This is a genomic window from Pantoea sp. PvP021 (assembly GCF_054056055.1).
Genome location: NZ_JBSRXX010000001.1, coordinates 515581 through 573251, shown reverse-complemented (window position 1 = coordinate 573251; position 57671 = coordinate 515581). Strand labels below are relative to the sequence as shown.

At 53.5% G+C, this 57671-nt stretch carries 55 protein-coding genes and 2 tRNA genes (2 of these 57 only partly in view); 30 read left to right on the top strand and 27 right to left on the bottom strand.

Features of this window, described 5'->3' with window-relative positions; all coding sequences use genetic code 11:
- Nucleotides 1–717, top strand: partial view of a bifunctional acetaldehyde-CoA/alcohol dehydrogenase gene (gene adhE / locus ACVKSX_RS02595; RefSeq protein ID WP_354438306.1) — the final stretch only. It extends 1971 nt beyond the left edge of the window; only the last 717 of its 2688 coding nucleotides appear in the window; its start codon lies off the left edge, out of view; its stop codon occupies nt 715–717.
- Nucleotides 718–785: 68 nt separating this feature from the next.
- On the opposite strand, the gene tdk is transcribed toward adhE, so the two are convergent.
- Nucleotides 786–1406: a thymidine kinase gene (gene tdk, locus ACVKSX_RS02590; protein ID WP_010244362.1), complete on the bottom strand. Its 621-nt coding sequence runs from the start codon at nt 1404–1406 to the stop codon at nt 786–788.
- A 409-nt stretch (nt 1407–1815) separates the two neighbouring features.
- Here tdk and hns point away from each other — a divergent pair, with 409 nt between their 5' ends.
- Nucleotides 1816–2223, top strand: a complete 408-nt coding sequence (hns, locus tag ACVKSX_RS02585; RefSeq protein ID WP_010244359.1) for a histone-like nucleoid-structuring protein H-NS — start codon at nt 1816–1818, stop codon at nt 2221–2223.
- Between the two features lie 86 nt (nt 2224–2309).
- On the opposite strand, the gene ACVKSX_RS02580 is transcribed toward hns, so the two are convergent.
- The 5 genes from ACVKSX_RS02580 to rssA form a co-directional block, all read right to left on the bottom strand.
- Complete coding sequence (locus ACVKSX_RS02580; RefSeq protein WP_010244357.1) at nt 2310–3317, bottom strand: NAD-dependent epimerase; 1008 nt, start codon at nt 3315–3317, stop codon at nt 2310–2312.
- A 14-nt stretch (nt 3318–3331) separates the two neighbouring features.
- Nucleotides 3332–4672: a UDP-glucose dehydrogenase family protein gene (locus ACVKSX_RS02575; RefSeq protein ID WP_003852248.1), complete on the bottom strand. Its 1341-nt coding sequence runs from the start codon at nt 4670–4672 to the stop codon at nt 3332–3334.
- Nucleotides 4673–4694: 22 nt separating this feature from the next.
- On the bottom strand, nt 4695–5603 hold the full coding sequence (gene galU / locus ACVKSX_RS02570; RefSeq protein ID WP_008925296.1) for a UTP--glucose-1-phosphate uridylyltransferase GalU: 909 nt from the start codon (nt 5601–5603) through the stop codon (nt 4695–4697).
- A 193-nt stretch (nt 5604–5796) separates the two neighbouring features.
- On the bottom strand, nt 5797–6813 hold the full coding sequence (gene rssB, locus ACVKSX_RS02565) for a two-component system response regulator RssB (protein WP_010244345.1): 1017 nt from the start codon (nt 6811–6813) through the stop codon (nt 5797–5799).
- A 99-nt stretch (nt 6814–6912) separates the two neighbouring features.
- Nucleotides 6913–7818: a patatin-like phospholipase RssA gene (gene rssA / locus ACVKSX_RS02560; RefSeq protein ID WP_010244341.1), complete on the bottom strand. Its 906-nt coding sequence runs from the start codon at nt 7816–7818 to the stop codon at nt 6913–6915.
- 96 nt (nt 7819–7914) lie between these two features.
- Here rssA and ACVKSX_RS02555 point away from each other — a divergent pair, with 96 nt between their 5' ends.
- The 5 genes from ACVKSX_RS02555 (at nt 7915) to xthA (ending at nt 10593) form a co-directional block, all read left to right on the top strand.
- Nucleotides 7915–8370 carry a YchJ family protein gene (locus ACVKSX_RS02555; protein ID WP_029519106.1) on the top strand — a complete coding sequence of 152 codons (456 nt, stop codon included), beginning with the start codon at nt 7915–7917 and terminating at the stop codon, nt 8368–8370.
- A 56-nt stretch (nt 8371–8426) separates the two neighbouring features.
- Nucleotides 8427–9275, top strand: a complete 849-nt coding sequence (gene purU / locus ACVKSX_RS02550; RefSeq protein ID WP_003852258.1) for a formyltetrahydrofolate deformylase — start codon at nt 8427–8429, stop codon at nt 9273–9275.
- Nucleotides 9276–9419: 144 nt separating this feature from the next.
- Nucleotides 9420–9504 (top strand) — tRNA-Tyr (locus tag ACVKSX_RS02545).
- A gap of 38 nt (nt 9505–9542) precedes the next feature.
- Nucleotides 9543–9627, top strand: a tRNA-Tyr gene (locus tag ACVKSX_RS02540).
- A 159-nt stretch (nt 9628–9786) separates the two neighbouring features.
- A complete protein-coding gene (xthA, locus tag ACVKSX_RS02535; protein WP_172608738.1) occupies nt 9787–10593 on the top strand; it encodes an exodeoxyribonuclease III in 807 nt (268 codons plus the stop codon).
- 33 nt (nt 10594–10626) lie between these two features.
- Here the strand turns inward: xthA and ACVKSX_RS02530 are convergent, their stop codons facing one another.
- The 3 genes from ACVKSX_RS02530 to ACVKSX_RS02520 all read right to left on the bottom strand — a co-directional run bounded on the left by ACVKSX_RS02530 (nt 10627) and on the right by ACVKSX_RS02520 (nt 13600).
- Nucleotides 10627–10938: a DUF1496 domain-containing protein gene (locus tag ACVKSX_RS02530; RefSeq protein WP_354438303.1), complete on the bottom strand. Its 312-nt coding sequence runs from the start codon at nt 10936–10938 to the stop codon at nt 10627–10629.
- Nucleotides 10935–12851: a DNA topoisomerase III gene (locus ACVKSX_RS02525; protein WP_354438302.1), complete on the bottom strand. Its 1917-nt coding sequence runs from the start codon at nt 12849–12851 to the stop codon at nt 10935–10937. Before ACVKSX_RS02525 ends, ACVKSX_RS02530 begins: the two co-directional genes overlap by 4 nt.
- Before the next feature lie 197 nt (nt 12852–13048).
- On the bottom strand, nt 13049–13600 hold the full coding sequence (locus ACVKSX_RS02520) for an NAD(P)H nitroreductase (protein WP_354438300.1): 552 nt from the start codon (nt 13598–13600) through the stop codon (nt 13049–13051).
- A 173-nt stretch (nt 13601–13773) separates the two neighbouring features.
- Here ACVKSX_RS02520 and sppA point away from each other — a divergent pair, with 173 nt between their 5' ends.
- The 3 genes from sppA to pncA all read left to right on the top strand — a co-directional run bounded on the left by sppA (nt 13774) and on the right by pncA (nt 17360).
- The gene (sppA, locus tag ACVKSX_RS02515; protein WP_010260631.1) at nt 13774–15636 is read left to right on the top strand and encodes a signal peptide peptidase SppA; all 1863 of its coding nucleotides are present in this window, start codon (nt 13774–13776) and stop codon (nt 15634–15636) included.
- A gap of 85 nt (nt 15637–15721) precedes the next feature.
- Entirely contained in the window at nt 15722–16735 is a 1014-nt protein-coding gene (gene ansA, locus ACVKSX_RS02510; RefSeq protein WP_010260629.1) for an asparaginase, read from the top strand.
- Between the two features lie 16 nt (nt 16736–16751).
- Nucleotides 16752–17360 carry a bifunctional nicotinamidase/pyrazinamidase gene (pncA, locus tag ACVKSX_RS02505; RefSeq protein WP_010670268.1) on the top strand — a complete coding sequence of 203 codons (609 nt, stop codon included), beginning with the start codon at nt 16752–16754 and terminating at the stop codon, nt 17358–17360.
- A gap of 29 nt (nt 17361–17389) precedes the next feature.
- Here pncA and ACVKSX_RS02500 read toward each other — a convergent pair whose 3' ends face one another.
- Nucleotides 17390–17671, bottom strand: coding sequence for a YeaC family protein (locus tag ACVKSX_RS02500; protein ID WP_003852750.1), 282 nt, complete (start codon nt 17669–17671; stop codon nt 17390–17392).
- Between the two features lie 5 nt (nt 17672–17676).
- Complete coding sequence (msrB, locus tag ACVKSX_RS02495; protein ID WP_010670269.1) at nt 17677–18087, bottom strand: peptide-methionine (R)-S-oxide reductase MsrB; 411 nt, start codon at nt 18085–18087, stop codon at nt 17677–17679.
- A 341-nt stretch (nt 18088–18428) separates the two neighbouring features.
- On the opposite strand from msrB, the gene gapA reads away from it, so the two are divergent.
- Together gapA and ACVKSX_RS02485 are read left to right on the top strand one after the other, a co-directional pair.
- A complete protein-coding gene (gene gapA, locus ACVKSX_RS02490; RefSeq protein ID WP_003852747.1) occupies nt 18429–19427 on the top strand; it encodes a glyceraldehyde-3-phosphate dehydrogenase in 999 nt (332 codons plus the stop codon).
- A 74-nt stretch (nt 19428–19501) separates the two neighbouring features.
- A complete protein-coding gene (locus tag ACVKSX_RS02485; protein ID WP_354438299.1) occupies nt 19502–20401 on the top strand; it encodes a D-hexose-6-phosphate mutarotase in 900 nt (299 codons plus the stop codon).
- Here ACVKSX_RS02485 and ACVKSX_RS02480 read toward each other — a convergent pair.
- Both ACVKSX_RS02480 and ACVKSX_RS02475 read right to left on the bottom strand, forming a co-directional pair.
- Nucleotides 20398–21249 carry an aldo/keto reductase gene (locus tag ACVKSX_RS02480; protein ID WP_060680344.1) on the bottom strand — a complete coding sequence of 284 codons (852 nt, stop codon included), beginning with the start codon at nt 21247–21249 and terminating at the stop codon, nt 20398–20400. The two genes, ACVKSX_RS02485 and ACVKSX_RS02480, sit on opposite strands and share 4 nt — an antisense overlap.
- Before the next feature lie 72 nt (nt 21250–21321).
- Nucleotides 21322–22071, bottom strand: a complete 750-nt coding sequence (locus ACVKSX_RS02475; RefSeq protein WP_033771947.1) for a MipA/OmpV family protein — start codon at nt 22069–22071, stop codon at nt 21322–21324.
- A gap of 420 nt (nt 22072–22491) precedes the next feature.
- Between ACVKSX_RS02475 and yeaG the strand changes: the two genes are divergently transcribed.
- The 6 genes from yeaG to ACVKSX_RS02445 all read left to right on the top strand — a co-directional run bounded on the left by yeaG (nt 22492) and on the right by ACVKSX_RS02445 (nt 31243).
- Nucleotides 22492–24426: a protein kinase YeaG gene (gene yeaG / locus ACVKSX_RS02470; protein ID WP_010260606.1), complete on the top strand. Its 1935-nt coding sequence runs from the start codon at nt 22492–22494 to the stop codon at nt 24424–24426.
- An 89-nt stretch (nt 24427–24515) separates the two neighbouring features.
- Nucleotides 24516–25790, top strand: a complete 1275-nt coding sequence (locus tag ACVKSX_RS02465) for a YeaH/YhbH family protein (protein WP_010260603.1) — start codon at nt 24516–24518, stop codon at nt 25788–25790.
- A 248-nt stretch (nt 25791–26038) separates the two neighbouring features.
- Complete coding sequence (locus ACVKSX_RS02460; RefSeq protein ID WP_010670274.1) at nt 26039–27766, top strand: potassium/proton antiporter; 1728 nt, start codon at nt 26039–26041, stop codon at nt 27764–27766.
- A 78-nt stretch (nt 27767–27844) separates the two neighbouring features.
- Entirely contained in the window at nt 27845–28078 is a 234-nt protein-coding gene (locus tag ACVKSX_RS02455) for a DUF1480 family protein (protein WP_010260598.1), read from the top strand.
- 377 nt (nt 28079–28455) lie between these two features.
- Nucleotides 28456–29922, top strand: coding sequence for an undecaprenyl-phosphate galactose phosphotransferase WbaP (gene wbaP, locus ACVKSX_RS02450; RefSeq protein ID WP_029519111.1), 1467 nt, complete (start codon nt 28456–28458; stop codon nt 29920–29922).
- A gap of 127 nt (nt 29923–30049) precedes the next feature.
- Nucleotides 30050–31243, top strand: coding sequence for a multidrug effflux MFS transporter (locus tag ACVKSX_RS02445; protein WP_010260592.1), 1194 nt, complete (start codon nt 30050–30052; stop codon nt 31241–31243).
- Here the strand turns inward: ACVKSX_RS02445 and dadX are convergent.
- Nucleotides 31236–32306 carry a catabolic alanine racemase DadX gene (gene dadX / locus ACVKSX_RS02440; RefSeq protein WP_163798564.1) on the bottom strand — a complete coding sequence of 357 codons (1071 nt, stop codon included), beginning with the start codon at nt 32304–32306 and terminating at the stop codon, nt 31236–31238. The genes ACVKSX_RS02445 and dadX overlap by 8 nt on opposite strands.
- A gap of 19 nt (nt 32307–32325) precedes the next feature.
- On the bottom strand, nt 32326–33627 hold the full coding sequence (locus ACVKSX_RS02435) for a D-amino acid dehydrogenase (protein ID WP_010260588.1): 1302 nt from the start codon (nt 33625–33627) through the stop codon (nt 32326–32328).
- A 504-nt stretch (nt 33628–34131) separates the two neighbouring features.
- On the opposite strand from ACVKSX_RS02435, the gene ACVKSX_RS02430 reads away from it, so the two are divergent.
- Nucleotides 34132–35667 carry a SpoVR family protein gene (locus tag ACVKSX_RS02430; protein WP_022625556.1) on the top strand — a complete coding sequence of 512 codons (1536 nt, stop codon included), beginning with the start codon at nt 34132–34134 and terminating at the stop codon, nt 35665–35667.
- 42 nt (nt 35668–35709) lie between these two features.
- Here ACVKSX_RS02430 and fadR read toward each other — a convergent pair whose 3' ends face one another.
- On the bottom strand, nt 35710–36429 hold the full coding sequence (gene fadR / locus ACVKSX_RS02425) for a fatty acid metabolism transcriptional regulator FadR (RefSeq protein ID WP_010670276.1): 720 nt from the start codon (nt 36427–36429) through the stop codon (nt 35710–35712).
- Nucleotides 36430–36912: 483 nt separating this feature from the next.
- Between fadR and dsbB the strand changes: the two genes are divergently transcribed.
- Nucleotides 36913–37443 (top strand): disulfide bond formation protein DsbB, encoded by a 531-nt coding sequence (dsbB, locus tag ACVKSX_RS02420; RefSeq protein ID WP_010260580.1) that lies wholly within the window; start codon nt 36913–36915, stop codon nt 37441–37443.
- Nucleotides 37444–38077: 634 nt separating this feature from the next.
- On the opposite strand, the gene ACVKSX_RS02415 is transcribed toward dsbB, so the two are convergent.
- The 3 genes from ACVKSX_RS02415 to ACVKSX_RS02405 form a co-directional block, all read right to left on the bottom strand.
- Nucleotides 38078–38524, bottom strand: coding sequence for a YcgN family cysteine cluster protein (locus tag ACVKSX_RS02415; RefSeq protein ID WP_010260578.1), 447 nt, complete (start codon nt 38522–38524; stop codon nt 38078–38080).
- Between the two features lie 65 nt (nt 38525–38589).
- Nucleotides 38590–39249, bottom strand: coding sequence for a fumarylacetoacetate hydrolase family protein (locus ACVKSX_RS02410; RefSeq protein WP_354438297.1), 660 nt, complete (start codon nt 39247–39249; stop codon nt 38590–38592).
- Between the two features lie 316 nt (nt 39250–39565).
- On the bottom strand, nt 39566–39841 hold the full coding sequence (locus ACVKSX_RS02405; protein ID WP_010260572.1) for a YcgL domain-containing protein: 276 nt from the start codon (nt 39839–39841) through the stop codon (nt 39566–39568).
- Between the two features lie 155 nt (nt 39842–39996).
- Here ACVKSX_RS02405 and minC point away from each other — a divergent pair, with 155 nt between their 5' ends.
- From minC to minE, 3 genes are read left to right on the top strand one after another with little or no spacing between them, the layout of a single operon-like run.
- On the top strand, nt 39997–40704 hold the full coding sequence (minC, locus tag ACVKSX_RS02400; protein WP_010260571.1) for a septum site-determining protein MinC: 708 nt from the start codon (nt 39997–39999) through the stop codon (nt 40702–40704).
- A 33-nt stretch (nt 40705–40737) separates the two neighbouring features.
- Nucleotides 40738–41550 (top strand): septum site-determining protein MinD, encoded by an 813-nt coding sequence (minD, locus tag ACVKSX_RS02395; protein ID WP_010260569.1) that lies wholly within the window; start codon nt 40738–40740, stop codon nt 41548–41550.
- A 3-nt stretch (nt 41551–41553) separates the two neighbouring features.
- Nucleotides 41554–41823, top strand: coding sequence for a cell division topological specificity factor MinE (gene minE / locus ACVKSX_RS02390; protein ID WP_008925314.1), 270 nt, complete (start codon nt 41554–41556; stop codon nt 41821–41823).
- A 53-nt stretch (nt 41824–41876) separates the two neighbouring features.
- Here the strand turns inward: minE and rnd are convergent, their stop codons facing one another.
- From rnd to ACVKSX_RS02360, 6 genes are all read right to left on the bottom strand, one after another.
- A complete protein-coding gene (gene rnd / locus ACVKSX_RS02385) occupies nt 41877–42998 on the bottom strand; it encodes a ribonuclease D (RefSeq protein ID WP_010670757.1) in 1122 nt (373 codons plus the stop codon).
- Nucleotides 42999–43096: 98 nt separating this feature from the next.
- Complete coding sequence (gene fadD / locus ACVKSX_RS02380; RefSeq protein WP_010260565.1) at nt 43097–44773, bottom strand: long-chain-fatty-acid--CoA ligase FadD; 1677 nt, start codon at nt 44771–44773, stop codon at nt 43097–43099.
- 209 nt (nt 44774–44982) lie between these two features.
- Nucleotides 44983–45579 carry a Slp family lipoprotein gene (locus ACVKSX_RS02375; protein ID WP_010260563.1) on the bottom strand — a complete coding sequence of 199 codons (597 nt, stop codon included), beginning with the start codon at nt 45577–45579 and terminating at the stop codon, nt 44983–44985.
- Between the two features lie 60 nt (nt 45580–45639).
- Nucleotides 45640–46338, bottom strand: coding sequence for a tRNA (adenosine(37)-N6)-threonylcarbamoyltransferase complex dimerization subunit type 1 TsaB (tsaB, locus tag ACVKSX_RS02370; protein WP_010260559.1), 699 nt, complete (start codon nt 46336–46338; stop codon nt 45640–45642).
- 44 nt (nt 46339–46382) lie between these two features.
- The gene (locus ACVKSX_RS02365; protein ID WP_354438295.1) at nt 46383–48299 is read right to left on the bottom strand and encodes an ATP-dependent DNA helicase; all 1917 of its coding nucleotides are present in this window, start codon (nt 48297–48299) and stop codon (nt 46383–46385) included.
- Nucleotides 48300–48540: 241 nt separating this feature from the next.
- Nucleotides 48541–49278 (bottom strand): carbonic anhydrase, encoded by a 738-nt coding sequence (locus ACVKSX_RS02360; protein ID WP_354438294.1) that lies wholly within the window; start codon nt 49276–49278, stop codon nt 48541–48543.
- A 1855-nt stretch (nt 49279–51133) separates the two neighbouring features.
- On the opposite strand from ACVKSX_RS02360, the gene ACVKSX_RS02355 reads away from it, so the two are divergent.
- On the top strand, nt 51134–51808 hold the full coding sequence (locus ACVKSX_RS02355) for an ATP-dependent Clp protease proteolytic subunit (RefSeq protein WP_010670761.1): 675 nt from the start codon (nt 51134–51136) through the stop codon (nt 51806–51808).
- Between the two features lie 379 nt (nt 51809–52187).
- Here the strand turns inward: ACVKSX_RS02355 and ACVKSX_RS02350 are convergent, their stop codons facing one another.
- Entirely contained in the window at nt 52188–52355 is a 168-nt protein-coding gene (locus tag ACVKSX_RS02350) for a hypothetical protein (protein WP_010260551.1), read from the bottom strand.
- A gap of 350 nt (nt 52356–52705) precedes the next feature.
- Between ACVKSX_RS02350 and ACVKSX_RS02345 the strand changes: the two genes are divergently transcribed.
- Both ACVKSX_RS02345 and ACVKSX_RS02340 read left to right on the top strand, forming a co-directional pair.
- A complete protein-coding gene (locus ACVKSX_RS02345) occupies nt 52706–53065 on the top strand; it encodes a hypothetical protein (RefSeq protein ID WP_010260549.1) in 360 nt (119 codons plus the stop codon).
- A 67-nt stretch (nt 53066–53132) separates the two neighbouring features.
- The gene (locus tag ACVKSX_RS02340; protein ID WP_003852699.1) at nt 53133–53477 is read left to right on the top strand and encodes a RidA family protein; all 345 of its coding nucleotides are present in this window, start codon (nt 53133–53135) and stop codon (nt 53475–53477) included.
- An 11-nt stretch (nt 53478–53488) separates the two neighbouring features.
- On the opposite strand, the gene ACVKSX_RS02335 is transcribed toward ACVKSX_RS02340, so the two are convergent.
- A complete protein-coding gene (locus ACVKSX_RS02335; protein WP_010260545.1) occupies nt 53489–53683 on the bottom strand; it encodes a YoaH family protein in 195 nt (64 codons plus the stop codon).
- 110 nt (nt 53684–53793) lie between these two features.
- Here ACVKSX_RS02335 and pabB point away from each other — a divergent pair, with 110 nt between their 5' ends.
- The 4 genes from pabB to ACVKSX_RS02315 all read left to right on the top strand — a co-directional run.
- On the top strand, nt 53794–55173 hold the full coding sequence (pabB, locus tag ACVKSX_RS02330; RefSeq protein WP_022625546.1) for an aminodeoxychorismate synthase component 1: 1380 nt from the start codon (nt 53794–53796) through the stop codon (nt 55171–55173).
- Nucleotides 55157–55720 (top strand): CoA pyrophosphatase, encoded by a 564-nt coding sequence (locus tag ACVKSX_RS02325; RefSeq protein WP_163639264.1) that lies wholly within the window; start codon nt 55157–55159, stop codon nt 55718–55720. The genes pabB and ACVKSX_RS02325 overlap by 17 nt, the downstream gene beginning before the upstream one ends.
- A gap of 182 nt (nt 55721–55902) precedes the next feature.
- On the top strand, nt 55903–57267 hold the full coding sequence (locus ACVKSX_RS02320) for an L-serine ammonia-lyase (RefSeq protein WP_010260538.1): 1365 nt from the start codon (nt 55903–55905) through the stop codon (nt 57265–57267).
- Between the two features lie 224 nt (nt 57268–57491).
- On the top strand, nt 57492–57671 hold the 5' end (the start) of the coding sequence (locus tag ACVKSX_RS02315) for an EAL domain-containing protein (RefSeq protein WP_033769200.1). Its footprint extends 1383 nt past the window's final position; the window shows 180 of its 1563 coding nt (coding positions 1–180); its start codon is at nt 57492–57494; its stop codon lies off the right edge, out of view.

Here is a 57671-nt window from a genome sequence, read left to right as displayed (position 1 = left end):
GCGCTGGAAGCTTATGTTTCAGTGCTGGCGAATGAATACTCTGACGGACAGGCACTGCAGGCACTGAAACTGCTGAAAGAGAATCTGCCAGCCAGCTATGCCGAAGGCGCCAAAAATCCGGTGGCGCGTGAGCGCGTACACAATGCCGCCACTATCGCCGGTATTGCGTTTGCCAACGCCTTCCTCGGGGTTTGTCACTCAATGGCGCATAAGCTGGGTTCAGAGTTCCATATCCCACACGGCCTGGCCAACGCCCTGTTAATCTCTAACGTTATTCGCTACAACGCGAATGACAACCCGACTAAACAGACCGCTTTCAGCCAGTACGATCGCCCTCAGGCGCGCCGTCGCTACGCCGAGATTGCTGACCATCTGGGTCTGAGCGCACCAGGCGACCGCACCGCGCAGAAAATTGAGAAGCTGCTCGCCTGGCTGGATGAGATTAAAACTGAACTTGGTATTCCAACCTCTATCCGTGAGGCGGGTGTGCAGGAAGCGGACTTCCTGGCGAAAGTCGATAAACTGGCCGATGATGCGTTTGATGACCAGTGTACCGGCGCTAACCCACGTTATCCGCTGATTGCTGAACTGAAACAGATTATGCTTGATACCTACTACGGTCGTGAATTTGTCGAACCGTTCTCAAGCGTAGCCGAAGCCATTGCTGAGCAGCCGGTAAAAGGTATTAAGCTTGAGAAGAAAGCCAAAAAAATCTGATAGTGCCGTTCTGACTGTCTGATAAAAAAACCCGCCCCGGCGGGTTTTTTATTGCCTGAACAATAGGGTTAATTCAGCGGAGTCTGAGCGCCATGGATCGCCTGCAACGATCCCTGCTCTATCGCCTGTTTATAATGCTTACGGCAGACTGAGATATAACGTTCGTTACCGCCAATCACTACCTGCTCACCCTCACTGAAAGGTTTGCCCTCGCTATCCAGTCGCAGAACCATACTGGCCTTGCGCCCACAGTGACAAATAGTTTTGAGTTCAACCAGCTTATCTGCCCACGCCAGCAGATACTGACTGCCAACAAACAGTTCACCGCGAAAATCCGTGCGCAGACCATAACAGAGCACCGGAATATCAAGGTCGTCTACGACATCTGACAGCGCTTTAACCTGCTCACGGGTCAGGAACTGACTCTCATCAACCAGCACGCAATGGACAGGCTGAACGGCATGTTCAGCAGCGATGTCGCTGTAGAGTGATGTCTCTGCGTTGTATAGCAAGGCCGGTGACGATAGTCCGATACGGGAACTCACCTGCCCGGCACCAAAGCGATTATCGATTTCAGCGGTGTAAACCAGTGAACGCATGCCGCGCTCATGATAGTTATAAGAGGATTGTAGCAGTGCGGTTGATTTCCCTGCATTCATGGCAGAGTAATAGAAATAGAGTTGAGCCATCGGCGCGTATCTTCATCAGGACTGAATGGAATGGCGCGCATATTACCACAAAGCGGCGGCAATACGTTGCGGTTGATGAATGAATAAAGTGTAACGGCTGGCCGTTTATTCCTCTGCATGCCGTTTCCAGCGCCTGTTAAGTGCAGTGCCGAACGGGATAAGTTTTGCTTATTTTACCCGCAACAAAAGCAATGACATTTTTGTTGCTGACCTGAATACATTAAATTTATTTGATATCGGACTAAAGGAAAATATTTTTATTCTGCACAACTGTGCAATTTTCTGGTGAAAATTATTTTTAGTCACGTGGGTAATTAGTGATATACATATTTTTATGATTGCAGTTATTTTATGTCGCCACTACTATTAGCGGGCAACACAACTTTTCCCTTATTCAGAGACCAGGACAATGAGCGAAGCACTAAAAGTTCTTAATAATATCCGTACGCTGCGCGCCCAGGCCAGAGAGTATTCCGTTGAAATACTGGAAGAGATGCTGGAAAAGCTGGACGTAGTAGTAAAAGAGCGCCGCGAAGAAGAGTCTCATTTTCAGGCAGAAAATGAAGAACGCACGCGTAAACTTAATCAGTATCGTGAAATGCTACTGGCTGATGGTATTGACCCGAATGAACTGATTAACACGCTGACCGACACACGGACTGCGGCAAAAGGTAAACGCTCAGTACGTCCGGCTAAATATGGTTACACCGATGAAAAAGGCGAGTCCAGAACCTGGACCGGTCAGGGACGCACACCGGCCGTGATTAAAAAAGCGCTGGAAGAACAGGGTAAAAAGCTGGACGATTTTTTACTGTAAAGACCCGCAGGGTGACTGCCTTCCTGGCAGCCTGATGCGCAATAAAAAAGGAAGCCGGAGCTTCCTTTTTTCTTTTAATCAGATACTCAGACGCGGTAAAAGTCGCGGTACCAGTCCACAAAGTTTTTAACGCCCTCTTCCACCCCGGTCTGTGGTTTGAATCCAATTGCCTTAAACAAGGCTTCGGTATCCGCACTGGTTTCCAGTACATCTCCAGGCTGCATTGGCATCAGATTTTTCTTCGCAGTAATGCCCAGGGCTTTTTCAATCGCTTCGATATAGTTCATCAACGTGACAGGCTGACTGTTTCCAATATTATAAACACGATAAGGCGCTGAACTGGTTGCCGGCGATCCGGTTTCAACTGTCCAGTTGTCGTCCTGTTGTGGAATAACATCCTGCAGGCGAACAATGGCTTCAGCAATATCGTCAATATAGGTAAAGTCGCGTTTCATCTGGCCCTGGTTATATACGTCAATCGCCTCACCGGCAATCATTGCACGGGTGAATTTGAATAACGCCATATCCGGACGGCCCCACGGGCCATAGACCGTAAAGAAGCGCAATCCAGTGGTCGGCAGCTGATAGAGATGCGAGTAAGTGTGTGACATTAACTCGTTGGCTTTTTTGGTCGCTGCATATAAAGAAACCGGATGATCAACGCTATCTTCGGTTGAGAACGGCATCTTGCGATTCAGACCATAGACTGAACTGGATGAGGCGTAGAGCAGATGTTCAATTTTATGATGACGGCAACCTTCAAGGATATTGAGGTGACCCGTCAGATTGGAGTCTGCGTAGGCATGAGGATTTTCAATGGAATACCGGACACCAGCCTGAGCGCCAAGATGGATAACGCGCTGGAATTTTTGCTGATCGAACAGTGACGCCATTGCGTCACGGTCCGCCAGGTCCATCTCAATAAAAGTAAAACCAGGATCGGCCTTAATTAAATTGAGACGGGCATGCTTGAGATTTACGTCGTAATAATCATTCAGGTTGTCGATACCGACAACCTGGTGACCGGCGGCCAGCAGACGCTGGCTGACATGAAAACCAATAAAACCTGCGGCGCCGGTGACCAGAAAGTTCATAAATCCCTCGTTAATTATGCAGTTTGAATAGACGCTCCGCGGCCGATTGCATAATAAACGAAACCGCGTTTGCTGATACGCTCTGGATCATACAGGTTACGACCATCAAAAATCACGGCTTCTTTCAGTGCATTTTTGATGATGTCGAAGTCAGGCGCACGGAAGTTTTGCCACTCCGTACAGATGACCAGACCGTCAGCGCCCTGCAGTGCGGCTTCTTTGGTACCCATCAGCTTAAGATCGCTGCGGTGACCGTAGATACGCTGTGCTTCATCCATCGCTTCAGGGTCAAACGCCTGAACAGATGCGCCAGCTTCCCACAGCGTTTCCATCAGCACACGGCTGGAGGCTTCACGCATGTCGTCAGTGTTCGGCTTAAATGACAGGCCCCAGAGCGCAAACGTTTTACCTTTCAGATCGTCACCAAAATGACGTTTGATAAAGGTTGGCAGTTTGTTTTTCTGGTTGTCATTCACATCTTCCACGGCCTGCAACAGACGTGGCTGATAGCCAATTGACTCAGCGGTACGGATTAACGCCTGCACATCTTTCGGGAAGCAGGAGCCGCCGTAACCACAGCCAGGATAGATAAAGTGGTAGCCAATGCGAGGGTCGGAACCGATGCCCTGGCGTACTTTTTCAATATCCGCGCCTAAACGTTCAGCCAGGTTAGACATCTCATTCATAAAGCTGATTTTGGTGGCCAGCATGCAGTTTGCTGCATACTTGGTCAGCTCTGCGCTGCGGATATCCATCATGATCATACGATCGTGGTTACGGTTAAACGGCTCATAGAGCTCGCGTAACAGTTCTACCACGTCGTCGTTGTCAGTACCGACAACGATACGTTCTGGACGCATACAGTCATTAACTGCAGCACCTTCTTTGAGGAATTCCGGGTTAGATACCACATCAAAGGTGATGTTGGCGTCACGCGCTTTCAGCGCTTCCGTCATTACCGCACGAACTTTGTCTGCTGTGCCAACCGGAACGGTTGATTTGTCGATAACCACTTTGTGATCGTTCATATGCTGCGCAATGGTGCGCGCTACGGCGGTCACATATTTCAGATCGGCAGAGCCGTCTTCATCTGGTGGAGTACCAACTGCAATAAACTGCATAACACCATGGTTTACGCCCAGCTCAGCATCAGTGCTGAACTTCAGACGACCCGCTTCGTAATTGGACATTACCAGCGGCGTTAAACCTGGTTCGAAAATAGGAATGATGCCTTTTTTCAGATTTTCGACTTTGTTTTCGTCGACATCAATGCAGAGAACGTCATGTCCGACTTCGGCTAACACCGCAGCCTGAACCAGACCGACATAGCCGATACCAAATACAGTGACTTTCATCGAGTTATCCTGTGTTTATGAATTACTTTTTGTTGCCAACTGCGCCATCGAGCCATTCAGAAAAATCTTTGCCCAATACCGGATGACGAACACCGTACTCAACGAAAGCCTGCATGTAGCCCAGTTTGTTACCACAGTCATGGCTGACGCCTTTCAGGTGATATGCTTCAACTGTCTCTTTTTCCATCAGCATTGCAATGGAGTCAGTCAGCTGAACTTCGCCGCCTGCACCTGGAGGCGTTTTAGCCAGCAGTGGCCAGATCTCTGAAGAGAGAACATAACGACCTACAACGGCCAGGTTTGATGGGGATTCTGACGCTTTAGGCTTCTCAACCACACCGACCATTGGTGCGCTGTCGCCTGGGTTCAGTTCTGCGCCCTGGCAATCGACAACACCGTATGCAGTCACATCGGCAACCGGCTCAACCATGATCTGGCTGCGGCCAGACTCTTCATAACGGCTCAGCATCTCTGCCAGGTTATCTTTGGTTGGGTTAGATTCATATTCGTCGATGATGACGTCTGGCAGGATAACCGCAAACGGCTCATCACCGATCAGTGGGTGTGCACACATTACAGCGTGACCCAGACCTTTAGCGATGCCCTGACGAACCTGCATGATGGTGACGTGTGGCGGGCAGATTGACTGGATTTCATCCAGCAGCTGACGCTTAACGCGTTTTTCCAGCATTGATTCCAGTTCGAAGCTGGTATCAAAGTGGTTTTCGATGGCATTTTTTGATGAATGCGTTACCAGCACAATTTCGTTGATGCCAGCAGCGATACACTCGTTAACGACATACTGGATTAACGGCTTATCAACCAGCGGTAACATTTCTTTAGGAATCGCTTTGGTAGCCGGGAGCATACGCGTACCCAAACCCGCTACCGGGATTACCGCTTTTTTTACTTTGGTATTATTGGCAGACATTAAGATACCTCTCTTATAGGCCGTTCAAGTTAATACTTGATATGTCGGTTTAAAATCGGAAATGAGTATATCAGTTAGTATCGAACGGATTTATCCTGGAAGGCACCAAACCGTCGAAATTAAGACTATTACCCAACTGTAAAGCTAAACTCTGGCCCTGTCCTCAGCGCCAGAATTCCTCTGTTTTTACGGCTTATTCTTCCGTCGATAGCATCAGCCGAATGCGCCCGCCCGCGCCCCAGACGTGGCATTGCCAGTTTTCTGCGCGCTGACTGATCTGGTTAAGATGGGTGCTGCCCATAGTGCCAAGGGGGACACCATTGCTGAGCTGAATCTGATGGGCATGAACATGGAGTGTGGCGTTCAATCCGGCCGAAACCAGAATTAAGTTCTTTAATCCGCGATGATAGTACCCAACCAGTAACGGGAACTGGCCGCTCAGGTTCGCCTGGCGCAGTAACAGATTGACCTGTCTGAGCAGCCCATTGAGTTCCGGCAGACGCTGTTTCTGCCCGGTCAGTTGCTCCTGCAGCAGGCCATTGAACAGCGCCCGCAGCAGCAACGCTGCCAGCACGCCATTATCACCGGCACGGGTCACGTCCAGACAGTAGAACGCCAGATCTTTATCGGAGAGCGCCGCGATATCAAGCACCAGCCCAGGCTGCTCGGCCATCGTCAGCTGACGATAGTTAACCCGGCAGTTGGCAATAGTCTGCTGCACCGGTGGCTGGAGTTGCTTGAGCAGCTTGGCAGCCGCTTTAGGATCACGAACCAGCGCATCCCAGTCCTGGAACAGTTGTTCATCCTCTTCCACTTTCGAAGTGAACATAGAGGGATAGAGACACTCATAGACCGCTTCACGGAAGCGCTCAAAGTTTTTAAGTGGTTTAAGCAGCACATCCTGCACCCCAAGACGCAATACATGCGCAATATCCGACATGTTCTCGGTAGCTGAGATGATTAAAATCGGCACGATGTTGCCGCGGGTACGAATGTGCTCAACGAACTGGATGCCGCTCATGCGGGGCATTTCCAGATCGCAGATAATCAGGTCGACAGTATGCTGTTGTAGTTGTGCAATTGCTTCCAGACCATCTTCCGCTTGTAACGTCACAGCACCCATCGATAACAAAAATTGGTCCAGCAACGAACGGAAAACAGCCTCATCTTCGACAATGAGTATCTTTTTGCCGAGTAGTGGTTTTTCCATTCTTTCCCCCTGCGTACCAGATATTTCAATAGTGGTTCATAAAACGCAGTTGCGCCTTTAAGAATTGGCTGAAGTCACCGCTTTGAATGAACAACCTGATTATCTGCCACGGACCAGTGGTAATAGTTCATCCATTTTCTTCTCTACGGCGGCCTTGCCTGCTTCAATGGCTTCCTCAGCACGATGAAAGTCCAGCGTCGAAATTTGCGGACAGACCGGCTGAATCAAAACATCGGGCGGATCGCCTGCCATGCGATTCCGCTTCAGGCGATTTTCCAGCACCTGGATAGAGGTGGACATAATCTCCATCGCGCCAGGTGACTGAGACGCACGGCGCTGGCTGAAATTCACCAGACGCTGACGCAGCTTCCCACCCCAACTCAATGCCGCTGCGGCGGCTTCTTCTTCGCTATTCTGTGGTGTCACGGAAAAGAGATCCTGCTGCATTAAATGCGCGTCATGCTGCAAGTCAACGGCGATAACAATGTCTGCCCCCAGGGCACGGGTAAGTGAAATCGGCACCGGGTTGACTACGGCACCATCCACCAGCCAATACCCATTGTAGCCCACCGGCGGTAATAAACCTGGCATACTGCATGAAGCGCGTACTGCCTGATGCAGATCGCCCTCTGTCAGCCAGAGTTCACGACCGGTACTGAGGTTAGTCGCCACCACGCCAAAGGGTTTATGACAATGCTCTATCGTGTCATTGGGGATCAGCTGACGAACATGGCTAAAGACCCGCTCACCGCGCAGCAGTCCGCCACGCTGCCAGGAGACATCCATCAGGCGAATAACATCCCAGTAGCGAAATGCACTGACCCATTTTTCCATCAGCGGCAGGCGGTTATTCACATAGGCAGATCCGACTAATGCTCCGACAGAGCAGCCCGCAACGACGTCGATCTCAATACCTGCACGCTCCAGCGCGTTGATCACGCCGATGTGCGCCCATCCTTTGGCCGCTCCAGAACCCAGAGCCAATCCAATTTTTACCTTTCTCATTTCTGTCTGGTCCTGCCGTCAATACGTAGCATCACAACACGGGGTCAGCTAACATAGCGCGCTTGTAAAACCGACCCATCATTCCCGGGAGATAATGTGTCAGAAACCTGCCCATGTTGTAGCGGAGAGCAGTATAGCGTATGTTGCGAGCCCTTTCTTCAGGGTAACCAGATTCCTGTTACAGCTGAACAACTTATGCGATCCCGTTATTGCGCTTATGTTCAGCATAATGCGGACTATCTGGTTGCGACCTGGCATCCTGAGAAGCGTCATCCGGCGCTGTCAGGGCTTTTATCTGAAAGTTTTCCAGGAACCGACTGGCTCAGCCTGAATGTAACCCGTTGTAATCATGGAAGCCATGAGAACGAAGCTTTCGTTACCTTTTTTGCGCGATACCGCGAGAAAACCAACATTCAGGCCATTCATGAATGTTCACGCTTTCTTCGCGAGGATCAACGCTGGTACTATGTTGACGGTACAGCACCGCCCGTGGGGCGTAACGATCGCTGCCCGTGCGGCAGTGAAAAAAAATACAAAAAATGTTGTGGTTAAGCTGACGGCTACCCCAGCGGTTTTACCCCTAATGCTTTGACAGGACTCTGATTGAGATGCAAGCGCAAACCATGCAAAGAAAAGTTTTACGAACCATTTGTCCCGATGCAAAAGGTCTGATCGCCAAAATCACCAATATTTGTTACAAGCACGAACTTAATATCGTGCAGAACAATGAGTTTGTTGATCATCGCACCGGGCGTTTTTTCATGCGTACCGAACTGGAAGGGATCTTCAACGACAACACCCTGCTCGCCGACCTCGACAGCGCCCTGCCCCAGGGTTCAGTCCGGGAACTGCACAGCGCCGGTCGTCGCCGCGTGGTGATTCTTGTCACTAAAGAGGCGCATTGTCTGGGCGATCTGTTAATGAAGAGCGCGTTTGGCGGCCTGGATATGGAAATTGCGGCGGTAGTGGGTAACCACGACACCCTGCGTTCACTGGTTGAGCGTTTCGATATTCCGTTTGTGCTGGTGAGCCATGAGGGACTGACGCGGGAAGAGCACGATAACCGCATGGTGGAAGAGATTGACCGCTATCAGCCCGATTACGTGGTGCTGGCAAAATATATGCGCGTCCTGACGCCCGCCTTTGTGCAGCGTTATCCGAACCAGATTATCAATATTCACCACTCCTTCCTGCCCGCCTTTATCGGTGCCCGTCCCTATCATCAGGCTTATGAACGTGGCGTGAAGATCATCGGTGCCACCGCGCACTATGTGAACGACAATCTCGATGAAGGCCCAATCATCATGCAGGATGTGATAAACGTTGATCACAGCTACACCGCCGATGAGATGATGCGCGCCGGTCGCGACGTAGAAAAGAATGTCCTGAGCAATGCACTGTATAAAGTGCTGGGGCAACGCGTGTTTGTTTACGGCAACCGCACGATTATTCTTTAATCAGCCAGTGCGCTGAATTGTCTGCAGATTCAGCGCTACGCGTAAAAAGTGGGCAAACAGTTGCGGTTTTGCCAGTGGGCGCTTTACACCCTTATCGCATTTGGTATGATGCGCCCCGCTTTAAGAGAGAAAGATTCAGGCCATGGTGGGATTCCCGAGCGGCCAAAGGGAGCAGACTGTAAATCTGCCGTCACAGACTTCGAAGGTTCGAATCCTTCTCCCACCACCATCTGAATCTGAATCATCTTAAGCCACATCACTATCCCAGGTGGGATTCCCGAGCGGCCAAAGGGAGCAGACTGTAAATCTGCCGTCACAGACTTCGAAGGTTCGAATCCTTCTCCCACCACCATCTCGTATGTTGCACACCATCCCCCAAATAATACCTAAGCTTACTGTTCGCCCCCACACTCCTGCCCGCTTTCACACAATCTCAGCCTGTTCCGCCATGACTTTTTCAGCAAAAATCGCTACCATCTCCGCCTGACATTTCTGAACAACGGTCGATCTCATGAAATTTGTTTCATTTAACATCAATGGGTTGCGTGCCCGCCCGCATCAGCTTCAGGCACTTGTCGAACAGCATCAGCCCGATGTTATCGGTCTGCAGGAAACCAAGGTCCATGACGACATGTTCCCGCTGGAAGAGGTGTCAAAGCTCGGCTATCACGTCTTCTATCATGGACAGAAAGGTCACTACGGTGTTGCCCTGTTAACCAAAGCTGAGCCAGTGTCAGTGAGCCGGGGTTTCCCGGGTGATGACGAAGAATCCCAGCGCCGCCTGATCATCGCGGAACTTCCCAGCCCGATTGGCGATATCACGGTAATTAACGGCTATTTTCCGCAGGGCGAAAGCCGCGACCATCCCACCAAGTTTCCGGCTAAAGAGAAATTCTATCGGGATCTGCAACGTCTGCTGACCGAAGATCTGCCTGCTGATAAGCCGGTTCTGATTATGGGCGACATGAATATCAGCAGCACCGATCGGGATATTGGTATTGGTGAAGAGAGCCGCAAGCGCTGGCTGCGCACCGGCAAATGCTCCTTCCTGCCGGAAGAGCGCGAGTGGATGGACCGCCTGCTGGGCTGGGGACTGGTTGATACCTGGCGTGAGCACAATCCGGAGGTGGCGGATCGCTTTTCCTGGTTCGATTACCGTTCGAAAGGATTTGATGATAATCGCGGGTTACGCATCGATCTGGTGCTGGCGAGCAAAACCCTGGCGTCGCACTGCGTTGAGACCGGCATTGATTATGAGATCCGGGGCATGGAAAAACCATCTGACCACGCACCCATCTGGTCAATCTTCCGCTTTTAACTGACGGTCGCGTGGCAGAGCGCCACGCGACGGCTATTTCACTATTTTCCAGATCAGGTTATTGGTGCCGATGGAGTGTTCATCACGGGTACATTGCAGCAACACCCCCTCTGATTTCACCACCGCGCCTTCCGTGTAGTTACGGTTCTCAAAGATACAGCAGCGGAGACAGTCTGGCTGACGTCTCTCTGCCTGTGTCCATGCCTCGGGTGGCATATCCACCACGACATCGGTGTTACCACCGTTGCTGCCCTGCTGTGGTATCGACTGATAACGACTGTTGGCCTGCGCCACGCTGGTCGCCAGCGACAGGGCCACGAGCAGTAATACTGAATAACGCCTCATTCCGTCTCCTTCACTTTACGCCTGGTTTTGCGCACCGGACGTTTCTGTCCGGTGGACGGTAATCCCCGAAATGCATGCGCCGCAGGCTGCTGTCGCGCCTGCTGGATCAGACCGGTTAAGGTCTGCACCAGCGGCTGCATGAATTCATCATAGCGGCAGGCCTTTTCGCTGATACGCGTCAGTGTCGATTCCCACTGCGCCGTCATATCCGGGCGTGCTGCCAGATCGGGCAGGGAGTGAATCAGGGCGCGTCCGGCATCCGTAGAATTGATATAGCGGCCCTTCTTCACCAGGAAGCCACGACGAAACAGTAATTCGATAATGCCGGCGCGTGTGGCTTCCGTTCCTAAACCATCGGTCGCACGCAGTACTTTCTTTAATTCTTTATCCTGAACGAAACGGGCAATGCCGGTCATTGCAGAAAGAATGGTGGCATCGGTAAACGGGCGTGGCGGCTGGGTTTGCTTCGCCAGCACCTCTCCGCGCTCACACAGCAGCTCATCCCCTTTCGCTACCACCGGCAACGGCATGCCGTCGTTCTCTTCATCACGCTCTTTGTTGCCCAGCAGCGCACGCCAGCCCGCTTCCGCCAGGAAGCGCGCTTTCGCCACGAATTTTCCGCCGGCAATATCGAGATCGATGACACATTTGCGGAATACCGCATCCGGGCAGAACTGCATCAGATACTGGCGCGCCACCAGTTCATAGATATGCTGCTCGTTTTCACTGAGTTTCACCGCGCTGGCACGGGCCGTTGGAATAATGGCGTGGTGGGCATCCACTTTTTTATCATCCCAGCAGCGATTTCTGCGATCGGCATCGAAATCTGCCGGTGGGGTCAGCTGTGACTGATGCGCCTGTATCGCCTTTAACACCGCATGACGACCGGCAAAATGCTCTTCAGGCAGATAGCGGCTGTCCGAACGGGGATAGGTAATCAGTTTGTGGGTTTCGTAAAGCCGCTGGCAGGTATCCAGCACCGTCTGCGCACTCAGCCCGTAACGTTTAGCGGCCTCAATCTGCAGGCTGGATAAGGAAAAGGGCAGCGGCGCCACCTCATTTTCGCGCTTATCGCTGTAGGCAGTGACGATCGCCGGCTGGCCCGTGATACGCGTCACCACATGCTCCGCCAGCGCGCGTTTGAGCAGGCGGCCCTCTTCATCCTGCCATGGTTCACAGGCCTCACTGGGGATCCAGCTGGCGATAAATCGGGCGCCGTCAGGCGTGAGGATGTGCGCTTTCACTTCGAAGTAATCTTTCGGCACGAAGTTCTCGATCTCTTCATCGCGCCGGACCACCAGCCCAAGTACCGGCGTCTGCACCCGGCCCACCGACAGTACGCCATCATAGCCTGCATTGCGTCCCAGCAGCGTCCAGGCGCGGGTCATGTTAATGCCATAGAGCCAGTCCGCCCGGGCGCGGGCCAGCGCCGAGACGCACAACGGAATAAACTCGCGATTTTCACGCAGGCGGTTTACTGCCCGGTCCACCGCCTGAGGATTGAGATCGTTAATCAGACAGCGCTGCACCTTGCTGCGTTTTTCAGCCGGCAGGTTCAGGTAGTCGAGCACCTCATCCACCAGCAACTGCCCTTCCCGATCCGGGTCACCGGCATGCACCACTTCATTCGCCTGCGCCAGCAAGCCCTCAACCACTTTCAGTTGCTTAGCGACCGAGGGACGCGGTTTTAGCTGCCATTTTTCCGGAATGATGGGTAAATCCGCCAGCGACCAGCGCGCATAACGGCTGTCATAACTGTCGGGTTGCGCCTGCTCCAGAAGATGGCCTACACACCAGGTGACGATCTGATCGTTGCCGCAGGCAATGAATCCATCACCGCGTCGATGCGGTTTCGGCAGCACATCTGCGATAGCACGCCCCAGGCTCGGTTTTTCCGCAATAAACAAACGCATTGAATCAGGTAATCCTTAACATCAGGGGGAACGCAGTGATAACCGGTTGTCCGCTGTCGGTTTGAATACTGGGGCTATGTTAGCCTGGCAGGCCCGCTGGCGTAAGTGTGATGCGCGGCGTTAGCGATCGTTCGCACAGGAACCGTGCAAAAAGCAGGGCTGAAATGCACCCTGCCGGAACCGGACAAGCATTGTAGTCAGAAGTAACGGACGAAAGGCGCCGTGTCAGGTGGGAGCACCGTAGTGCTGGATTTCAGTTGCGGGGTGCCCAGATAGAGAAAGCCGACGATGGCATCCTGTTCGCGGCAGCCAAACCCCTGGCGTACCTGCTCGTCATCGGTCCAGGGACCACTGCGCCAGATACCGTTGTAACCCTGAGCGACGGCCGCCATCTGCATGGCCATCACTGCACAGCTTGCCGAGGCGATCTGCTCCCAGCGCGGCACTTTGTGGTGCGCTTCACAATGTGCCACCACCGTAATGATCATCGGTGCCCGAAACGGTGACTGGCTCGCTTTGTTAATCGCCTTTTCATCCAGCTTTTTATCGCGTGCTGCCTGCTCCAGCAGCTGGCTCAGACGGTCGCGCCCCTCATTTTCCACAATGATAAAGCGCCAGGGTTGCAGCGTGCCGTGATCCGGGGCGCGCATACCAGCCCGCAGGATATTTTCCAGTGCGTCACCCGCAGGTGCCGGCTCAGTCAGGCGTGAGGCCGAACGTCGGTTGACCAGTAACTCCAGTGCGTCCATGTTTCTCTCCCGATCTCTGTAATGTTGCAGTTATCCTGGCACAGGCAGATTTTTTGTAACAGTGCGCAGTGATTTCCTGCTGACTTTTAACACGCCGCTCTTTAGGATGAGCTCGTCGGGGAAGTCTGGTCCGCGCGGCGGCCACTTCCTGCTACATATTTATGGAGAGTCTGATGCGCACATTGTGGCGAATAATTGCAGGTCTGTTCCGCTGGAGCTGGCGGGTACTGAATTTTATCAGGGAATTTATTCTGAATATTTTCCTGATTTTGTTGATTGTGGTGGGTGTAGGGATCTGGCTGCAGGTCAGCGGGTCGGGCGGCAGTTCAGCGCCGATTCAGCAAGGCGCACTGAAAGTGGATCTCAGCGGCGTGCTGGTGGATAAACCGTCGGTAAGCAATCGTCTGAGCAAAATTGGCCGCCAGCTGCTGGGTGCCAGCAGTGACCGCTTACAGGAAAATTCGCTGTTTGATGTGGTCGACGCTATTCGTCAGGCAAAAGATGACAGCAACATTAAAGGCATGGTGCTCGATTTACGCGAATTTGCCGGTGGCGATCAGCCTTCACTGCAATATGTGGGTAAAGCGCTGCGCGAATTCCGCGACAGCGGCAAGCCGATTTATGCACTGGGCGACAGCTACAGCCAGGCGCAGTATTACCTTGCCAGCTACGCCACCAAAATCTATCTGTCGCCACAGGGCACCGTAGATCTGCATGGTTTCGCTACTAACGGACTCTATTACAAAACCCTGCTGGAGAAGCTGAAAGTCACCTCACACGTCTTCCGTGTCGGGACCTACAAATCAGCGGTTGAGCCGTTCCTGCGTGACGACATGTCCCCTGCCGCACGGGATGCAGACAGCCGCTGGGTCGGTCAGCTGTGGCAGAACTACCTGAACACCGTGGCAGCGAACCGCCAGATTACGCCGGAGCAACTCTTCCCCGGTGCTGCTGCGATTATTGCCGGATTAAACGCCGTTAAAGGCGATACCGCGCAATATGCGCTGGATAACAAGCTGGTCGATGCCCTGGGTTCACGTGCGGCAGCCGATCAGGAGCTGGTAAAAACCTTTGGTCTGGATAAGCAGAGCAACGATTACCGTAGCGTCAGCATCTATGACTACAGCGTGAAAACCACCTCCACGCAGCAGGATGGCAACATCGCGGTAGTCATGGCCAGCGGTGCCATCATGGATGGTGAAGAGACGCCGGGCAACGTCGGTGGCGACACGACGGCGGCGCAGATCCGCGATGCGCGTCTCGATCCGAAAATCAAAGCGATTATTCTGCGGGTGAACAGCCCGGGTGGCAGCGTCACCGCCTCGGAAGCGATTCGTGAAGAGCTGGCGGCAGCGCAGGCGGCCGGTAAGCCGATTGTGGTCTCGATGGGAGGCATGGCGGCGTCTGGCGGTTACTGGATCTCAACCCCTGCCAGCTACATTGTGGCGAACCCCAGCACGCTGACTGGCTCGATTGGCATCTTCGGCGTGATCAATACGCTGGAGAACAGCCTGGACAGTATTGGCGTGCACACCGACGGTGTTGCGACCTCACCGCTGGCGGATATCTCAACCACCAAAGCGCTGCCAACGGAAGTTCAGCAGCTGATGCAGCTGACCATCGAAAATGGCTACCGCAACTTTGTCGGTCTGGTGGCGAAGTCACGTCATAAAACGCCAGAGCAGATTGATGCCATTGCACAGGGCCACGTCTGGACCGGCAGCGATGCGAAAGCCAATGGTCTGGTTGATGCACTGGGTGACTTCGATGATGCCGTGAAGAAGGCGGGCGAGCTGGCGAAAGTCAGTAATCCGCAGCTGAGCTGGTATCAGGATGACCCGAGCTTCCTGGATATGATGCTGAGCCAGATGAACGCGTCGGTGCAGGCGGTCCTGCCTGATACGCTGAAAGCCTGGCTACCAGCACCGATGCTGGATGTGATGAGTGCTATGAAAGCCCAGCCTGGTCTGTTCGACAAGCAGAACGATCCTCAGAACCGTTATGCATTCTGCCTGAACTGCGGCGAAGTGCGATAAACCTCGCAGCCCGGCCGCTGGTCGGGCTGCTTTTCCCCGCTATTCCCCTTATACTGCGCGTTTTATGGCGAGTCTGAGTTCTCTAATGCAAAAGAAAAACATCTACGTAGCCTACACTGGCGGGACGATCGGTATGCAGCGTTCGGCGCAGGGTTATATTCCCGTCTCCGGACACCTGCAGCAACAGCTGGCTAACATGCCGGAGTTCCACCGCCCTGAGATGCCTGATTTCACCATTCATGAGTATCAGCCGCTGATCGACTCTTCCGACATGACCCCGCAGGACTGGCAGTCTATCGCAGAAGATATCCGTCAGAACTACGATCGCTATGATGGTTTTGTGATCCTGCATGGCACCGACACCATGGCATTTACCGCCTCAGCACTCTCCTTTATGCTGGAAAATCTGGCCAAGCCGGTTATCGTCACGGGCTCGCAGATTCCGTTAGCGGAATTACGTTCAGATGGTCAGCAGAATCTCTTAAATTCGCTCTATGTGGCGGCCAACTATCCGATCAGCGAAGTGTCGCTGTTTTTCAATAACACGCTCTATCGCGGTAACCGGACCACCAAGGCACATGCAGACGGCTTCAACGCCTTTGCTTCGCCCAACCTCTCTGCGCTGCTGGAAGCGGGCATTCATATTCGTCGCCTCAATACACCGCCTGCCCCAGCCGGTCAGGGTGAACTGAAGGTCCACACCATTACGCCTCAGCCCATTGGTGTGGTTACCATTTATCCCGGGATTTCAGCCGACGTTGTGCGTAACTTTCTGCGTCAGCCAGTCAAAGCATTGATCCTGCGCTCCTATGGTGTGGGTAATGCACCGCAGAACAAGGAATTTCTGGCAGAATTGCAGCAGGCCAGCGAGCGTGGCATCGTGGTGGTAAATCTCACCCAGTGTATTTCCGGCAAAGTGAATATGGGCGGATACGCTACCGGCAACGCGCTTGAACATGCTGGTGTCATCAGCGGATTTGACCTCACCGTGGAAGCGGCGCTGACAAAGCTACACTTTTTACTCAGCCAGGATCTTTCTGCCGATCAAATCCGAGCCAGAATGCAGCAGAATTTGCGCGGCGAACTGACTGAAGACTGAAACGGAGCGATATGTAATGAAGCGGGCACTCATCATTATTGATATTCAGAACGATTTTTGCCCCGGCGGCCCGATGGCAGTCCATGAGGGCGACCATACGGTCGAGGTGGCAAATCGTTATGCGCGACTGTTCCGTGAAAACGGTGAATGCGTACTGGCACTGCAGGACTGGCATCCGGCGAATCACGGCAGCTTTGCCTCGGTTTCCGGCGAGCCGGTCTACACGCTGGGCGAGTTAAATGGTCTGGCCCAGATCTGGTGGCCCGATCACGGCATTCAGGGCTCAACTGGCGCTGATTTTCATCCGGGTCTCGATCGCTCACTGTTCGATGCGACGTTCCATAAGGGCCAGGATCAGGATGTCGACAGCTATAGCGCCTTTTTTGACAATGGCCATCGCCGTAAGACCGAGCTGGACAGCTGGCTGCGTGAGCGTGGGATCACCCATCTGGTGATGCTGGGACTGGCGACGGATTACTGCGTAAAATATAGCGTGCTGGATGCGCTGGAGCTGGGTTATCACGTTGAGGTGGTTAAAGAGGGCTGCCGGGGCGTCAATCTGAATCCCGAGGACAGCGAAATTGCCTTTGCCCAGATGACCGCTCAGGGCGCGATTCTGATTTAAAATGGAGCTGGCATGACGCCAGCTTTTTTTTAATGCAGATGGATGCGGGTCACGTCAGGGTCAATTCCAAACTCTTCTTTGAGCTCTTTTTTCGACTTCATCACCATTTCGCCACCTTTGCCGATGGTCATGTGCTGGGGCGCGTCGTTGTGCCGCGCCTGCCACATCATGACCAGCTGCAGGCAATTGTCGCGCTGCTCCTGGGTCAGTGCCACGCCATCCGGCCATTTACCAATCTCAACCGCCGTGGCAAGACGCTGATAGACTTCAGGCGTCATCGATGCAAGCATTGCTTCAAGCTGTTCCTTCATCGCCATTACCCTTTGGTCTGTTCGCCCTGCTCGTCGGTGAAATTCAGCGAGGCGGAGTTAACACAATAGCGTTCGCCGGTCGGCTGCGGGCCGTCAGGGAAGACATGTCCCAGGTGCGCATCGCAACTGCCACAGCGGATCTCAATACGCTGCATGCCGTGTGAATCATCTTCAATATAGCGAATCGCATCATCACTGACCGGCTGGTAGAAACTGGGCCAGCCACAGCCAGAGTCATACTTCGTCTCAGAGAGAAAAAGTGGCGCCTCACAGATCAGACAGTGGTAGATCCCTTCCTGCTTGTTGTGCAGCAGTGCGCCGCTGTAAGGCGGTTCCGTTCCGCGTTGCTGAGTGACGTAGCGTTGCATTTCAGTCAACTGTGCAATTTTTGCTTCGGGTGCGGTGTCTTTAGCCATTTTAGGATTCCGGGCAGTGCCATTCTGAAAAATTCGACTATTATTCTAACAAATGATCAACATAACCCGGGTCTTTTTTTGTGCTCACCCTTTCAGCCTGCTCTCTGCTAAGCGGATTTGTGACATCGATCACCTTTTATCCGGAGCATCCCTATATATTCGGCGATTGATTCAACGAAGCGCGATATCATTGGCGGCGCGCAAGCGGTTGCGCATCGAATAATTCCTTTCAGGCGAATTGATTTGTCGCAACAATTGACACGATTCCGCTTGACGCCTGGTAAGGTTTTTGTAATTTTACAGGCAACCTTTTATTCACTAACCAATAGCTGGTGGAATATATGACTATCAAAGTAGGTATCAACGGTTTCGGCCGTATCGGTCGCATCGTTTTCCGTGCTGCTCAAAAGCGTTCTGACATCGAAATCGTTGCTATCAACGACCTGCTGGACGCGGATTACATGGCGTACATGCTGAAGTATGACTCTACTCACGGTCGTTTCGACGGCACAGTAGAAGTTCAGGATGGCGCACTGGTGGTTAACGGTAAAAAAATCCGTGTTACCGCTGAACGTGATCCGGCCAACCTGAAGTGGGATGAAGTAGGCGTTGACGTTGTTGCTGAAGCAACCGGTATCTTCCTGACCGACGAAACCGCGCGTAAACACATCACCGCAGGTGCTAAGAAAGTCGTTCTGACCGGTCCATCTAAAGATGACACCCCAATGTTTGTTCGTGGTGCAAACTTCGACAAATATGATGGCCAGGATATCGTGTCTAACGCATCCTGTACCACTAACTGCCTGGCACCGCTGGCAAAAGTGATCAACGACAAGTTTGGCATCGTTGAAGGTCTGATGACGACCGTTCACGCCACCACTGCTACCCAGAAAACCGTTGATGGCCCGTCTCATAAAGACTGGCGCGGCGGCCGCGGCGCATCGCAGAACATCATTCCTTCATCAACTGGCGCAGCTAAAGCCGTTGGTAAAGTTCTGCCAGAGCTGAACGGCAAACTGACCGGTATGGCATTCCGCGTACCAACCCCTAACGTTTCCGTTGTTGACCTGACCGTGCGTCTGGAAAAAGCGGCTTCTTACAAAGAAATCTGTGCTGCAATTAAAGCGGCTGCAGAAGGTGAGATGAAAGACGTTCTGGGCTACGTTGAAGATGACGTGGTTTCTACCGACTTCAACGGCGAAATCCTGACTTCAGTGTTTGACGCTAAAGCCGGTATCGCGCTGAACGACAACTTTGTGAAACTGGTTTCCTGGTACGACAACGAAACTGGCTACTCAAACAAAGTTCTCGACCTGATTGCACTGGTTTCTGCTAAATAAGGCAGTCAGACATCATTGAGAATAAGGGCGACTTCGGTCGCCCTTTTTTTGATCCGCACAGGAAGGAATCGAACATGCAAGATAAACTGTTTTCTCTGCCGGTGGTCACGCAGATCTCCCCTTACCTCACCCAGCGCCAGATAGGTGAACTCCCCGCCATTGTTGTGAGTCACCCTAAAGTGCGGGCAGCCATTACGCTTCAGGGCGCGCACCTCATCGCCTGGCAACCCAGCGGCGAAAAGCCGGTACTCTGGCTGAGTGATAAGAGTCTCTTTGCACCGGGTAAGGCGATTCGTGGCGGCGTTCCGATCTGCTGGCCGTGGTTCGGCCCGGCGGGCGAACCGGCACACGGCTTTGCGCGGGTTCAGCCGTGGAAGCTTACGGCGCATGATGAAAATGAAGAGGGCGTCATGCTGACGCTGGTGCTGGAGAGCAACCCTCAGACGCTGAAGCTCTGGCCGCATGAATTCACCCTGATTGCCCGCTTCCGTCTGGGCCAGCATTGTGAGATTGAGCTGGAAGCCTATGGTGACTTTGAAGCGACGGCGGCTCTGCACAGCTACTTTACCGTCAGCGACATCAACGGTGTGGAAGTCTCGGGTCTGGGCAATAGCTATATCGACAAAGTCAATAACGGCGAGGTGGCCAGCAGCGACGGCAAACAGCGTTATCCTGGACGCATCGACCGTATCTTTACCGCAGCAGAAGATTGCTCAGTGATTAATGATACTGCGGGCGAGCGGCAGATCGAGGTGTACCACCATCATTATAGTGACGTTGTCACGTGGAATCCGGGTGTGGAACTCTCCTGCAGCATGACGGATATGGCGAATGAGGGCTATAAGACCATGGTCTGTGTGGAGACGGCGCGTATCAGCAAACCGTTACGCAGCGCGGGAGAAAAACCGGCACGACTGGCCACGACGTTCCGCCTCAAAAAGAAAGCCGCAGCCAGCAACAACGTTAACGGCTAAACAATATCCAGCGGCAACTTATGCTGTGGCGCTGGCCAGGCGCGATCGATGAGCTGCAAATCCTCATCGGTCAGTTCCACCTCCAGCGCCGCCGCATTTTCCTGAACGTGGGCCACGGAACTGGCTTTAGGAATGGCAATCACCCCTGGCTGACGAATCACCCAGGCCAGCAGTAATTGCGCCACGCTGATGCCCTTCTGCTGTGCAATCTGAGTCAGCTGCGGATCGGTAAAGAGTGAGTCACGTAGCCGTCCGGCCTGGGCCAGCGGACAATAGGCCATGACCGGTACGCCACGCTGCTGACATGCCGGCAGCAGATCAAATTCAATGCCGCGTGAAGCCAGATGATAGAGCACCTGATTGGTCGCGCAGGCCTCGCCCTTCTCTTCATCCCACAGTTCGGCCATATCATCGGTGTCAAAATTCGATACGCCCCAGTGACGAATTTTGCCCTGCTGCTGCAGGCGTTCCATGGCGCGCAGTGTCTCTTCCAGCGGAATATTGCCGCGCCAGTGCAAAAGATAGAGATCGAGATAATCGGTTTGCAGACGGCGCAGGCTGCGCTCACAGGCTGCAATGGCATCCACTTCGCCCGCATTCCACGGATAAACTTTGGAGACCAGCAGCGCCCGGTCGCGACGGCCCAGCAGTGCCTGCCCGACCACCTCTTCGGCTCCGCCATCTGCATACATTTCGGCGGTATCGATAAGCTTCAAGCCGCACTCAAGACCCGCCTGCAATGCAGCGACTTCATCAGCACGCTGCGCCGGGTTTTCACCCATATACCAGGTGCCCTGACCGATCACCGGCAGATCGCCAAAACCGGCAAAGTTAATCGTGTTACGCATTCTGCTCTCCCGCCCCATTCTGAGGCCCTGTAAAAGAACAGAGGGCAATAAATGCCCTCTTTTGGTGCGTTATCAGAAGGTATAGCTGACACCCGTCCAGATTAACGCCTGCCCGCTTTTATCAATCATCGGGCTGTCTTTGATTTCGCTGTCGAAGCGGACGTAACGTCCCATGACGCTGGCATTCCACTGTGGCGCAATCTGATAGCTGGCGCTCAGTTCCACATAAGGTGACCAGCTGTCATCCGGATTGTAACGGCTGATGCCGGTACGGGCGCTTTCGTGCCCGGATACACCATAGTAATAACGGTTTTGATTGGCGCTGTTCCACGTGGCCCCGATGCCCGGCGTCAGGCTGAAGTCACCCATCTGGAAGCGATAGAGGTATGTCAGGTCCCAGATCATCCCGTTGCTGTTATTGAGCACATCCCCCAGCAATGAGGTACGGACAATCCCCCAGTCAGCGGTGTGACGATAGGTTGCACCCCCCATCAGCGTCATGCGGCGTTTATCCAGCCCTTTCATGTCGCCCAGGTCGTTGTCGCTGGGTTTGTACTCCTGCGGTGACCCCAGCAGCGTCAGTGACAGCTGGTTCTGAGGATCTTTCCACAGGTAGTAGCCGCCCTGCAGGCTACGGAACCAGAAGTCTTCACCCTCATAATTGATAACCGGAACGGGGATATACCGGTCCTGGCCGCCGCGATAAGGTGATTCGGCATAGATAACCGACGCACCAATGGAAAGCGGTGCGGCATTCGCGTGCGTGGCCAGTAAATAACAGGGCAGAAGTGCAACAAGCGTCTTAAATTTGAATTGGTTCACAATTTATTCATTCCATAAATATAACAATCAAACAGGAAGTCTAACGTTTTTTCACGGCTGGATTAACTTATATCGAAATCCTTTAAGTGACTGATCGATGAAAGTGGCATTAAAGGTTAAAAACACGTTAAGTTAAAGCATCACCCATATGAACGCATCTCACAACAGACCCGCTGTACAGTTGATCTTCCCCTCATTAACCCAAACCCGTGGAGGAAATTTCCTAGAAGCCATCTACAGTTAGAAGTAACAGCAGACATTTTGTACGAGCAGAGTAACCACAAAAGTTGTGTATCCCGATAAGAAAGATCAGGTTGGCATAAGGGTTGCTGTACTCAACAGAGAATATCTTCCGGGAGCTGCTATAAGCCTCTAATTACGCTCCTTACCTGTGCTAAAAACGAAAGGACGGGCATCGCTATGAATATATTCGATCACTATCGTCAGCGTTATGAAGCTGCCAAGGACGAAGAGTTCACACTGCAGGAATTTCTTGCCATCTGTAAGCAGGATCGCAGTGCATACGCCAACGCTGCAGAGCGACTGTTAATGGCTATCGGAGAGCCAGTAATGGTCGATACTGCTCAGGAGCCACGCCTTTCCAGAATATTCTCCAACCGTGTGATGGGACGCTATCCGGCGTTCGAGGAGTTTTACGGCATGGAGGAAGCGATTGAACAGATCGTCTCCTACCTGAAACATGCCGCTCAGGGACTGGAAGAGAAGAAACAGATCCTCTATTTACTGGGACCGGTAGGTGGCGGTAAATCCTCACTGGCGGAACGGCTTAAGTCGCTGATGCAGCGGGTACCCATCTATGTACTGAGCGCCGACGGGGAACGCAGCCCGGTTAATGACCACCCTCTCTGCCTGTTTAATCCGCAGGAAGATGCGCATATTCTCGAAAAAGAGTATGGCGTGCCGCGCCGTTATCTCGGCACGATTATGTCGCCGTGGGCCGCTAAGCGACTTCACGACTTCGGCGGCGATATCTCGCGTTTCAAAGTGGTGAAAGTCTGGCCGTCAATCCTGGAACAGCTGGCGATTGCCAAAACTGAACCGGGTGATGAGAATAACCAGGATATCTCTGCGCTGGTCGGTAAAGTGGATATCCGTAAACTGGAAAACCACGCGCAAAACGATCCTGATGCTTACGGTTACTCCGGCGCACTCTGCCGTGCGAACCAGGGCATCATGGAATTCGTTGAGATGTTCAAAGCGCCTATCAAGGTGCTGCACCCGTTACTGACGGCGACGCAGGAAGGGAACTACAACGGCACCGAGGGGATTTCGGCGCTGCCGTTTAACGGCATTATTCTGGCGCACTCCAACGAATCAGAGTGGGTGACGTTCCGTAATAACAAGAATAATGAGGCGTTCCTTGACCGTGTCTATATCGTCAAGGTGCCCTACTGCCTGCGGGTCTCTGAAGAGATCAAAATCTACGACAAGTTACTTAATCACAGTGAGCTGGCGACCTCGCCCTGTGCACCGGGTACGCTGGAAACGCTGGCACGCTTCTCTATCCTGTCACGTCTCAAGGATCCGGATAACTCCAGCATCTATTCCAAAATGCGGGTCTACGATGGTGAAAGCCTGAAAGATACCGACCCTAAGGCGAAGTCCTGGCAGGAGTATCATGATTACGCCGGTGTGGATGAGGGGATGAACGGCCTTTCAACCCGCTTTGCCTTTAAGATTCTGTCGCGGGTATTTAACTTTGACCACGCCGAAGTGGCGGCCAACCCGGTGCACCTGTTCTATGTACTGGAGCAGCAGATTGAGCGCGAACAGTTCCCACAGGATCAGGCCGAGAAATACCTTGAGCACCTCAAAGGCTATCTGATCCCCAAATATGCTGAGTTTATCGGCAAAGAGATTCAGACCGCCTATCTGGAATCTTACTCTGAATATGGTCAGAACATCTTTGACCGCTATGTGACCTATGCCGACTTCTGGATTCAGGATCAGGAGTATCGCGATCCCGATACCGGACAGCTGTTTGATCGTGAATCGCTCAACGCGGAACTGGAGAAAATCGAGAAGCCCGCTGGCATCAGTAACCCGAAAGATTTCCGTAATGAGATCGTCAACTTCGTGCTGCGCGCCAGGGCACACAATAACGGTCGCAACCCGAACTGGACCAGTTACGAGAAATTACGCACCGTGATCGAGAAGAAAATGTTCTCAAATACGGAAGAGTTGCTGCCGGTGATTTCGTTTAATACCAAGACCTCTACCGATGAGCAGAAAAAGCATGATGATTTTGTCGATCGCATGATGGAAAAAGGCTATACCCGCAAACAGGTTCGCCTGCTGTGTGAATGGTATTTGCGTGTGCGTAAATCGTCCTGATAAGAGTCTGTAAGCTTGCCGGTAAGTGATACCGGTCTGACAAGGTCGGGTTCGCCCGGCCTGCTTACAATGTAGTTTGGGGGAATACCATGGCCTATTTCATCGATCGCCGACTCAACGGCAAAAACAAGAGCGCGGTAAACCGCCAGCGCTTCTTGCGCCGTTATAAGTCGCAAATTAAGCAGTCGATCTCCGAGGCCATCAATAAACGCTCGGTGACCGATGTAAGCAGCGGTGAGTCTGTCTCTATCCCGATTGACGACATCAATGAGCCAATTTTCCATCAGGGACGCGGCGGCAACCGCCATCGGGTCCATCCGGGCAACGACCATTTTGTGCAGAATGACCGGGTCGAGCGACCGCAGGGTGGTGGCGGCGGCGGCAGTGGCCAGGGCAATGCCAGTCAGGATGGTGAAGGTCAGGATGAATTTGTCTTTCAGATATCGAAAGATGAGTATCTGGACCTGCTGTTTGAAGATCTCGCCCTGCCTAACCTGCGCCGGAACCAGCATCGTCAGTTGAATGAGTATAAGACCCACCGTGCCGGCTTCACCTCCAACGGTGTGCCTGCCAATATCAGCGTCGTACGTTCGTTGCAGAACTCGCTGGCGCGTCGTACGGCGATGACGGCGGGTAAACGCCGGATGCTGCACGAACTGGAAGAAACGCTGCTGGAGATTGAGAACTCTGAACCGGCTCAGCTTCTGGAGGAGGAGCGGCTGCGCAAAGAGATCGCCGAGTTGCGGGCGCGTATCGAACGGGTGCCTTTTATCGACACCTTCGACCTGCGCTACAAAAACTTTGAGAAACGGCCGGAGCCTTCCAGCCAGGCAGTGATGTTCTGTCTGATGGATGTATCCGGATCCATGGATCAGGCCACCAAGGATATGGCGAAACGCTTCTATATCCTGCTTTACCTGTTCCTGAGCCGCACCTACAAGAATGTTGATGTGGTTTACATTCGTCATCACACGCAGGCCAAAGAGGTGGATGAACAGGAGTTCTTCTACTCCCAGGAGACCGGTGGCACCATCGTTTCGAGTGCGCTGAAACTCATGGATGAGGTGGTGAAAGAGCGCTATGACCCGGCGCAGTGGAACATCTATGCTGCGCAGGCGTCGGATGGCGATAACTGGGCCGACGATTCACCGCTCTGTCACGAGATCCTGGCGAAGCATATTCTGCCAGTGGTGCGTTATTACAGTTATATCGAGATTACCCGCCGTGCACATCAGACGCTGTGGCGAGAGTATGAGCATCTGCAGTCGACGTTCGATAACTTTGCTATCGAACACATTCGTGAGCCGGAAGATATCTACCCGGTGTTCCGATCGCTGTTCCATAAACAGGCAACGGAAGCCTGATGCACTAAGCCGGCTCATCGCCGGCTTTTTTTATCTTCCGAATAACCTGCTAAAACAGTCTGTTTTCTGCCGCTTGCCTGCCAACCCCCTCATTCTTCACATTAATCTGATTCCATATGCTGTTAAGCAATTCGTATAATGATCATTTTCACAATGACAACTCCTTGATAAAACATTATCTTTCAGAGATAGCATGGATATTTGTCACCAGTCGCTGCACCGCACTGTCATATCTCAGGAGATCGGGTTTGAACCACACTATTGTCTACAGTCTGTTTATCATCGGTTCCGTGCTGGTCGCATCGAGCATTCTGCTCAGCTCTTTCTCATCCAGACTGGGTATCCCTATTCTGGTGATCTTCCTCGCTCTCGGCATGCTGACCGGGGTTGATGGTATCGGCGGCATCGCCTTTGATAACTATCCGGCGGCTTACTTAATCTCAAACCTGGCGCTGGCGATTATCCTGCTGGATGGCGGTATGCGGACCAAAGCCAGCTCATTTAAAGTTGCCCTGGGGCCAGCGCTGTCGCTGGCGACCGTCGGGGTCATGATTACCGCAGGCTTAACCGGTGTGGTCGCCGCCTGGTTGTTTAACCTGGATATGATGCAGGGCTTCCTGATTGGCGCGATCATCGGCTCTACGGATGCCGCCGCCGTCTTCTCCCTGCTGGGTGACAAAGGCCTGAATGAGCGCGTCAGCTCCACGCTGGAGATTGAATCGGGCAGTAACGATCCGATGGCGGTGTTCCTGACCATTACGCTGATTGAGATGATCGAACAGGGCCGCAGCGGCCTTGACTGGATGTTCCTGGTGCATCTGGTGCAGCAGTTTGGTCTGGGTATTGTGCTGGGCCTGGGCGGCGGCTGGGCGCTGCAGCAGCTGATTAACCGTATCAGTCTGGCCGGTGGGCTCTATCCGCTGCTGGCGTTGAGTGGCGGCATTCTGGTGTTCGCCCTGACCACGGTATTAGAGGGCAGCGGCATCCTGGCGGTCTATCTGTGCGGCTTTTTACTGGGCAACAGGCCGATTCGCAACCGTCACGGCATTCTGCAGACCTTTGACGGCATGGCGTGGCTGAGTCAGATTGGCATGTTCATCGTGCTGGGACTGCTGGTAACCCCGTCTGATTTGTGGCATATCGCAGTTCCGGCGATGATCCTCTCACTGTGGCTGATTCTGGTGGCGCGCCCACTGTCGGTCTTTATTGGTCTGCTGCCGTTTCGCAGTTTTACCACCCGCGAACGCGTCTTTATCAGCTGGGTCGGTTTACGCGGCGCGGTGCCGATTATCCTTGCGGTCTTCCCGATGATGGCCGGATTAGAAAACGCGTCGCTCTATTTTAATATCGCCTTCTTTGTGGTGCTGGTCTCCCTGATGTTGCAGGGCACCTCGCTGGGCTTTGCAGCGAAAAAAGCCAAAGTGGTGGTGCCGCCTACCGCATCGCCTATCAGCCGTATCGGTCTGGATATCCACCCCGAAAATCCGTGGGAGCAGTTTGTCTACCAGCTCAGCGCTGACAAGTGGTGCATCGGTGCCGCACTGCGTGACCTGCAGATGCCGCGTGAGACCCGCATCGCCGCCCTGTTCCGTGACAATGTGCTGATGCATCCGAATGATGGGACGCGTCTCAGGGAGAACGACGTCATCTGCGTGATTGGCCGTGAGCGCGATCTGCCGGCGCTGGGTAAGATGTTCAGCCAGTCGCCGCCGGTTTCCCTCGACCAGCGTTTCTTTGGTGACTTTATTCTGGATGCTGAAGCTCGCCTGCGCGATATTGCGCAGATTTACGGACTGGAACTGGATGAGAACACCAACGATCAGCAGTCGCTGGGACAACTGGTGCTGAGTATGCTGGGCGGCGCGCCGGTGGTTGGCGATCAGGTTGAGTGGAATCAGCTGACGTGGACCGTCGCGGAGAAAGAGGATAACCGTATTGTGAAGATTGGTGTCCGTCCGGCTGAAGAGAAGGAATAATCCTAATCATTCAGCCACGTTATTTTCTGTCGATACGCTAAGCTTAAAAGTCTATGCCAGCAAAAACGGGAGAAATGAATGGGACACGTGGTTAAAATTGGTCGTTATGAGATTGTTGATGCCGATCTTGACAGTGAGAACCTCGACACCGTCAGCATCCCCTGTCACACCAATCCCGGCTTAATTACCCAACTTGATGGCTGGGATCGCGATACCAGCGTCCCGGCATGGATTGACGGAGAACCGGTGGATCTGCAGATTGGTCATTACGATAAACAGCAGGACCGCTGGATTTTAAAAAAACCTGCCTGAGTCCGTTATCACTACCGCCAGTCGTAAGATTTGGCGGTAATTCCTAAAAAGCGTCTTAAACAGTTTGGTTATAACTAACCCCCGCCTTATTTTATCCAGTAAAAACCAAAACTTAGCCATTTAAAACTTTAATCACTTTTGATGTTTTCAGATTTTTTCCGTATTAACTCTGTCAAATAACTCCTGCATACTCATTCTCAATGCTGCAACATTTCGTGAGTACTATCACGCTTTAGCCGTTATCTTTTTTGCAGCTGCACTGGCTTTACTGACTGCAACAGACTGAAAATTATTTTTTAATTTTTCAGAAGCCCACCCCTGAGCGCGTACATGATTCTGGTCAGGCCATCTTTTACTTGAGAAAGAGAGCAGGTTTTATGGCAAGTACATTGATAATGAATAGCCCGAGCCGCTCGTGGAGCGGCACGCGTAAAAATATCATCGTGAAATTCGCCCTGAGCTTTTCCGATCTGATTGCACTTAACCTCGCACTGTTTTTATCTGCCGCGACGATACAGGGTATTTGGGGCGAGCTGGATACCTTTATTCCACCTCATCAAATTGAATATCGTTTTGTGGCACAGTTTATTATGTCAGTCATGTGTACCGGCTGGTTCTGGGTACGCCTGCGTCACTATACCTATCGCAAACCCTTCTGGTTTGAGCTGAAAGAGATCATTAAAACATTATTTGTTTTCTCGCTGCTCGACCTCGCGTTGATCGCCTTCTCTAAATGGGATTTCTCCCGCATGGTGTGGGTCTTCAGCTGGACTTATGCCCTGCTGCTGCTGCCGCTGATGCGTGCTCTGGTTAAACGTGCCATTCACAAGGCGGGTCAGTGGCAGAAAGAGACCATCATTATTGGCTCCGGCAGAAACGCCACCGAAGCTTACGCGGCGCTGCAGAGTGAAGAGATTCTGGGCTACAACGTACAGGCCTTTATCTCGGTCGATGATGTTCCGGCTCAGCAGAGCGTGAATGGCGTGCCGGTGATCACCTGGAAAGATATCAACTGGCAGACCATTGACCGTGACAACGTGCAGTTTATTGTGGCTATGGAGTATGAGCAGCAGCCGATGCGCGATCGCTGGCTGAAATTCCTGTCGAAGATGAACTGCCGTTCAGTTTCAGTGATCCCGACGCTGCGCGGCGTGCCGCTTTACGGCACCGACATGTCCTTTATCTTCAGCCATGAAGTGATGATTCTGCGTGTCAGCAACAACCTGGCGAAACACTCCTCCCGTTTCATGAAGCGCGCCTTTGATATCGTGGTGGCGTCGATGTTGCTGCTGTTCCTCGGCCCAATCTTCGCCCTGCTCTGTTATATGGTAAAACGTGATGGCGGCAATGCCATTTATGGTCACGAGCGTGTGGGCCAGAATGGCAAAAAATTCAAATGTCTGAAATTCCGTTCCATGGTGACCAATTCCAAAGAGGTGCTGGAGAAATTACTGGCAACCAGCGAAGAGGCACGAATTGAGTGGGACAAAGATTTCAAACTGAAGAATGACCCGCGCGTGACCCGGATTGGTAGTTTCCTGCGTAAAACCAGCCTCGACGAGTTGCCGCAGCTGTGGAACGTGATTCGTGGCGAGATGAGCCTGGTTGGCCCGCGTCCGGTGATTGAAGCTGAGCTGGAGCGTTATGCCGGTGATGTCGACTACTACCTGATGGCCAAGCCGGGTATGACCGGTCTGTGGCAGGTCAGCGGACGTAACGATATCGACTACGACACCCGCGTCTATTTTGACTCCTGGTATGTCAAAAACTGGGCGCTCTGGACCGATATCGCGATCCTGTTCAAAACCGCAGGCGTGGTGTTACGCCGCGACGGCGCTTACTAATCAGACCTCGGCGATGCCTGTTTACAGCAGGCATCGCACTTTCCGCACGACTTCCTCTATCTTTTTTGCCGCTGAATCATTACCCTCTGCGATCGTTTTTTAACAGAACGCTTACCCTCTGGTTGTTATGCAAAAATTTACTCTGCTGTTATTAAGCCTGGTGCTGCTGGCACCCTTAGGCATCGATCTCTATTTGCCCACGCTGCCACAAATCGCAGAAGGGCTGGATACGCCGGTTAATCTGGTGCAGACCACCATTCCCCTGTTTCTGCTGGTCATGGGACTGGGACAACTGGTGACCGGCCCGCTGGTGGACAACTATGGCCGTAAGCCGATTGCCCTGCTGGGCCTGGCGCTTTACATCACGGGGAGTGCCATCGCCGCCACCGCTACCTCATTCCCGCTGTTCGTCCTTGCCCGCCTGGTGCAGGGCTGTGGCGTCTGCTGCAGCGCGGTCGTGGCCTTTAGCGGCGTGCGTGATCGCCTGAGCGGTGATGATGCCGCCCGTGCGTATGGCTTCCTGAATGGCGCATTAAACATCGTCCCGGCCCTGGCTCCGCTGCTGGGCGGTTTGCTGGCAAGCGCCTTTGACTGGCGCGCGCCCTTCTGGTTTCTCTGCGCCTACGGCGTGCTGATTACGCTGCTGGTGATTATCTGGCTGCCAGAGACGCGCCCGGCGGATACCCTGCGGGTGAAAGGATTACCGATTAAACAGTATGCCGCGATCCTGCGTCAGCCGCGCTTTCTGGCGTTCGCGTTTGCCAATGCCGGTGCGCTGGGCATGGTGCTGACCTACGTTTCGCTGGCACCGCAGGTATTAATGACCGAAGGCGGGCTGACGCCAATCCAGTTCTCTTTTGCTTTTGGCGCCAACGGTTTCTGGATCATGTTTGTCAGCATGTTCGTCAATAAAGCGATTCGCAAAGCGGGTCGCCCTTTCTGCCTGGCGATGGGATTCTTCACTATGCTGCTGGGCGCGGTGCTGCTGGTAGCGGGGATGCAGATCTTCCCGGCGGAGATGCAGACGCACTGGGCGCTTTACATGTTCCCGGTGGCCGTTTCAGTTGCCGGGCTGGCCTTTACGGTAGGACCGGCCACCAGCTATGCGCTGGAGCCCTATCAGCAACAGGCGGGCGTGGCGTCCGCCTTGCAGGGATTCATTCAGATGGCCGGTGGCGCGTCAGGCAGCCTGGTCATTGTGGCGTTGCCGGTGGCGGAGAAGCTGTCGCTGAGTCTGATGATGCTGCTGGGTGCAGCGCTGGCGTTTATCGCCTGGCGCTGCAGCAGAAAGATGCGCGGCAGCCTGACCGCGCTTAAATAACGGTTACCGGAACGCGGGGTGCCAGCGCACACATCAGCTCGTACCCTACCGTTCCGGCCGCTTTTGCCACCTGATCGATTTTCACCTGCTCACCCCACAGCTCCACGGCTGAGCCAATACCGGCCTGGGGACAGGGGGTCAAGTCGACGGTGATCATATCCATCGAAACCGCACCAACCACCTGAGTCATCACGCCATCGACACAGACGGGCGTACCCGTCGGGGCATGCCGTGGATAGCCATCCGCGTAGCCACAGGCCACCACGCCAATTCGCTGCGCTGCACTGGCGTGATAGCGGTAGCCGTAACCCACGCCATCGCCCGCCTGTAGCTGCTGGACCGCAATAATCTCACTGCTTAAGGTCATCACCGGCTTCAGGCCACTGCCTGCAATGTCCTGCCAGTCACCGCTGGGTGACGCGCCATACAGAATGATGCCGGGACGGACCCAGTCAAAGTGCGCTTCAGGATGCCACAGGGTGCAGGCGGAGTTGGAGAGCGATCGCGGACAGTTCAGCCCCTCAGCCGCCTGCTCTACTCGCTGCAGTGGCGCAATCAGACCCTGCGGATTTTCCGCATCGGCAAAATGGGCCATCAGCGTCATCTCACCTACCGTACTGAGCGCCCGCAGCTTTTGCCATGCGCCGTTGACCTGTTCCGGGCGAAAACCCAGTCGGTTCATCCCGCTGTTCATTTTGAGATAGATATCCACCGGTGCTGCAAGTCTGGCACTGGCCAGCGCGTTGATTTGCCAGTTACTGTGTACGCTGGTGGTGAGACGATAACGGTCAATCAACTGCAGATCCTCTGGCTGGAAGAAACCCTCCAGCAGCAGAATCGGTTTTTTCCAGCCCTGCTCGCGCAGCTGGATCGCCTCTTCCATATTAAGAAGCGCGAAGCCGTCGGTGGCAGATAACGCCTCGCGCACGCGCTCAATGCCATGGCCATAAGCATTAGCTTTCACCACTGACCAGACGCGGGAGGCGGGTGCCGCCTGGCGAACAACAGTCAGGTTATGACGTAACGCCTGCTGGTTGATGGTAGCGACAATCGGACGTGACATCCTCTCTCTCCCTGAATACTTAACGAGTTGCGTTGGCGTTACGCAGCGGCGATGAGGTCGCCGCGAAACCGGGTAAGTAGCGGAACACCGCTAAGTCATCCGCCGCAATGGCCGGCTTTTTACCGGAGATGAGATCGGCCAGCAACTGACCAGAACCACACGCCATCGTCCAGCCCAGCGTACCGTGACCGGTATTGAGCCAGAGATTAGAGATCGGTGTGGCGCCCACAATCGGCGTACCGTCTGGCGTCATCGGACGCAGACCGGTCCAGAAACTCGCCTGCGCGAGATGACCGCCTTCAGGATAGAGATCACTGACCACCATCTCCAGCGTTTCCCGCCGCGCTTCGGTGAGTTTGGTGTTAAAACCAACAATTTCCGCCATGCCGCCGACACGAATACGATCGTCAAACCGCGTCACCGCCACTTTGTAGGTCTCATCCAGGATAGTTGAAACCGGTGCGGCGTCAGGATTTTTAATCGGAATAGTGAGTGAATAGCCTTTCAGCGGATAGACCGGAATATCGATGACATTTTTTAACAGCGCGGTCGAGTAGGAACCAAACGCCACCACATAGCTGTCCGCCTTGATGATCTCATCACCGCACTTCACGCCATAGATGCGATTGCCATCGCGCAGCAGGTGGTCGACCGGAGTATTAAAGCGGAAGACCACGCCCGCCTCTTCGGCCATTTTTGCCAGCCGCTGAGTAAAGAGCTGACAGTCGCCGGTTTCATCATTGGGCAGGCGTAATCCGCCAGTGAGTTTATGCTGGGTTGCCGCCAGTGCCGGTTCAACGCGAGACAGTTCATGCGCCTGCAGCAGCTCATAGGGCACGCCCGCGTCGCGCAGCACCGCAATATCTTTGCTGGCGCTGTCGAACTGCTGCTGGGTACGGAACAGTTGCAGCGTCCCGCCCTGACGGCCCTCATAGGCGATGCCGGTTTCACTGCGCAGCGCTTTCAGACAGTCACGGCTATATTCAGCAATCCGCACCATGCGGCTTTTGTTCTGCTGATAGTGATTAATGTCGCAGTTGCGCAGCATGTGCCACATCCACTCCAGCTGAAAACTACTGCCATCCAGCCGGATAGCCAGCGGCGCGTGGCGCTGAAACATCCACTTCACCGCTTTCAATGGCACGCCGGGCGCTGCCCAGGGTGCGGCATAACCCGGAGAGATCTGACCGGCATTCCCTGCACTGGTCTCCATCGCTGCGGCGGGCTGACGATCAATGACCGTCACCTGATGTCCGGCACGTGCCAGATACCAGGCACTTGCCACCCCGACCACACCACTTCCAAGAATTACAACGTGCATAGCTCCCCCACCCGACCTGTAAAAGCATAATTCACTGTTCAACTGATGATAGTCAGCGGATTTACACAGCAGACACCACCACAGAATTTCACCATCCATTTCACATCTTTTTTACTTTTCAGGTAACTAAAATCTTGTCGCACGGCCAATTTCAGCGCTTTATGCGTCTTAATCCTTAAACACAGAAATAAATGACAACGAAGGCAGTTAAATCTGCCTGTTGCAGGAGATTCATTCAACCCCATACATTCCGCTTATAAACAGGATTTGATTCCGCAATTTATAATATGGTCAGAATTAAAGGCTATTAAACTCCCTACCGCAGGCCTCTTAATGATTTTGTGCCAAAGAATTCGTTTGAGTTCGCATTTCGGATAAGCGACAGTGGGCTATCATTGTTGTGTTCGCTCAGTTTTTTTCGGGTTCCCTTTTTCAGGATGAAGCCTTAAATAACCAGAACGGGTTGTCTTTCGGGTCAGCCGGTTTGCAAAAAAGAGGTGCGCTATGACGACAATCTTTGACGAAGCCATCAGAGACAGCAAACGACTCAATGACGGACCAGACTGGACATTCGAACTGCTTGATGTCTACTTAGCCGAGATCGACCGGGTGGCTAAACTCTACCGGCTTGATACCTACCCGCACCAAATCGAAGTGATTACCTCTGAACAGATGATGGATGCCTACTCCAGCGTCGGCATGCCAATCAACTATTCACACTGGTCATTCGGCAAAAAGTTTATCGAGACCGAGCAGCGCTATAAGCATGGTCAGCAGGGTCTGGCCTATGAGATTGTCATCAACTCTAATCCCTGCATCGCCTACCTGATGGAAGAGAACACCATGACCATGCAGGCGCTGGTGATGGCGCATGCCTGCTATGGCCACAACTCTTTCTTTAAAAATAATTATCTGTTCCGAAGCTGGACGGATGCCGGGTCGATTGTCGATTACCTGTTATTTGCCAAAAACTATATCAGTGACTGCGAAGAGCGCTATGGCGTCGAAGAGGTAGAGCGGCTGCTCGACTCCTGCCATGCCTTAATGAATTATGGCGTCGATCGCTATAAGCGCCCGCAGAAAATCTCTCTGCAGGAGGAGAAGGCGCGGCAGAAAAGCCGTGAAGAGTATCTGCAAAGTCAGGTGAACACCCTGTGGCGAACGCTGCCACGGCGTGAGAAAGAGGCCGTGACCTTTGAAGCCGCGCGCTACCCCTCTGAGCCGCAGGAAAACCTGCTCTATTTTATGGAGAAAAACGCCCCGCTGCTGGAGTCATGGCAGCGTGAGATCCTGCGTATTGTGCGCAAGGTGAGCCAGTATTTCTATCCGCAGAAACAGACCCAGGTAATGAATGAAGGCTGGGCGACATTCTGGCACTACACCATCCTCAATCACCTCTATGATGAAGGCAAAGTGTCGGAACGCTTTATGATGGAGTTCCTGCACAGCCACACCAACGTCGTGTTTCAGCCGCCCTATAACAGTCAGTGGTATAACGGCATCAACCCCTATGCTTTAGGGTTCGCGATGATGCAGGATATCAAGCGTATCTGTCAGTCGCCGACCGAAGAGGATCGCTACTGGTTCCCGGATATCGCTGGTTCCGACTGGCTGGAAACGCTGCATTTTGCGATGCGCGAGTTCAAGGATGAGAGTTTTATCAGCCAGTTCCTGTCGCCGAAAGTCATGCGCGATTTCCGTCTGTTTACCGTACTGGATGATGACCGCAACAACTATCTCGAAATCGCCGCGATCCACGATGAGGCGGGCTACCGGGCGATTCGCCAGCAGCTCTCCGCGCAGTACAACCTGAGTAATCTCGAACCGAATATTCAGGTCTATAACGTCGATCTGCGCGGTGACCGTTCGCTGACTCTGCGCTATGTGCCGCAGAGCCGCACGCCGCTGGATAAGAGCCGTCGCGAGGTGCTGAAGCATGTGCATCGTCTGTGGGGATTTGATGTGATTCTGGAACAGCAGAACGAGGATGGCAGCGTAGAGCTGCTGGATCGTAATCCACCACGCGGTTCATCACTCTGATGGGATAAAAACAAAAAACCGGACGCGATGTCCGGTTTTTTTTCAACGCTTACTGCCGAGATCGTCAGGCAGATTTTTCTGCATACTGTGCCAGATTTCACCGCTGCGGCGGCCGTAGTTGCGCACCACGTCCACAATCTCATCCTGTCCGGGCTCTTTGTCGCACAGTTCCAGCAGTTTGAGATAGAAATCGCGCGCGACCTGACGGGCTTCCGGATTAGAGAAGTAGTGGCGGCCAACGCGGGTATAGAGCCCTTTCAGGCCATTCAGAATCAGACCGTAAATCGGGTTACCTGACGCAAACGCCAGACCACGGAACACCCGGTAGTCAAGCTCGGTATAGGCATCAGCCTGATCGGCAGCCGCGCTGACCGTTTCCAGCACTTCGCGCGCTTTGTCCGGATGATGGCGCAGCGCACGGCTGATAAAGATCGATGAAATGTTGCTGCGTACCGACAGCAGGTTGTCGATCAGCACCGGAACGCTGTCGTGATCGAGACGGGCCAGCGTTTCCAGAATATTCAGGCCGGACGTCTCCCAGAAATCGTTCACCCGCGTCGGTTTACCGTGCTGAATAGTCAGCCAGCCATCGCGCGCCAGGCGCTGCAGCACTTCACGCAAGGTGGTGCGCGTCACCCCAATCAATTCAGAAAGCTCACGCTCAGCAGGAAGAATCGACCCTGGCGGAAAGCGACTGTTCCAGATGCTTTCAATAATATACTCTTCAGCAAATCCCGCTGGACTCTGAGCCTTTATAACCATAGCAATGTGTTCTCGTTGCTTTTCTAATCATGATGGGCACTCATCATACCAGACGCCCTATAGCGGATATAGCCTGCGTAACCATTAAAACCGGGCGCAGGCGCATATTTCCGCATGCCTGACCGCAGTATCAGCGGCTTCAGGATCACGGGCGGGCTGAACGACTTTCTGCGCTGAAATAGCGCGTGCCACAGCACCGCTGAGTGTCAGCGTTCAGCCGCCCTGAAAGCGCAGAACGCTGGCAGCATATAACCCGCGCCTGCCGTTTCGCCTCCTGCCGCATGCGATCGCCTCTGTCGCCGCTGCGGATCTCCCCGCTCTTCACTGATCGGCGTTCTGCAGATAAGGTCTGGCTTATCCTCATTTAACCTGCTCTGGATCAGAATCAGGTCATGTTTGCACACGATTTTTCCCTGTCCCTGGCTGGTTTGCAAACGCTTTTGGTTTACACTGCGTGGCATTAACGTTTACAGGGAATGCAATATGTTGCGATATCTGAATCAATGCTCACGTGGTCGCGGAGCCTGGTTACTACTGGCACTGACTGCACTTGCACTGGAATTAACAGCACTCTTTTTTCAGCACGTAATGGGCCTGAAGCCCTGCGTGATGTGTATTTATGAGCGCAATGCGCTGTTTGGTGTGCTGGGCGCGGGTCTGGTTGGTGCGATTGCGCCAAAATCGCCGTTGCGTCTGGCGGCGCTGGCGTTGTGGATCTACAGTGCCTGGGAAGGTCTGCGTCTCTCTTATGAACATACCATGATTCAGCTGCACCCTAACCCCTTCACCACCTGTGATTTTGCTGCTCGCTTCCCCAGCGGCTTACCGCTGGATAAATGGCTGCCGTCGGTGTTTCTTGCCAGCGGTGACTGTGCAGAACGCAGCTGGACTTTCCTGACGCTCAGCATGCCGCAGTGGATGATTGTGGTGTTCGCCGGTTATCTGCTGGTCGCGGCGCTGGTGCTGATAGCCCAGCCGCTGAAACCTAAACGCCGCGATCTCTTTGGTCGCTGAGATCAAAAAAGGCTGCCACTGGCATAATGCTGGTCAGTTAAGATTAGATTTGTAAAAGGCTGTCACGGTCAAACGTGGCAGCTTTTTTTCCGGGCGAGCTAGCCGCAGTGCGGGCCAGCGCACCTCTGCTGCTGCCGGGCCGTCCTCGCGCCGCTCACGCGGTACCTTCGGCTTTGACGGCGCGCCGACGAACCGTTCGGGGATCGGCCCTCCCTGGCCGGCCCCGAACTGTCCACGCTTCCCGGCGTGGACTTCTGGCCCACCGTCACGCCTCAGCGCTGCGGATAGCCCTTTCAGCAGCAGAGGCGCTCAGGCCTCCACTCTCGTGCCCTTTTTAACAATTCACACTGAAGTTTCAGAGCAGGCCGGTGCCGGGCAAGGAGCAGGCAATCCGCAGCGCTGAACAGAATGAGTCTGCCAGGAGAGCCCGCAGGACGCGGGCGAAAGGCGGGGCGGCACAGGATGTGCCATCCCCGGCGGTCCGTCAGGCAGAGGAATGAAGTGAAGGAACCGCGAAGCGGCGCGAGGACCGCCAGCCCCTGCCCGGGACCAGACTGCGTTATCACCTGTCGCTTAACTGACCAGCATTATGCCACTGGCAGCCTTTTTTCTGTTCCGATTGATAGCGCGGCACTCAGCCGTTGCGATCGGGGCGATCAATGATGTGATCTTCCCAGTCCCGCACTTCACTCTCACGCACCGCAATATACCGCACCGAAATACGCTGCGCATGCATCGCTGTTTTCGAACCGGCCCGCAGCGGATGCCATACGGGTAAATCTTTGCCTTCACCCAGCAGCCGGTAAGCGCAGGTGCGCGGCAGCCAGTTGAAGGTCGTCAGATTTTCGCGCGTTAACTTGATGCAATCCTCTTCAAGTTCGAAGCGGCGCTCATAGTTGCGGCACTGGCAGGTTTTAATATTGAGCTGATCACAGGCGACATTGGTGAAATAGATCTCATCGGTGTCGGCGTCCTGCAATTTGTTCAGGCAACACTGTCCACAACCATCACACAAGGATTCCCATTCCTCATCGCTCATTTGTGCCAGGCGTTTTTGTTGCCAGAAAGGGGTGTCAGTCATGATGATTTGTCCGGATTGTGCCTAAACCGCACCTTATAAAGCCTATGCGGCGGTGATGCAAGTTTTTAGAGTACGCGCGTGCTGATGCCGTGACCCGCCAGTGAAACTTCCAGCTGATCACCCGAGCGCATCGGGCCTACACCTTCTGGCGTACCGGTCAGAATCACATCGCCTGCACGCAGCGTAAAGTAGTGGCTCATATGGGCAATCAGCGGCAGGATTTTATGAATCATGTCTTCGGTGTTGCCGTGCTGACGCACTTCACCGTTCACCAGCAATTTAAGCTCGACGTTCTGCGGATCGCCACTGAATTCCGTCACCGGGATAAAACCAGAGACAGGACAGGCGTTATCAAAGCCTTTGGATTTTTCCCACGGCTGGCCCGCTTTTTTCAGCCCGGCCTGCAGGTCACGCAGTGTCAGATCCAGCGCCACGCCATAACCTGCAATCGCCTTAGCCACATGCGCATCGGTCGCCTGCTTCAGTGTCGCGCCGATCAGCACCGCCAGTTCAACTTCATGATGGACCTCGCCAAACGCGTCGGGAATAGAGAGCGGCTGACGCAAATCACACAGCGCCGTTTCCGGCTTGATAAAGATCACCGGTTCGTTTGGGGTTGCGCTGCCCATCTCTTTAATGTGCTTTGCATAATTACTCCCGACGCAAACCACTTTGCTGACCGGAAAATCTAACAGAGCGCCTTGCCAGTTACGATGCTGATACATGCTCATCCCCTGTTCAGGTTAGGTGTGATGCCAGCGCTGCTGGCGGGTTGATGTTTGCTCATGCGTTGATCGAAATGCCAACCTCATAGCGTGATAATAAGATCCTTTTAACGGTCCGGGGTGCGTAATTTGTCAGAAAGCGTAAATGCAGGGGTTGAAGCGCTGAATAATCGTACAAATCGGGAGAAAAAATTGAGCAGGGAATTTAAAAAGGGGTGAAACAGATAAGCTGCACCGTTAATTTTGCGCAGCATCAGGGCAATATTATCCTGCCAGGATGGCACCGACAGGATTTATATTTACAGAAGAATCCGAGTTAAAGTTTTTTATCGGCCTGTAAATGAATGTTGAGGAGACTTTCAATCGGCGGAGGGAGCTGTAAATAATAGCCCTGCTCGCTCAATCCCTGCTTAACTTTATTGATATCCGCATTAGCCAGCCTGTCCCGCCCCGCCAGCTTAAGCACCATCGCCAGCTGCGGCTTGCCAAAGCCTTTCAGCAATTCTTCCGGAACGCGCGAGAAATCGTCCTTTTTTTCAACATAGAGATAAGTCTGGTCACGTAACGGGCTTCTGTAGATCACACAAAACATATTTTTTACTCGAATTAACCGGCGTTGAGGCTTGTCTGAATATAGCTGTAACTATAACATGCTTGCAGAACTTCGAATATTCACCGTTAGCGCTTCAACGATGATTTTATCATCGCCAGGCTTTCGGTAGTGAAAACAGGACTGAGTCGGGACAGATGTCGCAAACGCCAATCGAATTCAAAGGTAGCAGTTTCACCCTGTCTGTCGTCCATTTGCATCACCATGACCCTGCGGTGATTCGCAAGGCACTCCAGGACAAGATTGACCAGGCTCCAGATTTCCTGAAAAACGCGCCGGTGGTACTTAACGTCTCGACATTAAGTGCCGATGTTAACTGGAAACTGTTGCAACAGGCGGTTCTCGCCACCGGTTTACGCATTGTCGGCGTAAGCGGCTGCAAAGACGAAGCGCTGAAACGTATGATCGCCCGTGCCGGCCTGCCCGTGCTGGCAGAAGGTAAAGAGGCCAGACCGCAAGCCGCCGCGCCGCAGCCGATACCTGAACCTCTGCCGGCTGTAACCGAAACGGTAGCAACGAAAACCCGCATCGTGAACACCCCGGTGCGCTCGGGCCAGCAGATTTATGCGCGTGATGCCGATTTGATCATCACCAGCAGCGTCAGCGCCGGCGCTGAACTGGTCGCCGATGGCAATATTCACATTTACGGCATGATGCGCGGTCGCGCCCTGGCGGGTGCCAGCGGTGACCGCAACTGCCAGATTTTTTGTACCAACCTGGCTGCCGAGCTGGTCTCGATTGCCGGAGAGTACTGGATCATGGATCAGATCCCGCAAGAATTTTTTGGTAAAGCTGCGCGCCTGTGCCTGCAGGATGGCGCGCTGACTATCCAGACACTTAATTAGGCCCCTTTTCTTTTGTTAAGGAAATCAACATTTATGGCACGCATTATTGTAGTTACATCCGGTAAAGGGGGCGTTGGTAAGACCACGTCAAGCGCGGCCATCGCCACCGGTTTAGCGCAGAAAGGCAAAAAGACAGTTGTGATCGATTTTGATATCGGTCTGCGTAACCTGGATTTGATCATGGGCTGTGAGCGCCGTGTGGTCTACGACTTCGTTAATGTGATCCAGGGCGATGCCACACTGAACCAGGCGCTGATTCGCGACAAACGCACGGAGCAGCTCTACATTCTGCCTGCGTCGCAGACCCGTGATAAAGATGCGCTGACCCGTGAGGGTGTTGAAAAAGTTCTGAACGATTTGGCTAAGATGGAATTCGATTTCATCGTCTGTGACTCACCGGCAGGGATTGAAACGGGCGCACTGATGGCGCTCTACTTTGCCGATGAAGCCATTATTACCACCAACCCGGAAGTCTCTTCTGTCCGCGACTCCGACCGCATCCTCGGCATTATCTCATCCAAATCCCGTCGCGCTGAAAACAGTCAGGACCCGGTGAAGGAGCATCTGCTGCTGACCCGCTATAACCCTGGCCGGGTGAACCGTGGCGATATGCTGAGCATGGAAGATGTGCTGGAGATACTGCGCATTCCTCTGGTCGGCGTGATCCCTGAAGATCAATCGGTGTTACGTGCCTCTAACCAGGGCGAACCGGTGATTCTTGACGGCGAATCTGATGCTGGCAAAGCCTATGCCGATACCGTTGAACGGTTGCTCGGTGAAGTACGCCCCTTCCGCTTTATCGAAGAAGAGAAGAAGGGTTTCCTGAAACGCCTGTTCGGGGGATAAACCATGGCATTACTTGATTTCTTTTTATCCCGGAAGAAGAACACTGCCAACATAGCCAAGGAAAGGCTGCAGATTATCGTGGCAGAACGGAGAAGGGGCGACAGTGAGCCCCACTATCTTCCGCAACTTAAGCGCGACATTCTGGAAGTGATTTGCAGATATGTGAAGATCGATCCAGAAATGGTAACGGTTCAGCTCGACCAGAAAGGTGATGATATCTCGATTCTGGAGCTGAACGTGACGCTGCCGGAAACGGATGAAGTGACTAAATGACGCTGACCGTTTGCTGAATTTCCCCTGCGCTCTGGCAGGGGAAATTTAACCGGTTAACAACCCGCCAGAATCTCCTCAATGCCGGGTTTCAGCAGTTCGCCCCGCCATCCGGTGAGTAACTCCGGCTGACGTCCCTGTGGCTTCAGGCCCCAGTGCTGACTTAATACCTGATTAATCTGACGTCGTGACGCCAGCAGCTCCTGACTGAATCCACTCTGCTCACTCACCTGCTGCACCAGCGCTTTCATCGCTTTAAACACTGGCTTGTAGTGCGGATGGTCAATCAGATTGCCCAGCGGAGCCGGCAGTTCGCTCTCATCCAGCGCCTCAGCTTCTGCCACCAGCGCCACCAGCGCTTTGCCGTGGAAACGAATTTCGTGGCCTGACAGCCCCAGATGATCCAGCTCGCCCAGCGAGCCGGGCATAAAGCGCGCCACTTTCCACAGGTGCTCTTCGCGCACCACAAAGTTAACGGCCATATCTTTTTCACGCGCCAGCTTCAGACGCCAGGCCGCCAGCCGCTGTAACGCCGCCAGCTGACGCGGGCGCAACTGCCAGGCATTGGTAATATCCCGCCAGGCTTCATCCGGCGACAGGCTATCCAGACGACGCTGACACAGGTTATCGCACTCACTGAGGGCCGCCGCCATATTGCCGGCCTCTTCCGTATTGATCATCAGCTGACGCGCAATCGGCAACAGATAGTGAACGTCCGCCGCCGCATACTCGCACTGACGCTGGGTCAGAGGGCGTGCCAGCCAGTCCGTGCGTGATTCACTTTTATCGAGTTCGACCTGAGTGAAATGCGCCACCATTGAGGCAAAACCCCAGGAGAGCGGCTGGCCAGAAAAGGCCGCCAGAATCTGGGTATCGATCATGGGCGTCGGCAGCACGCCGAAACGGTGCAGGAAGACTTCCAGATCTTCACCCCCGGCATGCAGGAATTTGGTGACGCTGGTGTCGGTCAGCAAGGCAATAAAGGGTGACCAGTCACGGATATTCAGCGGGTCAATCAGCACCAGTTGCTGATCGTCGAACAGCTGGATCAGGCCAAGCTGAGGGTAGTAAGTGCGGGTGCGGACAAATTCGGTATCCAGGGCCACCGCCGCGTGCTGGCGCGCTTTCTGACACACGTCTGCCAGTTGATCATCCTGGTCGATAAGGGAATAGTTCACGTCTGATTTTCACCGCAGCCAACAACGCGCGGCGCTCCATGTTAAAAACAATAAAAACGCCGGACATGCCGGCGTTCAACCTCAATTTCTGCCCGGATTCAGCTCGCGCCGGGTTTCGCCTCGTCGCGCAGCTCACGCCGCAGGATCTTGCCGACATTGGTTTTAGGCAACTCATCACGAAACTCAATGATTTTCGGCACCTTGTAACCGGTCAGCTGACGGCGACAGTGATCGAGCACCTCTTCTTTGGTCAGCGACGCATCTTTTTTCACGATGCAGACTTTTACCGCTTCGCCAGAAAGATCGCTGGGGACACCGATAGCCGCGGCTTCACGCACTTTAGGATGCTGCATCAGCACGTCTTCGATTTCATTCGGATAGACATTAAAACCTGATACCAGAATCATATCTTTTTTGCGGTCAACGATGCGAATAAAGCCTTCCTGGTCAACGGTAACAATATCACCGCTGTGGAGCCAGCCATTTTTCAGCACTTCCGCTGTCGCTTCCGGATGCTGCCAGTAGCCCAGCATCACCTGCGGGCCGCTGATGCAAAGTTCGCCCGGTTCACCCGGAGGAACTTCATTGCCGTCGTCATCCAGAATCAGCACATCGGTCGAGGGCACCGGCAGACCGATACTGCCGGTATGACAGCTGATGTCATAGGGATTGACCGACACCAGCGGAGAACACTCTGTCAGGCCATAGCCTTCCAGCAGATAGTGTCCGGTCAGTTTTTCCCAGCGCTCGGCCACCACTTTCTGCACCGCCATTCCGCCACCGGCGGAAAGACGCAGCGTTGAAAAATCGAGTTTATTAAACTGCTCATCGTTGAGTAGCGCGTTAAACAGCGTATTCACGCCAGTAATGGCGGTAAACGGAAATTTCCCCAGCTCTTTAACAAAGCCGGGAATATCGCGCGGATTGGTGATCAACAGATTCTGACCGCCCAGCTCCAGGAACAGCAGGCCATTCACCGTTAAGGCGAAGATGTGATAAAGCGGCAGCGCGGTGACGACACACTCTTTACCGTCACGCAGCACCTTGCCGTAGGTCGCGCGGGTCTGCTCAAGATTCGCCTGCATGTTGCGATGGGTCAGCATCGCCCCTTTGGCCACGCCAGTGGTGCCACCGGTGTATTGCAGGAAGGCGAGATCGTCATTGGAGACCGTCGGGCGTTGATAATTGAGCGTTTCGCCGACTTCCAGTACGTGGCGAAATGAGATTGCCCCCGGCAGATGGTATTTGGGCACCAGCTTCTTCACATACTTAACGACAAAGTTAACCAGCGTCGCTTTTATTGGCGCCAGCTGATCGCCCATCCGGGTCAGGATGACGTGCCGCACAGCGGTTTTCGCCACCACTTTTTCCAGCGTGTGCGCAAAATTCGAGACAATGACAATCGCACTGGCCCCACTGTCATTGAGCTGATGCTGCAGTTCGCGCGGCGTATAGAGCGGATTCACATTGACCACCACCATACCCGCACGCAGCACACCAAACAGGGCCACCGGATACTGCAGTAAATTCGGCATCATCAGCGCCACACGGTCACCCGCTTTCAGGCCCAGCTGTTGCTGAAGATAGGCGGCAAAAGCGCGGCTCTTCTCTTCCAGCTGACGATAACTCATCTTCTGACCCATGTTCAGGAACGCGGGTTGATCGGCGTAGCGTTTTGCGGCCTGCTCAAACAGATCCACCAGCGAGGTGTAACGATCTGCACTTATTTCGGCAGGCACATCTGCCGGGTAGCGTTTCAGCCAAACCTTATTCAAGGATCCACCCCGATAATTATGTTGTATTTCCATCGCTGCCTCAGCCAATCTGGTTTGTTAACAATATTTTAACTGATTGTACCAGTTTGCCTGTTTTGGCATGTTGAGGTTGCGAAGTGCATCACTAAATTTCGTGCTGATAAAACAGGCAAATAAAAAGCCCGGCAGCGAGCACCGCGACCGGGCTGATACTTAAATGTTTTTTGCACTTACTCAGTCAGAATGGTCTGCACCTCTGCCGGCCCACTGTTCATCATTCCCCAGTAGGGATTCGGGCCCCAGTATCCACCGCGATGGCGGGTCGGACCATACCAGATCCAGGGATCCATCGGCTGAGGTGGAGCTGTCACCTGCTGGGTAAGTCGCCAGCGCTGATAACCGCGCACATCGATGACCGCAAATTTATAATCCGCTTCACCAATTTTGCCCTGCTCTGTCCCCTTAAGGGTACCCAGCACCGTCACATACTGGTTTCTTACATCCACCGGATCAACAAAACCGCGGATATCGGCATAAATCCGACCGACCGAGGCCGCACCCAGACGTGGTCTGGCGCTATCATCCAGCGGCTGTGCAGCAATCTCAAGCCGGGTTTTGCCGTTCAGGTTAGTAACATTCACTACCTTGCCGCCAAAGCGAGATTCCTGCCCGACAAAGAGCGAAGGATTGCTCATGACCCGCAACAGATCCTGCTGCGGCTGAGGTGAGCTGCCCTGCAGCGTGTCAGGAATTGAGACACAACCGGTTAACGCCAGTACACAGGTCAGCAGCAGACCTGAAAGCCCTTTACCACACATTGACGACATAGACGTTCTCCCGTTAGGTAAAGAGTTAGACTGGACGCATAACAATAAGTTGCGTGCATTTTACCGGCCAGGTAATTTTTTCCAGGCGACTTCATTACGCAGATAAGTGGGCTCCGCCGTTTCCGGCAGCAGCGTCTTCCCCTGCGCCAGCGCAAGGGTCGCCAGCGGCAGCATATCTTCTGCAGCGGGCAGCGTAACGTCACTGGCGTTCAGGGTAAGTTCGTGTCCCTGCTGCAGGGCAGGATAAGCCTGCCAGCCGGTGCCTGCGGTCATCCATTCGCCAGAGAGCGCCTGCATCCGGGCCAGTGCCGCTTCGGGCGACAGCACGCTTTCGCTGGCCTCACCCTGCCAGGCACCCTGTTCATCACGCTGATATTCGGCCCAGTAGACCTCGCCCATCCGCGCATCAATAGCGGTTAATACGCGGGTAGCACCGTGCAGACGCCACGCGCCTTCCGCCAGCGTGGCCAGCGTGGAGACCGCGATCATCGGCAGTGAAGCGCCCAGTGCCAGTCCCTGCGCAATACCAATGCCAATCCGCACGCCGGTAAAACTGCCAGGGCCGCGACCAAAGGCGAGCGCGTCCAGGTCGGTCAGTTCCAGCTGCTGTGCCAGCAGTAGCTCTTCGATCAGCGGTAAAATACGCTGGGTGTGATCGCGCGGGGCAATTTCGAATCGGGCATCAATCTGTTGCTGATTCAGCAAGGCGGCTGAACAGGCTTCTGTCGCCGTATCCAGCGCTAAAATTCGGGCTGACATGACTACCTCAGAAGAAAGAAAACGGCGCGCATCTTAGCATAAAATTACGCGTCTGGTTCGGGTTGCTGGCGGATAAAGGCGATGGCGCGGGCAATGTCCCGGGTGCGCGGCGTCGGTGGCAGGCTATTGAGAAACAGCGCGCCATAAGGACGAGAAACCAGACGCTGATCGCAAATCACCAGTACGCCACGATCGTCGGTATCGCGGATTAAACGTCCCACGCCCTGCTTCAGGGTGATCACCGCATCCGGCAGCTGCACATCCGTAAAGGGATCGCCGCCACGAATCCGGCAATCTTCCATTCTGGCTTTCAACAGCGGATCTTCCGGTGAGGTGAACGGCAGTTTATCGATGATCACCAGCGACAGCGCATCACCCCGCACATCCACGCCTTCCCAGAAGCTGCTGGTCGCCACCAGCAGGGCATTGCCCTTATCGATGAACTGTTTCAGCAACTGACCCTTGCTGGTTTCACCCTGCACCAGCACGGGCAGCGTCATTGAGGCGCGAAATTCTGCGGCCAGCTCACGCATCATCAGGTGCGACGTGCACAGAAAGAAACAGCGGCCTTTATTGGCATCAATCAGCGGCTTCATCATTGCGGCCAGCTGGCGTGCACCACCCGGACGGTTAGGCTCAGGCAGATTGCGCGGAACGCAGAGCAGCGCCTGCTTCGCAAAATCGAACGGGCTGTTCAGAATCAGGCTTTTTGCTGCATTCACACCCAGCCGTTCGGCGAAGTGTGCCATTTTCTCATCCACCGCCAGGGTGGCTGAGGTGAAGATCCATGCAGCCTTACGATTATCCATTACTTCACGGAAGCGTTCTGCCACCGAGAGCGGCGTCAGCGCCAGGATAAAGTGACGTGAGGTACATTCATACCAGTAGCTGTAGCCCGGCTCGTTAATCGCCCGCAGCCGTTTTAACCGGCCACGGTAGAGCGCGGCCCGCTCGAAGGCGGCATCCAGCAGGGCTGAACGGCCCAGTGAGAGTTTGATAACGTCGTAACAGAGCTCAAGCGCATCATCCAGCAGCGTAAACATTCGCAGGATGTTGTTATCGCTCAGCAGTTCACGCAGGTTACCGCGATAGCCGGGATCGCCTAATGACAGGCGAAAATCCTGCGCGCACTGCGCCAGGCGGTCAGCGGATTTCTGCAGCTGCTGAGCATCACGTACCTCGGTGCGGTAGGCGGTAATAATATCTTTGGCGAGATCGAGTAACTGGCGGCTGGAGAGCTGCTGACCAAAATACTGACTGGCGATATCGGGCAGCTGATGGGCTTCATCGAAGATCATCACATCAGCTTCGGGAATAAGTTCGCCAAAGCCGCCCTCTTTCACCACCAGATCGGCAAAAAAGAGATGGTGGTTCACGACCACCACATCGGCGTCCATAGCGCGCTTACGCGCTTTGACCACAAAGCACTCTTTATAGCGCGGGCAGTCAGTGCCGAGGCAGTTATCGTTGGTGCTGGTGACCAGCGGCCAGACCGGGCTGTCTTCGGTCACGCCCGCACAGCTGCTGATGTCGCCATCTTCCGTCTGCGATGACCAGCTGCGCAGCGTCACCAGATCGGTCAGCCCCTGCGCGGTGAGATCGCCGCCCGCCATCGATTGCTGTTCCATGCGTTCCAGACAAAGGTAGTTGGATCGCCCTTTCAGCAAGGCCGTTTTACCTTTGAAATCCAGCGCCTTGATCATCGTAGGCAGATCGCGGCCATAGAGCTGATCCTGCAGCGCCTTGGATCCGGTGGAGACAATCACTTTTTTACCGGCCCGCAGAGCGGGAGCCAGGTAGGCATAAGTTTTTCCGGTGCCGGTACCGGCCTCGACCACCAGTTCACCCTGCTGTTTTACGGCTTCAGATACCGCCTGCGCCATCTCACGCTGTGCTTCACGCGGCTTAAAGCCTGCGATCGCCAGCGCCAGCGCGCCATCCACTGCAAAATCGTCTGCCACATACCCTCACTAAGAACGGCAAAAACACTGTAATTATGTCAGTATTGGATCAACAAAGCAAAATTGATAATTATCAATAGTTTATCTATTTTTAGCCGTTGGGAGTGTGGCAACCAGTGTCTCAGGATCGCGTCTGAAAGATGGGACAAAGGCGGCAGGTGGCCGCCTGAAAAGAGTCTCTCGCAGCATCGGGATACCTGATGAGAAGTTGCACCGCGAAAGGCAGTAGAAATCGCTGTGACTACTCTACAATCATGCGCCCATTGAGATGCTGCAACGGACGATTATTGGTAGTTTTCAGCGCCTGTTTAAAGGCGTCGAGCTGCGCCTGAGAGAGCGAAACCGGCTGTTTCAGCACCAGCCAGCGAATCCCTTCGCTGCAGGGCGGCGGCGTCAGGGAGCCACTGAAACGATAATAGTGCAGATCTTCCGGGAAGAGATCGCGTAAGTTTACCTGGCGATTAATGGTTACCTGCTGGTTTTCCTGTTTCGGCATAGCGTCGATCAACGGTGCCAGCGCCGGATTCTCTTCACCGACCTTAAACATCACCGCGACCACGGCCAGATCGCCATCCTCTTTGCTGTGTACAAAGTGGGCTTCAAGGGGAAAGGTGTGCCCATTGATCTGGTTCTCACTCGGCGTATGGAAGTGATACTGACGCAGCGTGAACTTTTCACTATCCAGTACAAAATCATCTTCTTCATCAACGGTCACCTGAATCGTGTGGCCATTGTTGATCACCTTCTCAGCCGACGTATGGTAGGCCAGATCGAGTGCCTGTAAATGTCCCTCAATCGGATCTTTAATATTGATAGGCGACTGGGACTTACCTTCGTGGCAGATGTGGAAGTCGCTGGTCAGTTCGCTCCAGTGTTCCGGGCCAGCTTTGCCTTCGTACGTCCAGTGCGGTTCCGCCGCACCGGCTACGTTGAGGGTAGAAAGCGCCACAACCAGACTTAACATTTTTGGTAATTTCATTTTTATCCCTGCTTTATAAGCTTATTTGCGGCAGGGATACTATTCCGCTGACTACTGAATCAGCAAGGTGACAAAATGCGTTAAATCAAAATCAGAACGAATAAAGAGTTTATAATTACAATCAGTGTTAATTTAATTAACAAACACCACGATGTTACGTTTTTAAGCACTTCAGGAAAGGGTTGATATCAATCTCTCTGAATAAAAGAGTTTCATTTTTCTGTATTTATCATTTTGATCGTCGAAACGAGCCGGGAGGGAAATTTTGCACTAAATTCAGGCGACGTAAGAAACCGCAAAACTGCACGCAGGCGGTTTTGCGGTGCAACGCGATAACGCGTCATAAAAGATTATGCAGGTGACGCTAGACATCCTTTTCTAATGGTTCCTCTTCTTCATCTTCTTCCTCATCTTCAGGATAAATCTCAGCGTCATCGGGCAGCGGCTCATCGTAATCAGGGCGTTCAGACATAATTTCCTCCGGTGTCAGATAGCAATTTTGCTATGCCCTTTGAGTGTAGCTTACTCCTGCCATCTGTTTTGCAAGGCTCGCAAAAGATATCAGAAATGCGGGCGCTGCCGCAGACTCTGCTTCGCCACTGCGTGAAACAGCCTTGCGTCACAGCCGGTGCTGATAGCGTACCGGTTAATCGGATGCCCATTCGCCTCCCCCAGCCGCGTTATCATTGACGTCAGTCGGATAGCGGGTTTAATAATTCGCCGTTTAAAAACCTCTGTTTTCAAAAAAACCTCTTACTCGTTTAATGAATAAAAGGCCGGAACTTAACTGTTATAATATAGGGACACGAAAAGTTAATGATGCGATTCAAAGCACAATCATGCACAAAGAAAGGTAACATTAAATAAAAACTCAACAGGAATAGCATTAAACATCGTTCTGTTGTTATAAGAGAAAATCCCTGATATAAAAGAGACAGAATTTAAACGTAATCTGTGAGCATTAGCGGATTGAATATTTCCTCTGATGCAGCCACGCTGACTTAACAGATGGTAGCGAGGTAATTAAAATTCAGGAATTCTGTTATCTCTCACAGGCAATAAAAACTTGTCGCCGGATGAGTCACATCACAATAGAAACCATGCCTCACGGCATCCGTCCTCTTTAAAAGGCCGTTTAAGACTATCTCGCTAAAGATATCCGTTAATGTAAATGAAGTGGGGTTTTATATTATAAGTTAAGTGGGATGTAATCTGGCTGTTGCTGCCCTGTTGCATCCATCTGTCAGTCAGGACACAATTAAATCAATAAGGAGAAATATCATTGTTCCCAAAATTACCCCGGTATAGCTTAGTGATTCTGACGCTGAGCGGTTGCGTTACCAACGATGAGGTCAAACTTAACCCAGTTGGTCAACATAGTGAACCTGTCATGCCGCATATAAACCAGGGGATCAGCCCTGCACAGCGGCGCGCGATTATGTCCGGCGAACAACCAGACTGGTCTGACGTTTATCCTCAGCGAATCAATAAAAACTCGTCAGCTGTCAGGAAATGATCTGCACGTCGTAGCAGTTAACGTCGTTACTCCACCACTCACATAGCGTAAAAAACACTGTGGAAAATAATCAACACGTCGATGATGTCTCCCTATGGGATTGGATTGTCACATTAATTTTAACCGGCATACCCGTATTAAATCTTTTCATGCTGCTTTACTGGTCCTTAAACCGAAGGACTAAACGTTCAAAGAAAAACTACGCCAGAGCGAGTTTATTATTGATATTCATCGTACTTATCTTCTATATCATCACCCTGGAAGTTACAACGGGCTATTTTCTTTTTAAACATTACTGATCCTTAAACTGACAGCGTCACACCCTTAAATGGAGTTTTTATGGTGCGTTATTTCACTTTTCTATTATTGGGCGTCACTTCCGCTTGCTGCATAGCAAAAACGTCAGTGGTGATAAATAACACCCTGAAAGCGCAAGAGATAAAATCGGCAAAAATCGTTTACATTGGCGAGGTTAATGGCACTAAAGTGGCAGAATTGATGGCAGGCATCGATGATATTAATGCAAGTTACCCCGCTGTAAAAGAAATATCGCTTTATATAAACAGCTTTGGCGGCGACATGGAAGCTGGCTATATGGGCGGCCAGGCCGTCAGGGGGTCAAGGATTCCGATAAAAACCATCAATGCCGCAATGACGGGTTCGGCGGCTACCCTGATTTATTGCTCAGGGGCGCAAAGGGAAACATTACCCAGCGCAACATTTTTAATCCACCCTGCAGCGAGTCAAAACATTCAGAGCAACTATCTGAAAAAAAATGAAGTCATTTTACTCAGCAGAGATATCGATAATGTCAGTAAAATATTCAGGGACACCTATGCATCCTGTTTCAAAGATGACGGGATAGAGATAGATAAAGCCTTATTCAGTGAAGACAACCGTATTTACCTGCGTTTTCCAGAATCTGTAAAACAGGGTATTGCACAAAAACGTGTTGAAGGAATCGCCCCCGCTGATGTCGCTTATTACATTTTCACTTCAGAGGCCAGCGGCTAGCAAAAATAGCGTTATTTATGCCTGCTGGACGAATACTTTTTATCAGATATGCGCCGCTGGACAGATGGGCGTGCTGGCGGGGAGACATATCGAGCCGTTAGCGGGTAATCCAGAGAAGAACATAACGCAGACGACGTTCAGATGGGGCGCCGCAGGATCTCACCATCAATATCACGGTGGATTTTCGCAGTAAGCGCTACCCTTGCATGGTGAGTTTTTTGAGCAGCAATAGCAGGGTGATTCAACACTGGCCGATAAAAAGCGGCAAATAAAGCAGGCCGCTCAGCCAGATACGGCTCATTCTGGTACTGGGCGTTTATCTGTTTCTGGCTGGTGACCTGATATCACGATTATTGGCGACGCTGCTGTTGCGACCTGCTTATAAGCGGACGTACAACGCGCCCGCCAGCATAACGATGAACAGAATAGCGAAGGTAATAAAGCCCTGCTTACTGCCACGGGACAATCCAACAAATGCCGAAACCACAATAAACAGCAGCGTCAGTGCGCCGACCATCACCCAAAAAAGATACTGCGTATTCGCCATGCCTGAATCCTCATCCGTAGCGCGATTTATCTGCTGTTTTATAACATTTTTATGCCGCGCGTGCCCTCACTTCTCCCGCCCTTTCGACGCTTTATGCTGCTTTAGTGCAGCAGGGCTGCAACAGTGACAACGTCCGCGGCTCATGATCATGATGCAGACAGTGTGATGCAGTTAGCAAATGCAGAGGAACGCAGCGAGTAAACAAACGCGCGGATTATAATGATTAAATAAGCTTACCGTTGGGATGTGGCACCCGTAGGCTGACGTGCTGAGACTGGTTTAACATTGCCGTTCAGGCGGTGTTAAACAGATGGCCTTAACCCGACTGCCTGACTCAGGCGGAGGAATGTATGAACTGTTTCCGCATCGGCTCTCTGGCTGGCGTGCTGCTGCTCTGCGGCTGCCAGGCACCCACGCCTGATCAGGCTCGTCTGCAGCAGCCTGTTTTTCAGGGTCAAAGCACCCGCACCGTCCCTCAGCTCAGCGACTGTATTTATCGCGGCTGGTCCACCACCAGCGTCATTGCCAGAGATAACACCACCCACACCCAGCCCAACGGCAGCGAGATCAGCGTTTTTACCTGGGAAGATTCGATTTTTGCGGATGTGTCGCCCCGCCGAAAAGGGGCTGAGGTGAAATATTTCACGACTTTCCGGATGGCGCCTCAGGTGATGGCGGACAGACAGGCGATTGTTGAGCGCTGCCTGTAAAGCGTAAGGGGTGACAGCGATGTCGGGAGTGTGCCAGGCTAATGCGCAATTAACCAGGGAGAAACCGATGAGTATTACCCGCATTGACCCGGAACACCGTATGTCCGAAGCCGTGATCCACAACGACACGATCTATTACACCAGCGTGCCTGAGAATCTGGATGCCGACGCAGAAGCGCAGACAGCCAATGCGCTGGCAGTGATTGATGCGATTCTGACACGGCTCGGTAGCGATAAAAGCAAAATCCTTGATGCGACGCTGTTTCTGGTGGATAAGGCCGATTTCCCCGCGATGAACCGCGCATGGGACGCATGGGTCTCTCCAGGTAATGCGCCGGTGCGCTGCACGGTACAGGCCGGGCTGTTGAATCCGAAGTACAAAATCGAAATTAAAATTATCGCTGCACGTTAAAACGCCGGGCGTTATTCCTCTTCGTTTTCTTCATCTTCGTCTTCGAATAGCGCCCGAATCCGTTCGCCCTTGAAATTTTGTCGGATCTCCTGCGCCACCTGGGTGATCGCTTCACCGCTCGACAAACCTCCCGCCATCAATTCCTGAATACGTTCGACGGCCTGCTGCTGCTGCTCATGAGAGAGAGCCGGTATTCCTATAAACATGTTTCACTCCTGCGTTGGGGCAGACAGTATCCCACGCGGAACTAACAGGTGCCAGTCAGGAAAAAATATGGCAGTCTGACCGCCTCTTTGCTCTCTGATTTCTCTGCCCGATGATTGTTGAAACCCTCAGTCTTGATTATACCCCGGATGCGCTGACTCAGCGTTTTGCCCCGATTGCCCATCTGCCATGGGCGATGCTGCTCTCCTCCGCGCAGGCGAACCACAGCGACAACCGCTTTGATATTCTGACCGCCGATCCCCGCGCCACCCTGGTGACCCGCGGTGCGATGACTACGCTCAGCGACCCGACCGGCACGACCGAATCAACCGCCGATCCCCTGCTGCTGGTGCAGCAGCAGTGTGATGCGCTGGGCGTGACGCCGGCTGCCAGCGATGCCCTGCCGTTTCAGGGCGGTGCGCTGGGCCTGTTTGGTTATGATCTGGGCCGCCGGTTTGAGTCCCTGCCTCAGCAGGCCGCAGCCGATCTCACCACGCCTGACATGGCGGTGGGTATCTATGACTGGGCATTGATTGCCGATCATCATCAGCAGACCCTGACGCTGGTGGCGTTAAAGAACGCGGAAGAACGCGCCGCCTGGCTGGCGCAATGGCCGGCGCGCGAGGCCGTGCCCTTTTCACTGACCAGCCGCTGGCGCTCCAACCTGAGCTATGCAGATTACGCTGCGCGTTTTGCGGCGGTTCAGGCCTATATTCAGGCGGGTGACTGTTATCAGGTTAATCTGGCGCAGCGCTTTCAGGCCGGTTACCAGGGTGATGAGTGGCAGGCGTTCAGTATACTCAATGCGGCTAACCGCGCGCCGTTCAGCGCTTTTCTGCGTCTGCCGGAGAGCGCGATCCTCAGCCTGTCGCCGGAGCGCTTTCTGTCGCTGAATAATAAGCAGATCGAAACACGACCGATCAAAGGTACCCGGCCACGCTGTGACGATCCGATTGCTGATGCGCAACAGGCTGAGTCGCTGCGCCATGCAGAAAAAGATCGGGCCGAAAACCTGATGATTGTCGATTTGCTGCGCAACGATATTGGCCGCGTGGCGCTACCCGGTTCGGTCACGGTGCCTGAACTGTTTGTGGTTGAACCCTTCCCCGCCGTACACCACCTGGTGAGCACGGTGCGGGCGCAGTTGCCTGATACCCTGCAGGCCACCGATCTGCTGCGCGCCTGTTTTCCGGGCGGCTCGATTACCGGTGCGCCCAAGATTCGGGCGATGGAGATTATTGATGAACTGGAGCCGCAGCGGCGCAATGCCTGGTGCGGCAGCATCGGTTATCTCAGCCTGTGTGGCCGGATGGATACCAGCATCACCATTCGCACGCTGATCGCTGAAGGTCAGCAGCTCTACTGTGCGGCGGGCGGCGGGCTTGTTGCAGACAGCGATCCCGAAGCGGAGTATCAGGAAACACTCGACAAAGTCAGCCGGATCTTACCGGCACTGGAACAAACCGGAGGTTCAGTTGGCCCTGACGCTTGATGATTTCCGCAGCCGTTTTCTGTTGCAGCAGCCAGCCCGCAGCACACAATTGCTATCCGGGCGCCATGCGGCGGTGCTGGTGCCGATTGTGGCACGGCCTGAACCCGGTCTGTTGCTGACGCAGCGCTCACACGCCCTGCGCAAACATGCCGGACAGGTCGCTTTTCCCGGCGGGATGCAGGATGACACTGACGCATCGCTCATCGCCACAGCACTGCGTGAAGCACAGGAAGAGGTTGGCATTGAGCCGCATCAGGTCGAGGTATTAGGCGCACTGCCCGCCGTGACCAGCAGCACCGGCTTTCAGGTGACGCCGGTACTGGGGATCATTCCGGCCGATCTGCAATTAACGATTAATCCGGATGAGGTGAGCAGCGCCTTTGAGATGCCGCTGGCCGAGGCTTTGCAGCTCAGCCGCTACAGCGCGCTGGAGGTGCATCGGGCTGGCGTTCGCCACCCGGTCTGGCTGTCGCGCTATCAGGATTATCTGGTGTGGGGCATGACCGCGGGTATTATCCGCTCACTGAGTACTCAGATCGCATTCTGAGACCTTTCTCGTTTTTCTCTCTCCGGCCCGTCAGGTTACTGGCGCGCTGCACTATAATTTTTTCTATGAGTTTTGATAAGTTTATTTCATGCGAAAAGCTGCTCTTTCCTGGTGCATGACCATTACTATGGGCGCCATAAACTGCCCCGGCAGACTGAGAATAATTGTGAGGAGTGTCACCTGTGATTAGTGTTTTTGACATGTTCAAAGTGGGCATCGGCCCCTCAAGTTCGCATACTGTCGGCCCGATGAAAGCAGGTAAACAGTTTGTGGATTTGCTGTGCGAACAGGAAAAGCTGCAGGAGGTCACCCGGATCGCCGTGGATGTTTACGGTTCTCTCTCTCTGACCGGCAAAGGCCATCACACTGATATCGCCATTATTATGGGTCTGGCGGGTGAATCGCCGGATACGGTGGATATCGATGCGATCCCCGCCTTTATTAAAGATGTTGAGCAGCGTGAGCGACTGCTGCTGGCGAAAGGCGCACACGAAGTGGATTTCCCGCGCGAAGGCGGCATGGTATTTCGCAGTGAGAACCTTTCGCTGCATGAAAATGGCCTGCGCCTGCTCGCGTTTGCGGGCGACCTGCTGATCCTGTCAAAAACCTATTACTCCGTTGGCGGCGGTTTCATTGTTGATGAAGAGCACTTCGGGCAGTCGGCACTGGATGAAGTCTCTGTGCCCTGGCCGTTCCACTCCGCCAAAGATCTGCTGGCTCACTGTCGTGAAACCGGCCTGTCACTCTCAGGTCTGGTGATGAAAAATGAGCTGGCGCTGCACAGCCGCGATGAAATCCATGCCTATTTCACTAACATCTGGCAGACGATGCAGGCCTGTATCGACCGCGGTCTCAATACCGAAGGCGTGTTGCCAGGGCCACTGCGCGTGCCGCGTCGCGCCGCCTCCCTGCGTCGTCTGCTGACCTCCTCTGACAAGCACTCCAGCGATCCGATGATTGTTATCGACTGGATCAATATGTATGCGCTGGCCGTTAACGAAGAGAACGCCGCGGGAGGCCGCGTGGTGACCGCGCCCACTAACGGTGCCTGCGGTATCGTGCCTGCGGTGCTGGCTTACTACGATCACTTCATTGAGCCGGTGACACCCGACATTTTCCTGCGCTATTTCCTCGCCTCTGGCGCCATCGGCGTGCTGTACAAAATGAACGCCTCTATTTCAGGCGCGGAAGTGGGCTGTCAGGGTGAAGTGGGTGTCGCCTGTTCTATGGCGGCGGCCGGTCTGGCTGAACTGCTGGGCGGCAGTCCGGAGCAGGTCTGCGTGGCGGCTGAAATCGGCATGGAACATAACCTTGGACTGACCTGTGACCCGGTAGCCGGTCAGGTTCAGGTGCCCTGCATTGAGCGCAATGCTATCGCCTCGGTTAAAGCGATTAACGCGGCGCGCATGGCACTTAGGCGCACCAGCGAACCCCGCGTCTCGCTGGATAAGGTTATCGAGACAATGTATGAAACCGGCAAAGATATGAACGCCAAATATCGTGAAACTTCGCGTGGCGGTCTGGCGATTAAAGTTCAGTGTGATTAAGCGAAACGATTAACTGATTAAAAAACGTGCAAACGTAATAAAATCCGCATCCTGCGCTATCTCAGCGCAGGTTTAATCGGTAGAGTGATTTCCGCGCAGCCGTCCGGCTTACGCAACTTTCCAGACCCGCTTTTCTGCATTCCGGCCTCAATGTTGATCTGACCGTGCCGATACTCACCCCGTTGTGTTTTGCTTTTTACTGGCTTTTGGGAAGGTGGATACAGATGTTTATGGCCCAGCAAAATGTTGGACAATTCAGACGCAAGCGTGTGCTGATAGCGCTGTCGATCGCCACCGTGGTGCTGATATTAACCCTGGCCTTTCGCTATATCGAAGAGAAGTCACGTATCGAGCAGCAGGCGATGGATTTCGCCGATAAAGCGATTATGCGGTTTGACCGGATG

Excerpts from the sequence above, each read along its gene's own strand:
- pabB (WP_022625546.1), top strand. The coding sequence starts at position 53,794 with ATGATTGTTGAAACCCTCAGTCTTGATTATACCCCGGATGCGCTGACT.
- ACVKSX_RS02580 (WP_010244357.1), bottom strand. The coding sequence starts at position 3,317 with ATGAACTTTCTGGTCACCGGCGCCGCAGGTTTTATTGGTTTTCATGTC.
- gapA (WP_003852747.1), top strand. The coding sequence starts at position 18,429 with ATGACTATCAAAGTAGGTATCAACGGTTTCGGCCGTATCGGTCGCATC.
- pncA (WP_010670268.1), top strand. The coding sequence starts at position 16,752 with ATGAAGCGGGCACTCATCATTATTGATATTCAGAACGATTTTTGCCCC.
- ACVKSX_RS02480 (WP_060680344.1), bottom strand. The coding sequence starts at position 21,249 with ATGCGTAACACGATTAACTTTGCCGGTTTTGGCGATCTGCCGGTGATC.
- ACVKSX_RS02445 (WP_010260592.1), top strand. The coding sequence starts at position 30,050 with ATGCAAAAATTTACTCTGCTGTTATTAAGCCTGGTGCTGCTGGCACCC.
- ACVKSX_RS02435 (WP_010260588.1), bottom strand. The coding sequence starts at position 33,627 with ATGCACGTTGTAATTCTTGGAAGTGGTGTGGTCGGGGTGGCAAGTGCC.
- ACVKSX_RS02520 (WP_354438300.1), bottom strand. The coding sequence starts at position 13,600 with ATGGACGCACTGGAGTTACTGGTCAACCGACGTTCGGCCTCACGCCTG.
- ACVKSX_RS02530 (WP_354438303.1), bottom strand. The coding sequence starts at position 10,938 with ATGAGGCGTTATTCAGTATTACTGCTCGTGGCCCTGTCGCTGGCGACC.
- ansA (WP_010260629.1), top strand. The coding sequence starts at position 15,722 with ATGCAAAAGAAAAACATCTACGTAGCCTACACTGGCGGGACGATCGGT.
- minC (WP_010260571.1), top strand. The coding sequence starts at position 39,997 with ATGTCGCAAACGCCAATCGAATTCAAAGGTAGCAGTTTCACCCTGTCT.
- ACVKSX_RS02340 (WP_003852699.1), top strand. The coding sequence starts at position 53,133 with ATGAGTATTACCCGCATTGACCCGGAACACCGTATGTCCGAAGCCGTG.
- tdk (WP_010244362.1), bottom strand. The coding sequence starts at position 1,406 with ATGGCTCAACTCTATTTCTATTACTCTGCCATGAATGCAGGGAAATCA.
- ACVKSX_RS02415 (WP_010260578.1), bottom strand. The coding sequence starts at position 38,524 with ATGACTGACACCCCTTTCTGGCAACAAAAACGCCTGGCACAAATGAGC.
- ACVKSX_RS02355 (WP_010670761.1), top strand. The coding sequence starts at position 51,134 with ATGGTGCGTTATTTCACTTTTCTATTATTGGGCGTCACTTCCGCTTGC.
- msrB (WP_010670269.1), bottom strand. The coding sequence starts at position 18,087 with ATGGCTAAAGACACCGCACCCGAAGCAAAAATTGCACAGTTGACTGAA.
- rssA (WP_010244341.1), bottom strand. The coding sequence starts at position 7,818 with ATGAGAAAGGTAAAAATTGGATTGGCTCTGGGTTCTGGAGCGGCCAAA.
- ACVKSX_RS02410 (WP_354438297.1), bottom strand. The coding sequence starts at position 39,249 with ATGTATCAGCATCGTAACTGGCAAGGCGCTCTGTTAGATTTTCCGGTC.
- minE (WP_008925314.1), top strand. The coding sequence starts at position 41,554 with ATGGCATTACTTGATTTCTTTTTATCCCGGAAGAAGAACACTGCCAAC.
- ACVKSX_RS02350 (WP_010260551.1), bottom strand. The coding sequence starts at position 52,355 with ATGGCGAATACGCAGTATCTTTTTTGGGTGATGGTCGGCGCACTGACG.
- purU (WP_003852258.1), top strand. The coding sequence starts at position 8,427 with ATGCAAGCGCAAACCATGCAAAGAAAAGTTTTACGAACCATTTGTCCC.
- yeaG (WP_010260606.1), top strand. The coding sequence starts at position 22,492 with ATGAATATATTCGATCACTATCGTCAGCGTTATGAAGCTGCCAAGGAC.
- minD (WP_010260569.1), top strand. The coding sequence starts at position 40,738 with ATGGCACGCATTATTGTAGTTACATCCGGTAAAGGGGGCGTTGGTAAG.
- tsaB (WP_010260559.1), bottom strand. The coding sequence starts at position 46,338 with ATGTCAGCCCGAATTTTAGCGCTGGATACGGCGACAGAAGCCTGTTCA.
- wbaP (WP_029519111.1), top strand. The coding sequence starts at position 28,456 with ATGGCAAGTACATTGATAATGAATAGCCCGAGCCGCTCGTGGAGCGGC.
- ACVKSX_RS02500 (WP_003852750.1), bottom strand. The coding sequence starts at position 17,671 with ATGAAGGAACAGCTTGAAGCAATGCTTGCATCGATGACGCCTGAAGTC.
- ACVKSX_RS02360 (WP_354438294.1), bottom strand. The coding sequence starts at position 49,278 with ATGAAATTACCAAAAATGTTAAGTCTGGTTGTGGCGCTTTCTACCCTC.
- dsbB (WP_010260580.1), top strand. The coding sequence starts at position 36,913 with ATGTTGCGATATCTGAATCAATGCTCACGTGGTCGCGGAGCCTGGTTA.
- ACVKSX_RS02345 (WP_010260549.1), top strand. The coding sequence starts at position 52,706 with ATGAACTGTTTCCGCATCGGCTCTCTGGCTGGCGTGCTGCTGCTCTGC.
- ACVKSX_RS02485 (WP_354438299.1), top strand. The coding sequence starts at position 19,502 with ATGCAAGATAAACTGTTTTCTCTGCCGGTGGTCACGCAGATCTCCCCT.
- ACVKSX_RS02430 (WP_022625556.1), top strand. The coding sequence starts at position 34,132 with ATGACGACAATCTTTGACGAAGCCATCAGAGACAGCAAACGACTCAAT.
- ACVKSX_RS02375 (WP_010260563.1), bottom strand. The coding sequence starts at position 45,579 with ATGTCGTCAATGTGTGGTAAAGGGCTTTCAGGTCTGCTGCTGACCTGT.
- rssB (WP_010244345.1), bottom strand. The coding sequence starts at position 6,813 with ATGGAAAAACCACTACTCGGCAAAAAGATACTCATTGTCGAAGATGAG.
- hns (WP_010244359.1), top strand. The coding sequence starts at position 1,816 with ATGAGCGAAGCACTAAAAGTTCTTAATAATATCCGTACGCTGCGCGCC.
- ACVKSX_RS02525 (WP_354438302.1), bottom strand. The coding sequence starts at position 12,851 with ATGCGTTTGTTTATTGCGGAAAAACCGAGCCTGGGGCGTGCTATCGCA.
- xthA (WP_172608738.1), top strand. The coding sequence starts at position 9,787 with ATGAAATTTGTTTCATTTAACATCAATGGGTTGCGTGCCCGCCCGCAT.
- ACVKSX_RS02335 (WP_010260545.1), bottom strand. The coding sequence starts at position 53,683 with ATGTTTATAGGAATACCGGCTCTCTCTCATGAGCAGCAGCAGCAGGCC.
- ACVKSX_RS02455 (WP_010260598.1), top strand. The coding sequence starts at position 27,845 with ATGGGACACGTGGTTAAAATTGGTCGTTATGAGATTGTTGATGCCGAT.
- dadX (WP_163798564.1), bottom strand. The coding sequence starts at position 32,306 with ATGTCACGTCCGATTGTCGCTACCATCAACCAGCAGGCGTTACGTCAT.
- ACVKSX_RS02405 (WP_010260572.1), bottom strand. The coding sequence starts at position 39,841 with ATGTTTTGTGTGATCTACAGAAGCCCGTTACGTGACCAGACTTATCTC.
- ACVKSX_RS02575 (WP_003852248.1), bottom strand. The coding sequence starts at position 4,672 with ATGAAAGTCACTGTATTTGGTATCGGCTATGTCGGTCTGGTTCAGGCT.
- sppA (WP_010260631.1), top strand. The coding sequence starts at position 13,774 with ATGCGCACATTGTGGCGAATAATTGCAGGTCTGTTCCGCTGGAGCTGG.
- galU (WP_008925296.1), bottom strand. The coding sequence starts at position 5,603 with ATGTCTGCCAATAATACCAAAGTAAAAAAAGCGGTAATCCCGGTAGCG.
- ACVKSX_RS02465 (WP_010260603.1), top strand. The coding sequence starts at position 24,516 with ATGGCCTATTTCATCGATCGCCGACTCAACGGCAAAAACAAGAGCGCG.
- fadR (WP_010670276.1), bottom strand. The coding sequence starts at position 36,429 with ATGGTTATAAAGGCTCAGAGTCCAGCGGGATTTGCTGAAGAGTATATT.